Below are 57,286 nucleotides of genomic sequence, written 5' to 3' on the forward strand. Positions count from 1 at the left end.
ACCTTCAGTCCTGCCCACTAGACAGACTGAATCACCGATATCTCTGCGTCGCAACTGCTGACTTTTTCAACGAAATCAGCAAGGAAGAGACAAGCACGATATCATGATGTAGGTCTTCCTGATGTTCAGCTTTCGTGTGAACGAGACCTTCGCCCTTGAAAGTCGCCGGTTGTTTGTTCTGGCTGGCGAGATGGCAGGTGGGCAGATTCAGGCCGGCATGATCGTCAGCGTGCCGCTAAACTCTTCGCTATCTATCTCTGCCCCCATTCACAGCATCGAATTTGCCCGTAGAACCGGTGGGCGAGACGATGTCTGCCTCTGCATTGCCTATGAAGACTCTGATGAACTCGAAATATGGAAGGGACTTGATCTCAAAAACGAGATGGTAAAAGTCGTACCTGCGGCACACTCCGTCTAACCCTCTTGCTGGAGGTCGTTCGCATGACAACGGCGACCTTCCAATAGAGTGCGCCAAGTGCTTTCGTCCGGTTCAGATCGGGGAGCCGGTCTTGTCGGCATTGGCGCGCGGTCGTCTCTTTGCCCCTCATCCGCATCCAGATCGCCTACGCCAGAAAAACTCGTTTTGACTGCGGCCTCAAACACATGTCTCTGTCCAGTCTCCCGAGCATGAAGATTCTTGTTTCTTTTTTCCAGAATTCATGCTTCTATCTCCCCGTCCCGTCTCACAAGAGGGGCGCTTCGCGGTCGTCACGAACGTCGAGGCGGGATGCGGTGGGCGCGTCGATGTTGCAGCGTGGCTGAGCCGCGCCGACGAACGACGTCGATGCGCACGGTCAAGTCGCGTGGTCCTGGCATCCCGATGCTGATGCCCAGCGCAATGTGCGCAAGCACGTTGTGCGATACGGTGGCCAGAAAGCCCGGCGCACCGGGGAGATCGCGAAGCAGCCGTCAAAACCATCGCGCGGGGAATGCCGGGTGTTCTCGGCTGAACCTGTGGTGACTGCCGCCTGCTTTTTTTCTGCAGGCGGGCCATGGGTGCGGCCAGCGCCCGGCATTCCCCGTGCCCTCTTCGACGAAGAGGGTGGTCGATCAGAACAGCTCGGACGCAAAGCGCGCCGCGAGACAGCGAAGCCATGTCTGAAAATCCAGACCGCAGCATCCACCGACACAGCCGTCCGACGATCAGCAGGCCGCCGATGAAGCGCAAGAGCGGCACCGCGAAGCGCCCGGGCATCCCACCCTTGTCTGTGCAAACCCCGCGATGTGGATGGCCGGGCCTTTGCCGCGCCGAAGCGGCCGCGGCCGCGCAAGCGGGACGAGCCCGGCCAGGACGACGCGGCGAGAGAAGGACAGACGCATGAATTCACGACTATGGTCGCCCTGCCCTGGGGCTGGCGGACCCGCGACGCGAGCCACGGCTGATCCTTGGCTTCGACGTGAGAGGATCTTCAATGATCGTGGGATCGAACGAGGCTGGGTCACCGGCCGGATCGGCCGATGGTGGGCACGACAGGGATCGAACCTGTGACCCCTACCATGTCAAGGTAGTGCTCTCCCGCTGAGCTACGTGCCCTAATCCAATATCCGTTCGGGTGGGCGTCCCTATATCGGCTCCCACGCAGGCAGGCAAGGACGCAAAATGCCGAAATTGGGAATAATCCGCCAGTTCCGGAGGTGTGTCCCTGGCGGCTCAGGCCGCCAGCATCTTGTTGACCTCGCTGACGAGTTCGCGCAGGTGCACCGGCTTGGACAGCACCTTGGCATTCTTGGGCGCCTCCGAATCGGAGTTCAAGGCGACCGCGGCGAAGCCGGTGATGAACATGATCTTGATGTCCGGGTCGAGCTCGGAGGCGCGGCGCGCCAGCTCGATGCCGTCCATCTCCGGCATCACGATGTCGGTCAAGAGCATCTCGAACGGCTCCTCGCGCAGCCGCTGGTAAGCCGACATGCCGTTGTCGTGGGGCGAGACCTGGAACCCGGCATTTTCCAATGCCTTGACCAGGAAGCGGCGCATGTCGTTGTCGTCTTCGGCGAGCAGGATTTTGTGCATGGCGAGGGTTGTCTGGTCCGGGTGAGAGGCGGAGCGTTGCCGCCACTAAGCCTGACGGGCGGTAAATTTCGGGTGAAAGATTGCGCCTTTTGATCCGACATCGGCAAGGCATTTTGAGGGCTGAAGGTGCGGTCTTCGACCGAAGCAGCACGCCAGCTCAGAGTTGTTCCAAACGCGAGATGAACTTTTTCATTGCTTTTCGCTTGGCAGACCGGCTCGGATTATCGAAGATGCGCGTTGGCAAGAGCAGTGCCTGCGTTGTCCAGAACGAATCGGCCGGAGGATACCGGCGCATCAACGGACGTGACATCGACGCACGTGACCAAGGGGACGGCGCCCAGAGATGACGGACTTTGATGGCGAATTGCCGCCGTTCGAGATCATGGAGCCGACCGAATGGCGCGCGCCCATCATCTTCAATTCCCCTCACTCCGGATCGGCCTACCCCGACGATTTCCTAAGGGCGTCGCGAATCGATCTGCCGGCGCTGCGGCGCTCCGAAGATTCGTTCATGGACGAATTGATCGCCGATCTCCTGTTGCGCGGCTTTCCGGTCGTTCGCGTGCATTTCCCGCGCTGCTATGTCGACGTCAATCGCGAGCCCTATGAGCTCGATCCGCGGATGTTCACCGGGCGGCTGCCGAGCTTTGCCAACACCCGCTCGATGCGGGTGGCCGGCGGCCTCGGCACGATCCCGCGCGTGGTCGGCGACGGCCAGGAGATCTATCGCGACCGGCTGAGCGTCGACGAGGCGCTGCACCGGATCGAGACGCTGTACAAGCCGTATCACCGCGCGCTGCGCCGGCTGATCAACCGCGTGCACCAGCAGTTCGGCACCGTGGTGCTGGTCGACTGCCATTCGATGCCGTCGGTCGGCGTCTCGCGCGACGAGCCGCGCCGGCCCGACATGGTGATCGGCGACCGCTACGGCACGAGCTGCGCGTCGCTGCTGCCGGACCTGGTCGAGGACGTGCTCGGCCGGCTCGGCTATTCGGTCGGCCGCAACAAGCCCTATGCCGGCGGCTTCATCACCGAGCATTACGGCAATCCGGCCACGGGCTTGCATGCGATCCAGATCGAGCTCAACCGCGCGATCTACATGGACGAGCGCCGCAGGGAGCGCGGACCGCGCTTCGCCCAGGTCGCCTCCGATCTCGCCGTGCTCGCCGAGGTGCTGGCGACGGTGCCGCTCGGCGACCTCGGGCCGTTCCAGGCGGCGGCGGAATAGAGGACTGCGCGTTCGGTCCGAGCGATTTCGGCCGGTGGCGTCGGCGCAAAAAAAAGGGCCGCTTGAATGACAAGCGGCCCAAGTCTAGGGAGGAAACGCCCAAGGAGGGCAGCGATAACGCGAAGCGCTACCGCACCGCAACAATATGCAATCGCGCTGCACAAAGCGCAAGAGTTTTTCCGCCTTTCTCCATGCAAAAAAACATAGGCCGGGTTGCGTTCAGCGCGAAACAGCTCTTCTTTTCATCATAGAAGTCAATGGCTTGATTGGAGATTCCAAACGATCGGAGGGGGACGCCGGTTTCGCTTTCAGTTTCACATCAGAGGCCCGCGACGGCTCAACCGCGCCCGGCCAGCGCGGCCGGACACCAAACGGTATCCATGATGCCACGCTGGTGTTCCATATCCGGATGCGCCCCCGACCGCTTTGAGCTAGGCATAACCGGGCTTAGAGCCACCCGATTCCCTCACCCAAGGACGCGTTGTGACGGTCATTGATTTCTCCGCCTTCATCGGTCGTCTGGCGACCGCGTCGGGCGAAACCATCCTGCCGTTCTTCCGGACCTCGCTGCTGGTCGACAACAAGAGCAACCGGCACGATTTCGATCCGGTGACCGAGGCCGACCGCGCCGCCGAGGCGGTGATGCGTCGCCTGATCAAGGCGAACTTTCCTCAGCACGGCATCGTCGGCGAGGAGTTCGGCAATGAGCGCGAGGACGCCGACTACGTCTGGGTGCTCGATCCGATCGACGGCACCAAATCCTTCATTGCCGGTTTCCCGACCTGGGGCACGCTGATCGCGTTGCTGCACAAGGGCACGCCGGTGTTCGGCATGATGCACCAGCCCTTCATCGGCGAGCGCTTCGCCGGCGACAACGGCTCCGCCAATTACAAGAACGGCGGCGGCGAGCGCCGGCTCTCGGTCCGGCGCTGCGAGCGTCTCGGGGATGCGGTGTGCTATACGACGAGCCCGCTGCTGATGAACGAGGCCGATCGCGCCACCTTTGGCCGGGTCGAGGCCGAGACGCGGCTGTCGCGCTATGGCGGTGACTGCTACTCCTATTGCATGCTGGCCGCCGGCCATCTCGATCTCGTCATCGAGACCGAGCTCAAGCCCTATGACATCGCCGCCCTGATCCCGATCATCAACGGCGCCGGTGGCATCGTCACCGACTGGGAAGGCGGCCCGGCGCAGAACGGCGGCCGGATCGTCGCCGCCGGCGACAAGCGCGTCCACGAAGCGGCGCTGAAGCGGCTGGCAGCGGGCTGAGCCCGCCTCCACCGGCTTGGCTCCCCGCCTCTCGCGCGGAACGGAGACATCCGGCCGGTCGTCGGGCGCCTCACGCGGCGGCCCGGCGCAAATGCTCGACGAGCAGTTTCGCCGGACGCGGCAGCGCCTTGAAGCTGCGGGCGCAGATCACGAGCCGCCGATCGGCCCAGGCGTCGCGCAGCGCGACGAGGCTGATCGGCATCGACCGCGCGCAACGCCGCGCCGCCGCTTCCGGCACCACGGCAATGCCGATCCCGGCCGCCACCATCTGGCAGATCGCGTCGAAATCGCGCAGCCTGGCCCGCACGTGCTGGCGGATGCCGAGCCGCGCGGCGTGCCGGCCGATATGGACGTTGAGCGCCGTCCCCTGCGTGAGGCCGATGAAATCCTCCCCCGCGGTCTCGCTGAAGTCGATCTGTCGGCGCGCTGCGAGCGGGCTGCGCCGTCCGGCCACCAGGATCAGCCGGTCCTCGCCGAAGGCGAAGCGCTCGATCGTCTCGGGCAGCGCGTGCTCCGCCGCAAAGCCGAGATCCGCTCTGCCGGACACGATCGCCTCGGCGATCTCGGTGCTCTCGCGCTCCTCGACATCGACGTTGATGTCGGGATGCTCGCGCAGGAAGGCCGCCAGCGCCTTCGGCAGATGCTCGGCGAGGCCGACGGTATTGGCGAGCAGCTGCACGTTGGCGCGACGGCCGGATGCGAAGCCCGAGAGCTCGCCCTGCATGGCCTCGACATTGGCCATGATGATGCGGGCGTGATCGAGCAGGCTCTCGCCCGCCGCGGTCAGCTCCACGCCGCGCCGGCCGCGCTTGAACAGCTCGACGCCAAACGCGTCCTCCAGGCCCTTGATCCGCGCGCTCGCCGAGGCCAGCGCCAGATGCGCCCGGTCGGCGCCGCCAGTGATGCTGCGGGCCTCGGCCACGGCAATGAACAGCCTGAGATCGACCAGATCGAAACGCATGGTCATCCTGCCTCAGCCTTGGACGAAGGCTTGCTCCGTAACCTCCACATTGTGTCGTCGGCGCAGTCTGGTCAATGTGCCGACCATGATCGACCCCATCCTCATCTTCATCGCCTTCGCGCTCACTTTGGCCGGCTTCGTCAAGGGCGCGCTCGGCCTCGGCCTGCCGACCATCTCGGTCGGACTGCTCGCGGTCGCCATGCCGCCGGGCCGGGCGCTCGCCATAGTCATCGTACCGGCCGTGATCACCAACATCTGGCAGACCTTCGCCGGCCCCTATCTGCGCGATATCGCCAGGCGCCTATGGCCGCTGATGCTGGGGACCGCGATCGGCATCTGCCTCAACGCCGGCGCGCTCAGCCATGCCTCGACCCGCTGGGGCAACGTCGCGCTCGGCGTCTTGCTGATGCTCTATGCCCTGCTCGGTCTCACCAAGCTCGCCTTCAAGGTCGCGCCCCCGCACGAGAAATGGGTCGGCGGCATCGTCGGCCTCGTCACCGGGCTGATCTCGGCCGCCACCGGCGTGCAGGTCGTACCTTCTGTGCCGTACATGCAGGCGATCGGGCTCGAGAAGGACGAGTTGGTCCAGGCCCTCGGCGTGTTCTTCACGGTCGCCACCGTCACGCTGGCCTTCAACTTGACGAGCTCCGGCCTGCTCAGCACGGCCACCGCCCTGCCCGGCGCGGTCGCGATGGCCTGCGCCTTTGTCGGCATGTTCGCGGGCCAAGCGGCGCGATCCCGACTGCCGGCCGAGGCGTTCCGCCGTGTGTTCCTGATCGCCATGATCCTGCTCGGCCTGTATCTCGCCGGCACGGCGGTCGTCGAGCTGCTCCGGTAAGTCAGCGCGCCTCGAGCATCGCGATCCGGACGCCGAGATAGATCAGCAGCCCGCCGATCGTGCGGTTGAGCCAGAGCAGCGCGGCGGACGAGTCGCGCACGCGGCGCGCTGCACGGGCCGCGACGACGGCAACGCCGAGACACCAGATCGTGCTGTTGACGATGAAGATCGTGCCGAGCAGCAGGAAGGCGATCGCCTTGTGCGGCGCCTCGGCTGCGACGAATTGCGGCAGGAAGGCGAGGAAGAACATCGCGACCTTCGGATTGAGGATGTTGGTGAGCGCGCCCTGCCAGAACGCTTGGCGCAGCGTCACCACCGGCATCGACGTCGCATCACTCGCCCTGGCGGCGTCCGGCCGCCGCGCCAGAAGCTGCGTGATGCCGAGATAGACCAGATAGGCCGCACCGGCCCATTTCACCGTCGCGAAGGCCGTCGCGGAGGCCGTGAGCAGCGCCGACAGCCCGATCGCACTTCCGAACACGTGAACCAGGCAGCCCGTGCTGATGCCGAAGGCGGCAGCGGCCCCGCCGCGCCAGCCCATCTGCGCGCTGCGGCCAACGATGTAGGCGGTGTCGGGACCCGGCGTGATGTTGAGCAGCAGCCCGGAGACGAGAAACAAAGGCAGATCGTGAATGCCGAGCATGATTGAACATTTCCTAACAATAACGGTCTAACCATACCTGGCCTCGGCATTGCCGTCTCGCGCCGCAGAGGCCGGCGCGGGGCCGCAGGGCGAGGTGCCGCGATGGGTTCTGGAAAAGCGTTGGATTTGGCCGCCTCGGCCGTGGTATGCGCGAGGCGGGAGCACGATGTGATGGAAAGACGCCTCGCTGCCATCCTTTGCGCCGACGTCGCCGGCTATTCACGCATGATGGGGATTGACGAGGACGGCACGCACGCCGCCTTCAAGGCTCATCGCGGCGCCATCCATCCGATCATCCTCAACCACGCCGGCCGCATCGTCAAACACACCGGCGACGGCTTTCTGCTGGAATTCGCCAACGCCGCCAGCGCCATCCAGTTCGGGATCGAGATGCAGTCCCTGATGGCGGAGCGCAACGCCGATCTGCCGTCCGACCGCAACATGCGCTTCCGGCTGGGAATCCATCAGGGGGAGTTTACGGTCGATGACGGCGAGGCCTTCGGCGACGGCATCAATGTCGCCGTCAATCTGGAATCGATCGCCGTCCCGGGCGGTGTTGCCGTCTCGGCCAAGGCTTATGAGGAGGCCGGCCTGCAACTCCCCGTCAAGCTGACCAGCGCCGGAAGCTTTCAGTTCAAGAACCTGCGGGAGCCGGTGCAGGCGTGGACATGGGAGCCGGGTAGCGAGGCGGCGATCCGGGCCGGGACGAGCGTCACCGGCCTGCCGCCGCAATATCGCACCGCGATCGTCGGCGTGCTGCCATTCGTCAACCTCTCCGACGACGCCGACGCCTATCTCGCCGACGGGCTCGCGGACGACCTGATCCATGCGCTGTCGCTGCAATCGTTCTTTCGTGTCCTGAGCCGCACCTCGACGTTTCGCTTCAGGGACCGCGGCCTCAATCCCCGCCTGGTCGCACGCGAGATCGACGCGACCTACCTGATTCAGGGAACGGTGCGGCGCTCTCGTCACAAGCTCCGCGTGACGGCGGAGCTGATCGCGCCCGAGACCGGCGCTCAATTGTGGACCGGTCGCTATGACGGCGACGTCGGTGATCTCTTCGCGATGCAGGACGAGATTACCACCAGCCTATGCGCGGCGCTGATGCCGGAGATCTATCGTGTCGAAGCCTCGATTCCGGTCCGTGCGCCGGCGACCGACCCGACCGGATGGGACCGCTTCCTGCGCGGTCTGTCGCACTACTACCGACCGACCAAGGCCGACTACGAGATCTCCATCTCGCTGTTTCGGCAAGCCATTGCGCTCGATCCCACGCTCGGCCTCGCGCACGCTTATCTCGCGACCATTCTGATGCAGGGCATCAATTTCGGCTGGATCAAGGGCTCGCGCGAGCTCTGGGAGGAGGCGAAGAATCTGGCCTTGGACAGCGTGCGGCTCGACGCGCGCTCCTCGTTCGCCTATGCGATCCTGGCCTTCGTGCAGGCCATGCAGGGCGACCATGACGACGGCATGAAGGCGGCGCGCAAGGCGACCGAGCTCAATGCCTACGACATGGGCGCACGCGGCGTGCTCGGGCTCTGCCATATGGTCAACGGCGAGCACCAGCAGGCGATCGATCTGTTCTCGATCGCGGCCCAGCGCGGCAACAGCGATCCGCGCTACCAATGGCCGGCGCTGAATGCCTACAGCCACTACCTGCTCGGCCGCTATGAGGCGGCGTTGTCCTGGGCCCGCGAGGAGCTGTTTCTCTACCCGAACCATCTGCAGGCGCTGACGATCCGCGCGGCGACCCTGGCGCAGCTTGGTGCGACCGACCAGGCGGGCGACGCCGTCGACGTGCTGCACGCGCAATACCCCTGGCTCACGCTCGACCGCCACATCAAGAACATCCGATGGAAACGCCGGGACGACATCGACCACTACCGCGACGGACTGATCAAGGCCGGGCTGACCTGAGCCAATCGGGTCCAATGTCGCCGGCCCGCCACATGGCCTACACATTGCTTCCGCAAATTGATTGGATTCGACCGCTGTTGCCGTGGTATCGCCCTGAGTAGGAGCAAAGACGGAATGGAGAGACGGCTGGCCGCGATTGTCTGTGCCGATGTGGTCGGTTACTCGCGGATGATGGGCGCCGACGAGGCGGGAACCCATGCCGCGTTCAAGGCCCATCGCGGCGCCATCCACCCGATCATCCTCAATCACGGCGGCCGCATCGTGAAATACACAGGGGACGGGTTTCTCCTGGAATTTCCGAGCGTCGTCGGCGCCATCGCGGCCTCCGTCGAGGTGCAGAAGCTGATGGCCGAGCGCAATGCTCATTTGCCGGCCGACCGGGTGATGCAGTTTCGCCTCGGCCTCAACATGGGCGACGTCATCTTCGATGAGGACGAGGTGTTCGGCGACGGCGTCAACACCGCGGTGCGGCTTGAAGCCGCAGCACCGCCCGGCGGAATTGCCGTCTCCCACAAGGCCTACCAGGAAGCCAGCAAGCACCTCACGGTCACCTTCGTCGACCGCGGGCCGTTCCGCTTCAAGAACATCGAAGACACCATCAACGTCTGGACCTGGGATCCGTCCTCGCCGGAGAAGAGCCGCGAGCAGCGGTCCGCCACGACCCTGCCGGCGCAATACCGCACCGCCATCGTCGGCGTGCTGCCATTCGCCAATCTCAGCGGCGAGACCGACGAATACTTCTCGGACGGCCTGGCGGAAGACCTCATCCATGCGCTGTCGCTGCAGTCGTTCTTCCGGGTGCTCAGCCGCAACTCCACCTTCGCCTTCAAGCATGCCGGCATGAGTGCCCGCCTGATCGCGCGCGAGATCGATGCGACCTATCTCATCCAGGGCTCGGTGCGGCGCTCCGGCGACAAGATCAGGGTTACCGCCGAGTTGGTCGCGCCGGAGAACGGCGAGCAGCTCTGGGCCGGCCGCTACGACCGCGACATCGGCGACCTGTTTGCAGTGCAGGATGACATCACCGCCAACCTCTGCACCGCGCTGATCCCCGAGATCTATCGCGCGGAGGCGGCGGTGCCGGTGCGGTCCAAGACCACGGACCTCACGGCGTGGGATCGCTTCCTGCGCGGGCTGTCGCACTACTACCAGCCGACCAAGGCCGACTACGAGAGCTCGATCGCGCTGTTCCGCGAGGCGATCAGGATCGACCCAGGTCTTGCGATCGCCCACACCTATCTCGGCACCATCCTGCTGCAGGGCATCCATTTCGGCTGGATCAGGAACTCACGGGAGCTGTGGGACGAGGCAATGGCGCTGGCCGAGGCCGGCGTCCGGCTCGATTCCCGCTCGTCCTTCTCCTATTCGCTGCTGGCCTATGTCCATGCCATGCAGGGCCGGGTCGAGGCCGGGATGGAGGCGGCGCGCAAGTCGCTGCAGCTCAATCCCTATGACATGGGCGCGCGCGGCGTGCTCGGCGTCTGCCATCTCGTCGCCGGCGAGCACCGCCAGGCGATCGAGCTGTTCTCGGTGGCGGCCCAGCGCGGCAACAGCGATCCGCGCTATCAATGGTCGGTGCTGAGCGCGTTCAGCCATTACATGCTCGGCCAGTACGACGCCTCGCTGTCCTGGGCGCGAGAGTCGCACTATCAGAACCCGAACCATCTGCAGTGCCTCGCCATCCGCGCCGCCGCGCTGGCGCAGCTCGGACGCTCGGTCGAAGCGGGCGAGGCCGTCGCGGCACTTTTGAGCCAGCATCCGTGGATGACGATCGAGCGCCTCCTGAGCAACATCCGCTGGCGCAATCCCGCCGACATCGCGCATTATCGCGACGGCCTCACCAAGGCCGGCATCCCGTTGACCAAGCTCACCCTGGTGGACACCAAGGCCAAGTTCGCGGGCGAATAGCGCGATCGCGACTTGAGGTTGACACTTGGGCGGGTTGCGCCAATCATTCACGATTGCATTGTAGCGTTCAGACGGCGGCCGATCCGCCCGTTCCTCGGCGCAATTCGGCGTCGCCCTCGTTTGTTTGCGTGATTTCGTTTTCATCACTCAGGTGCTTTCCAAGGATGTTCTTCGATGCAAGAAGACAGCGCCCGCGCCCGTGACGCCCTGCCCGGACAGCTTCCGGTCTCGTCCGACAACCCGTGTCCCTTCCTGCGCGCGCTCGTCGCCGGCGGCTTCGTCGACGGCCACAGCGTCCCCTTGAAGACCATCGGCGACCGGGTCGAGGCGGCGAGCGGCGAGACCGGCTTCAAGAAGCGGCTCGTCGGCATCGAGACCTTTGGCGTTGCGCTGATCGCGAACGGCCTGTCGCCGCTGCGGCTGCTGAAGAGCCTGTGGTCCGGCGCCGATCTCGACCAGTTGCGCAACGGCCCGCTCGACAAACATGGCGGCGGATCGCGCATTCTCGACGCCGAGGCCAAGGTTCATCCCGAGGAGATCGACCGGTTCGCGAGCTTCGGCAGCGACTATCCCGATCCCAACGGGGGCACCGAGCGCGGCCTCAACGAGGCGCAGATCCAGACTTTCATGAAGGCCAATCTGACGCGCGACGGCGACCGAGCGCGCTGGTACTTCCCCATTCTGATGCAGGGCGAATGGCCGGTGCTGCTCAACATCCTCGGCAAGGGCGAGGGCGACGGCCGCTATCTCTCCGTTGCCGAGGTCCGCACGCTGTTCGTCGACCGCCGCCTGCCGCAGCGTATCGCCGCGCGGCTGATGGCCAAGCCCAAGCCCGCGAACATCGTCTGGCGTATCGGCAAGGCGCTCGTGGGCACGGCAGTGCTGGCCGGCGCCGCCGTGTTACTCGCCTGGGTGGCCGCGCCCGACGCCGTCAGCGACAAGCTCGGCAAGGTTCTGCCGAAGAAGGTCGCGGCGTTGATCCCGCCCGCTTTGCCCGAGACCGAGCCGACCAGGGCGGCCTATTGGCTCGATCAGGGCTGGACCACGCAGGACCGGCACTGGTTTCACCACGTGACGCAGGGCACCGCGACCTTCCCGATTCCCTACGCCTGGTTCATGGCGATGGAGCAGCCTTATCTGGCGCCGTTCGGCACGCCCGGCCTGATCTCCGACAGCGCCTATCTCGAACGTTTCGGCTTCATCCCGAGCCCGAAGAGCGTCGACGGCGACCCAAGCGTCCTCCGGCCGTTCGGCTACGCCGCGACGGCTGCCAAGACCGAGCCCGCAGCGCCACTGCCCGCCGGCCTCAAGCCGACCCCGGCCGGCAACGAAGGCGGCCTGCCGGTCGGCTTTGCCCGGCTAACCGGCGCGACCGATCCCGCCACCGGCGCCGCGCAGTCCGACAAGATCGGCCTGACCTGCGCGGCCTGTCACTCCGGCAGCATCCACTACAAGGGTGTGAGCGTACGCTTCGACGGCGGCCCCGGCATGGTCGACCTGCGCAAGCTTGAAGAGGCCATGGGCTTTGCGATGATCTTCACGCAATACGTGCCCGGCCGCTTCACGCGCTTTGCCGATCGCGTGCTCGGACCGAATGCGTCCGACGCCGATCGCGCGAGCCTGAAGAAGGGCCTGAAGGCCGCGATCGATTTCGCGCTCAACATGCAGGCCAACAACTACAAGACCACGATCGAAGCCAAGGGCCAGACCGAGACGGAGGAAGGCTTCGGCCGGCTCGACGCGCTGAACCGCATCGGCAACCAGGTATTCTACCTCGACATGGCCTCGAGCGGTCTGCCCAACATGCTCGACAACCAGGAGGCCATCGACGCGCCGGTGTCCTACCCTCCGATCTGGACCGTGCCGTGGTTCTCCTGGGCGCAATATGACGGATCGATCGCGCAGCCCCTGATCCGCAATGCCGGCGAGGCGCTCGGCGTCTCCGCACAGATCAACTTCTCACCGAAGACCGCGAGCGACAGACTGTGGCGCTCGTCGATGGCGATCGATAACCTGCTCTACATCGAGAACATGCTGCGCGGTCCCGATCCGTTCGCGACCACGACGCCCGCGTTCGGCGGGCTGACCTCGCCGAAATGGCCGGAGAAGCTGTTCGCCGGCGACGACGCCTGGAAGATCGATCCGGCCCGCGTCGAACGCGGCCGTAAGCTCTATGCGGCTGTCTGTGTCGAGTGCCATCTCGGCCCGGTCGCCGACACCGTGTTCGACAAGACCTATCCGGACAAGAGCTTCTGGAAGATCAAGCCGGCCGATGACTGGGAGAGCAAGGGCTGGAACGCCAAGGGCCCGATCCTCGACCTCGTGCAGAAGCCCGTCGAGGCGATGCAGACCGACCCCGGACAGGCGAGCATTCTCGCCAACCGCAAGGTCAACGTGGCAGGCTTCCTCGAGGTCGATCCGGCCAAGGACCTGAAGGGCTGCAACCTGCCGCAGGGCTCGACCACGGAGATGCCCTATGCGCTGGCGCTGATGGCCGTCGTGCAGAAGGCCAGCGACAAATGGATGGAGGACCGCAAGATCTCCGAGGCGGAGCGGGCCGCATTGTGGGGCGATCGCAGGAACTGCCCCAACCCGGCCGGCAAGAGCTATCGCGCCCGCCCGCTCAACGGCGTGTGGGCGACCGCACCCTATCTGCACAACGGCTCGGTGCCGTCGCTGTACTGGCTGCTGACGCCGGCTGCCGAGCGGCCGACATCGTTCTGCCAGGGCGCGCGCGACTATGACCCGAAGCCGGTCGGCTTCGCCGTGCCGAAGGGCGGCGAGAGCACGTGCAAGGTCGGACAGACGCTGTTCGTGACCAGCGATTCCAGCGGCAAGCCGATCAAGGGCAACAGCACGCTCGGCCATTCCTTCGAAGGGCCGACGAAGCCCAACAAGGATTATCCGAACGGCATCATCGGCGGTGCCTTCTCGGAGGACGAGCGCTGGGACCTGATCGAGTACCTGAAGACGCTGTGAGGTCACGCGACGGTGCGGCCTGCTGATCATGGGGCGCACCGCCGGCTTCACGCCGCGGTCCAGACGCCCGGACGCACGCAACGCCGGATCGCTCCCTGCTCTCCGAGGGAATGCAGGATCACCCAGCCGTTGACGACGAGATCGCGCACGCCCTGGTGACGCTGCAGGACCTCGTCCATGGCGCTCTCCGGCGCGGCGATGAAGACGTTGAGCCTGATGGGTTCGTGGATGAAGCGCGTGCCGTCATGCACCGACTGCCAGGGCAGCCCGACACGCAAGTCGCCGGCGTTGCCCTCGAGCACGCCGAGCTGGCCGACGATGTTGTGCAACACCTTGTTGCCGCTGCCGAAGGCAGCGTTGTTCACGGTCGAGCCGTAATATTGCAGGTTGATCCAGCTCGCGACCACCATCGGCGCCGTCATGATCAGCTCGAGGGTGCGATAGCCGTCGTCACGGGCGGCCTCGTAGGAGTGCAGGAAGGCGCGGCCGCCGAGGTCGAGGCCGCGGGTGAAGGCGCGCGGCGCGGCGATGAAGGCGGCGTTGCCGGCGAGCCCCCATTCGGGCCGCACCTGCGACCAGTCGCGGCTCCGGGCGATCACCGCGTCATCGATGTCGGATACGTCCTTGATGCCGAGCAGCGCGCTGCGCTCCTGCCGCGCCAGCCGTGCAGCGTCCGCGAGCCGTGCCTTCAGCTGGGACAGATCCTGCGCGAGCACGGCCGGAACGTCGTCCTCGTCGAACAAGGTCACGGCATCGGTCGTGGTGTCGTGCAGCGCTCCGATGAACCAGCAATCGGCGGGGATGTCGATGCCCTTGGCGCGCAGACCTTCTCGCACACGCCAGTCGTTGAGAACGGCGGCGGCGACCCGCGCATTGGCCTCGCCGGTATGGCCCCCGCAGGCGCCGCAATCCAACCCCGACGCGTGCGGATTGTTGACGGTGGTGCTGCCGTGACCGGCCAGCAGCACGAGCCGCGCGAACGGCCCGGTCAGCGACATCGCCTTGAGCACCGCCTCGGCCATCGCGACGCGCTGCGGATCGGTGAAGCCGGTGGCCCGCCCGCCGAGCTCGCCCGGTGTCAGCCGCGGCTGGACGCGGGCCGCGATCTCGGGATCGAGACCATCAACGACGGGTGACGGCACGGGACGCGTGACACCTGCGCTGTCGGTTGCGATCTTGGCGGCGAAGCCGAGGCCGGCGGTCTCGACGAAGGAGAACGACGAGACGGCCGAGACCTTGAACGACTTCCAGGCCTTGGCCGCCCGCCGCCGCAGCAGCCGCAGACCCAGCACCTCGGCCGCCTCGACGTCATCGGCATGCTTGACGGCCTCGCAAACGACAAAGGCGGGCTTGAGCAGCACCGGGCATTGCGCGCCGCCCCTGGTATGGCCGATCGGGACGTATTCGATCGGGAAGCCGAAGAATCCGGCGAAGCCGATCGTCTCGGCTTCCGGATAAGCGGTCTCCAGCGCGCGCCGGAAGATCTCCGAGCGCACGTCGATGCAGAACGCGGCCTGCAACGCCGGCCGCGCCGGCAGCCGCGGGATCGCCGCCTCTGCGCCATGCGCGGCAAGCTGCCCGACCAGCCGCGCCCGGAAGGCGATCTCATAGGCCTCGTGCAGCACGAGATCGATCGCAAGCTCCGGCGTCTCGTCGAGCCGCTGATCGGCCGGCAGCTTCGCCGCTTCCGCCATGGCCTCCGCCCAGGCCGCCTTGAAGGCGTCGTCGGTGCGCGCCTGATAGAGCGCGTAGCCCCAGGCGAGCCGGATCGCCAGCAGCTCCAGCAGCGTCTCGTCGCGCCGACCGTCGAGCTGCGCGTTCCAACCGATGTAGCGGGCATAGGCCGACCAGCCGCCGAGATCGAACAGTGCCCGCACCAGATAGTCCTCGACTGCCCGCGCGGGGATGCCGAGCCGGTCGACGATCAGACCGATCGCCTGCACCGGATCGGCCGGCAGCTCCGCGATCGCCTTGCGGAAGCCGGTGAGCCCCATCACCTCGGGATTGCGGTCATAGGCCGCGATCGTCCGCCACGCGGCATAGGGCTTCAGCTTGCGCACCGGGCTTGGCCAGCTCGCCTGGCCTTCGTCGAAATAGGTGGCGCAGAACGCCGAGATCTCGTCGATCATGAAGGCGACCAGCGAGACGTAGCGATCGCCCTCGGCGAGCCGGTCGAGCACCTCGGCGACCGTCGCCACGACAGCGGGCGGCGACGACAGCCCGGCCTCGGCGCGCGCCTTCTGCTTGAGCGCGTCGACATCGAGCCCGGTCGAGGGATGCAGCGCGAGCGCCTGCGCCAGCGCTTCATCGTCGATCCGGCCGTCGTCGAGCGCCTGCCGATAGTAGTCGCGCGGCATCAGCATCCGCGTCCGCACCACGCGCTCGAACGTCGCGGCGGTCGCGGCGAAGCTCTGCGAGGTGAAGCCGAGGAACGGATTGACGGCAACGAAGTGTTTCAGCGGCCACAGCGGCGCGACCCGCTGGCAGGCGCTGTCGATGCGGGCCATCAGCCCGGCATCGGCGGTGGTGTCGATCGGGTCGGTCATGGACATGGCAAGGGCAGCCTGGGTCATCTTCATCTCCGGCTTACGGCTTGGACGGAAGGTGCGAGGTCGCGCTTCGCGGCCAAACCGTCAGCACGAGGCGGTTGGCGAGCGTGTTGAGATAGAGGCCGTTGCGCAGGTGGACGTAGGCCGCGATCCAGAACGGCGCGTCGGCGCGGCGCATCATCTGGTTCTGGAACACGGTCACCGCCGCGAACGAGACCACCACGGCCGCCGCGATCAGCATCGGCACGACACCATCGACCGGCCGCGATGCGGGAATGCTGCCGCCGACCAGCCAGGCCGTGCCGGCCTGCAGCGCGAAGTAGACGATCGCGACGCCCGCTGCGGTCACCGCGGCGCGGGCGATGACGAAGGCGTTCGGCCGCTCGTCGATCGCGTTGGCCATCAGGTGCACCAGCCCCATCAGCAGCACCGAGCCGAGCGCGATCTGCGCCGGGTTGCTGCGGAGCGTCATGCCGAAGGCGAGCCCCGTCAGTAGCGCGAGGCCGATCACCGCGACCAAGGCCAGGATCAGCCTTGCGGCGTGCGGCTGGCCGCCGGGGCTCGGCGTCCATGACGCGCGGGCGAGATCGATGATGCTGCCCGACGACAGGAAGGCGTGCGCCTTGTAGAGCGAATGCGCCACGATGTGCAGCAGCGCCGCGGAGAAGGCGCCGAGCCCGCATTGCAGCAGCATGAAGCCCATCTGCGCCACCGTCGAATAAGCGAGCTGAACCTTGACCGAGGTCTGCGTCAGCATCACCAGCGAGCCGAACAGAGCGGTGGCGCCACCGACGACCGCGAGGACGTCGAGCGCGGGCGTGGCCAGCAGCAGCACGTCGCTGAGCCTGAGCACCAGGAAGCCACCGGCATTGATGATGCCGGCATGCAGCAGGGCCGACACCGGGGTCGGCGTCTCCATCACCTCGATCAGCCAGCCATGCAGCGGCAGCTGCGCGGATTTCAGCATCGCGGTCGCGACGATCAGCAGCGCGGCGATCGTGACAATCGCCGATCCCGCCCCTTCTCCGCCGCGGGCCTGCGCAGCGAGGCTGGCGAGCTCCAGCGTGCCGAAGCGGAGGTAGAGAAGCAGCGCCGCGACCGCGAGGAAGGCATCGCCGAGCCGGCTCGCCACGAACTTCTTGCGCGAGGCGCGGACCGCGGCCGGACGGGTGTCGTAGAACAGCAGCAGCTTGCCGAGCGCCAGGCTGGTGCCGATCCAGGCCGCCAGCAGCAGCACCAGGTTTCCGGAGATCAGCAAGGTCAGCACCGCGGCCAGGGTGAGCAGCAGCCAGCGCGTGAACCTGACCTGGCCGGGATCGCCGTCGAGATAGTTGCAGCTGTAGCGCACGACGACGAAGCCGATGAAGCTGACCAGCATGATGAGGATGGCGCCGAGCGTATCGAGCTGCAGCGACAGCCCTAGGCCGTAGCCGCCGAGCAGTGGCGTCCGCCCTGCCCCCATGACCGCTGCGCCGAGGCTCGCGAGAGTGGCAAGGGCGAATGCGAGCGCGGCGGTCGCGATCGCGTTACGTGCGACGGTTCTGGCGCTGCCGCCGGTGCCGGCGAGTGCGACGACCACGAGCGTGAGCGGCGCAAGCGCCGCAAGACAGGGAAGGAGCTGGTTCATGGCGGCCCGGTCGTTTGATCACAAGGGGACGATCTCTCCCTCTTGCTTTACGGGCTGCAGTTCATTCCTAAAATTTCAATCATTGAACCTGATCGTTATAAAATATAGAATGATTGCGTGCCGCATCTGAATTACCACCACCTGCGCTACTTCTGGATCATCGCCAGCGAAGGCAGCATGAGCCGCGCCGCGCAGCGCCTCAACGTCTCGCCCTCCTCGCTGTCGGTGCAGGTGAAGGCGCTGGAGGAGCAGCTCGGGCAGAAGCTGTTCGAGCGCATTGGACGCACCCTGCAGCTCACCGAGGCCGGGCGCATCGCGCTCGACTATGCCGGCAGCGTGTTCAAGTCCGGCCATGAGCTGATCGAGACCTTGTCGGGCCTGCGGCCGGGACGGCAGCTGCTGCGGGTCGGCGCCGCGGCGAACCTGTCGCGCAACTTCCAGATCGCGTTCCTGAAGCCCTTGATCGGGCGCGGCGACGTCGAGCTGATCATCCACACCGGTCAGTTCAGCGACCTGTTGGAGCAGCTCGACGCCCACAAGCTCGATCTCGTGCTCGCCAACCATCCGGCGGCGCCAGACATGCGCAGCAATTTCGACAACACGCTGATCGATGAGCAGCGCGTCAGCCTCGTTAGCCGCAAGCCGGCCAAGCCCGCGCGATTCCGATTCCCGCAGGATCTGGCAACGACGCCGGTGATCCTGCCCGGCCGAGGCAGTGCGCTGCGCTCCGCTTTCGATGCGCTGGTCGGATCCAGCGGGATCCGTCCGGTCATCGCCGCCGAGGTCGACGACATGGCGATGCTGCGCCTGATGGCCCGCGAGAGCGGCACCGTCACGTTGGTGCCGTCGATCGTCGTGATCGACGAGCTGCGTACCGGCGTGCTGGTTGAACGCGCCCGCCTGAGCGCGCTGAAGGAGCAGTTCTTCGCCGTGAGCCAGCAGCGCCGCTATCCCAATCCGCTCGTCGCCGAGCTGATCGGATCACGCGACAGGAAGAGCGGTTCACGGCCTGAATGACCTGTCCGTGGCACTTTGTCTTGAAATAGGTTGCAGGCAGCCCGCAAGACATCGGGACGGACCGGTCTTGCGGACCAACTCCCAGTTCGTTCCGAACTGGGGCAAGGTCAGCAGTCGTGAGCCGTCCGATCAGAACATCGCGGGCGGACTGACATTCACCCCGTGCTGGACCAGCACGAGAGAAGCGACCACGCCCGTCAATGAGAACATGGTCACCAGACCAAATCCGGAATTGAGCGCATGGGGACCAACCAGCTTCCGCACAATCATCATCATCAATGTCTCCTCCTGAATGTCGTTAGTGGACTTAACTAGAGGGACGGTGCGTTACCGGGGCGTTTCCAAATTTGGAGAGATCGGCGCGTGGTGAATGCATCCTTGAATGCACAGCATGCCCGGCATGAAGGCCGCTTAACACTGACGGCGGATTTGCAGTTGCATCGAGACGGGGGAAGCGCCGACGCTCGAAGAAGTTGAATCTTCGTATTAGCTCGCCCTGAACGGAGCACGATGTCGACGACAAGGATGGACGACGGCCGCACGCGAGGCACGGTGGTTCGTGTCGCGCTGAGCGATCGCATCTATACGCGGCGCGAGCAATTCGACGTTTCCCGTTTCCCAGCCGAAGTACATCGTCACCCCGAATGAAGTGGCCGCAGCCGTCAGGCGACCCTCGGTCATTCGGCTGGTGACATCCGGCTCGGGACGGATCGCGAAGACGTTCGCGGTCTGCGTCCTGATATGATCCTACTTCGCCTCATTCATCGCCGTCGCTGCGAGCAGCGCCGCCTCGATCGTGTCCCGGGTCTTGTCGAGATGCGCCATCATGAGCGTCACCGCGCGCTCGGTGTCGCGCGCCAGCGCCGCCTCCATCAGTTCGCGATGCTCACGCGCGGCATCGCGGTCGCCGCGATCGGTCTTGCGGGCGAGATCGAGATAGCGCTCGTTGTGTGCAAACAGGAGATCACGCACCCGCATCATCCAGGCGCTGCCACAGGCCTGGGCCAACGCGGCATGGAAATCGGCATGCGCCAGCATCCAGGCCGGCGAGAAGCTGCCGTCATGGGCCGCGATCGGCGTCGCGGCCAGACGGTGATGCGCGGCAACGACCGTGGTCTCCCAGGCGAGATCACCGTTGGCGATGGCGCGGCGCAGGCACTTGGTCTCGATCTCGACGCGCATGTCGGTCAGATCGCGCAGATCGGCCACCGAGACCGGCGCCACGCGGAAGCCGCGCTGCGGCGTCGCCGTCACCAGCCCTTCCGCCGTGAGCCGCGCCAGCGCCTCGCGGATCGCCCCGGTGCTGACCGAGAAGGCTGATCCGAGCTCGCTGATCTTCAGCTTCTCCTCTGGACGATAGAGGCCGGCGAGCAGGCTGGCACGCAACTGCTCGTAGACGGTCTGGGTGGCGCTGCCGGACATCGACTCACTCTCGCGGGACAATCAATTCACACTAGCAAAGCCTAAAAGTATATTTTCATCAAAAAATATATTTTAATTGCACGGCCTCCGCCATGCCCCTATGCTCAGCGCCAAAACGCCGCCGGCAGCGCGGCCATCAGGGAGGTATCCATGCGAAGCGCCATCGCAGCGGCAGGATTGTTGGTCGCCGCGTCCGTCCTCGCCGTACCCGCTCGGGCGGAGGATCAGCCGGGCATCACCGCCAGCGAGATCCGCATTGGACAGACCATGCCCTATAGCGGGCCGGTGTCCGCCTTCGGCATCCTCGGCAAGGGCGAGGTGGCCTATTTCAAGATGATCAACGACCGCGGCGGCATCAACGGCCGCAAGGTCAACCTGATCTCGCTGGACGACAGCTACGTGCCGCCCAAGACCGTGGAGCAGACGCGACGTCTGGTCGAGAGCGACGAGGTGTTGTTCATCTTCTCGACCATGGGCACCGCGCACAACACCGCGATCGCCAAGTATCTCCAGGGCAAGAAGGTGCCGCAGCTGTTCGTGGCCTCGGGCGCCTCGAAGTTCGGCGACCCTGCGCAATTTCCGCTGGCCTTGATGGGCGTGATGGCGCCGTTCCGCAACGAAGCGCGGATGTATGCGCGCTACGCGCTGCAGAAGAAGCCGGATTCGACCTTTGCCATTCTCGCGCAGAACGACGATTTCGGCCGCGACTATCTCGCCGGGCTGAAGGACGTGCTCGGCGAGCGCTTCGACAGCACGGTGACCGTCGCAAGCTACGAGTCGACGGAGCCGACCATCGACTCGCAGATCGTGAAGCTGAAATCGACCGGCGCCGATGCGCTGATCATCGCCGCGACGCCGAAATTCGCCGCGCAGGCGATCCGCAAGACCTTCGAGATCAACTGGCGGCCGTTGACGTTCCTGACCAACGTCTCGGTGTGGATGTCATCGGTCATGGAGCCGGCGGGACTGGAGGCCGGCACCGGCATCATCTCGACAGCCTACGTCAAGGATCCGTTGGATCCCGCCTGGGCCAACGATGCCGGCGTCAAGGGCTGGCGCGACTATATGGCGAAATACGTGCCCGACGGCGACATCCGCGATTCCAACTACGTCAACGGCTACAACAACGGCATGGTACTGGAGCAAGTGCTGAAGGCGGCCGGCAACGATCTGTCGCGCGAGAACATTTTGCGGCAGGCGCTGTCGATCAAGGATCTCGAACTGCCGATGCTGCTGCCGGGCATCAAGGTCAACACGTCAGAGACCGACCACCTCCCGGTCGAGCAGGTGCAGTTCATGCGTTTCACCGGCAAGCAGTGGGAGCGGTTCGGCGAGGTGCTGTCGACCAAGTAGCGGCGGCTGCTCCGTGGATCGTCGGCGCGGCTCCGCGCTGACGACAGGCGCACGCATGGGCTGGCACGGTATTGGAGGACGGCGCCTCTCTCTCGCCACGTAAACAAAATCGCAACAGTCGCCTGCGATGTTTCGTCGCAGGTCAACCGAAGTCGCAATCGGCGTCCGCATACATCCACATGTGGTCCCGCGCGCGACGGCGTGACCCTCTGCTCACGGCCGGGGGAGCGGGCGGAGGCGGGCTCCTGCCCGGTTCTCACCGCAGGTCTCCTTGAAGCAGTCGCGGAGATGATCGCCGCGGGGGAACCGCCAACAAGGAAAAGAATACAGGTCCTCACCGCCCCAACGGGATCTTTTGAGGAAGAGCATGACGGATATCAGCCGACCAGCGAGCCGGGCGATCGCCGCCATCGCGCGCTTCTCCCGCGACAGCAAGGCCAATATCGCGGTCACATTCGCGCTGGCGCTGTTGCCGATTCTCACGGCGATCGGATGCGCGACCGACTACTCCATGGCCATGCGCATGAAGATCAGGCTCCAGTCTGCGGCGGATGCCGCGAGCATCGCCTCGATCTCGGTCAACTCGGCAGGCTATACAGCGGCGATGGCGATGACGTCGGACGGAACCGTTACCGCCGGAGTCGCGGAGGCGGACAACATCTTCAAGGGCAACGCCTCTACCTTTCAAGGCTACACATTGACGTCCGAGACCAGCACCGTCACCAAGAGCGGGTCCACACTGACGTCGCAGGTGCAATTCACCGCCAACGTGCCGGCCACGTTCCTGACGGTGATCGGCTATCAGAATCTGACGGTCAGCGGCCAATCGTCCTCTTCCGTCACGTTGCCACTCTATCTCGACTTCTATTTGACGCTGGACGTCTCGGGCTCGATGGGCCTCCCGTCGACATCGTCCGAAGCACAGCGCATGCAGGCCATCAGCCCGGACAACTACAGGCAATACCCCACGGGATGCACGCTGGCGTGCCATTTTTCGCCGCAGAATAGCGCTTGCACCGATTCAGGGACCCAGGGATATCCCACGAACAATTATTGCCTGGGCTATGCGATCTCGCGCGTCAGCCAGAGCGGTTACAAGAACCTGCTGACCACCAACAAGAACTACCCCATGGGCGTTCAACTGCCGTCGTCGATCGTGTCCGGCCTGCCGAACTCACTGTACAAGAACCTGGCGACCGTTGCGAACTGCCCGACCGATGGGACGGATGCGTGCATCCAGCTGAGGCTGGATGCCGTGGGCTATGCCGTGAACCAGCTGTTTGTCACGGCGAACAACACCAAGAAGGTCAACAACCAGTTCCGGATCGGGCTCTACCCCTTCATCCGATATCTCTATTCCTACTTTCCGCTCACCAGCAGCATCAACGGCTCGACGACGGATTCGACCACCATCAACTATGCGGCGGCCAACCTTGCGACGCTGCTCGACACCAACACCAACGCATCTCTCGGCTCGGGCGGAACGCATATCGACACGGCCCTGTCCAGCGTCAACAACCTGATCGTCAATGTCGGGAACGGCAGCGCCTCGACCAATACCCTGCCCTACGTGTTCCTGGTCACCGACGGCGCGCAAGACCCGCAAGTGAAGGGCGTGCCCAATGGCTCATGGTCCGGCAGCAATCATGCCACCGTGATCGATCCGAACACCTCCTGCACACCGCTGAAGAACCGCGGCATCATCATCTCAGTTCTCTACATTCCCTATCAGGTGATCAATCCGGTGAACGCATCCTTCGCCGGTGACGAAGACGACTATGCCAACAGCAACATTCCTTCGATTCCGCCGAGCCTGAAGGCCTGCGCCTCGCCGGGATTCTTCTATACGGCGAACACGCCCGCCGACATCACGTCGGCGCTGAACGCGATGTTCAATCATGCGGTGTCCGAGGCGCATCTGACGAGATAGAGCAGAGACAAGCCCAGGCTCGGCCGTTGGACTTTCGGCGCCGAAGGCGTAGACCTCTACCGTCGACCACGAAAGAGCCGCGGCGCCCATGTCCGAGACTGATCCGCTCACGCTGAAATTTCGCTGTCCGAAGGAGCTGGAAGACCTCATTCCGCAGCCGGTGCCGGCGCCGATGGGCGTTCCCGACTGGGTCAAGACGATGCCGGCCACCGCGTTCAGCGCGCTCAACCAGGCCGAGGAGCAGACCGTCAAGCGTTGCCCGCCCTTCATCGACGCGATGACGACGGGCTTCCTCATTCCGCTGGTCTGTGACCTCACGGTCGAGGATGGCGGGATCGGTTGGGACAACGAGCTGCCGCCGGGCGGTGCGATCGATTTTCCGCGCTCGCCGATCAGCTTCCACGACGTCGCGCAGGTCACGGGCTCGCCGCTGTTCGAGGCCGACCGCTTCCTGCTCAAGTTTCACAATCTCTGGACGATCGAGGCGCCGGAGGGCTGGGCATTGCTGTTCACGCATCCCGTCAACCGCTTCGACCTGCCCTTCACCACCGTGACCGGCCTCGTCGACAGCGACCGCTTTCACGATAGCTTCGTGCATTTTCCGGCGCATTGGCACGACACGTCGTTCCGCGGCGTGCTGCCAAAGGGCACGCCGGTCGCGCAATGCATTCCGGTGAAGCGGCAGGCCTGGACGATGCAGATCTCGGCCTTCACCGAAGAGGAAATCGCGGAGATTCACGAGGTGCGCGAGGCGCTGAAGCGCGAGACCGGCGTCTATCGCAAGCGGTTCAGGGCTTGAGGGCGGCCGCGCCGTCGACCTGAAGGAACTTCGCCGCATCGCTCGGCCGGAAAAAGAAGCGGCCATGCGAGCTGACGACCATCGTATAGGCCGCGCGGCTCAACAGATGCGGCCGGCCGCGCACCACCGTGCGCAGCGCCGCCTCGGCCCCGGCGCGGTCGCCCATCTCCATCAGGCACATCGCGAGGTTGGCGCGGGTCTGGGTGTCCTCGGGCCGCAGGCCGAGCGCATGGCGGTAGGTGCCTGCGGCCTCGGCATAGTCGCCGTCGAGGAACTGCACCCAGGCGAGCTCGATCAGGATGTCGGGCCGTCCCGGCGCGGCCTCGCGCGCCGCCAACAGGTGCGTGCGGGCACGGACGCGGTCATTGGCCTGGAGAGAGAGGCGTCCGAGATCGAGCTGGAGGTCGACGCTGTCGGGTGACAGCGTCAGCGCCTCCTCGATCACGGCGATGGCGTCACCGAGCTGTCCCGATTTGGCAAGCCGCCCCGCCAGCTCCTGGAACGCCGGCAGAAAAGGCGGCCGCCGCGCCGCGGTCTTGCGCAGCTGCGCGATGCCGTCGGCGGCGCGTCTGGATTCGCACAAGGCGGCGCCGAGCAGTGTCTCGAGCTCCGGATCGCTGCCGCGGAGCGCCGCCTTCTCGAGCGCCGCGATCGCTTCGTTCGCGCGCTGCTGGCCGAGCAGCGCATGGGCCTGGACGAGCAGCGCGGCGCGGTCGGTCCTGGCCGTGCGCAGAATCGAGGCGGCGATCTGCTCGGCGCGCGCGAACTGCCGCGCGCGTAGCGCGTGGATGGCTTCCTGCAGCGCCTGCGCCTGCTGATTTTTCCGCCGTTCACTCACGTCTGCAGCCAAGCTCCGAGGAAGAGGTCGAGTCTAGCTAGCTCGCCGTCCCCAGGAGTGTCCAGCAGCACGCTCACCCGAACAGCGGCGTGCCCGGCACGAAGGCGTCGAACGCGGCCCAGAACTGCGAGCGGTAGCGGTCCTGCTCCTGCAGGATCTCGTGCTTGGCACCGGCGATGACGAGATGCGAGCCGGCGCGCAGATGATAGGCGAACTCCTCGATCGCAGCCGTCGACACCACGGTGTCGCTGGAGGCCGCCAGCATCAGGATCGGCTGGCGGATCTGGGAGGGATAGGTCATGCCGCGGAAGGTCATCATCGCCGAGAACGCCGCGTCGGCCCAGGCGACCGTGGGCGAGGCGATGCCGAGCGTCGGATCCTCTTCGAGGATCGCGGCGTTGCGGGCATAGCGGACCGGATCGGAGGTCAGAGGATTGTTGACGAACGGCGCCAGCCCGCTGATCTCGTCGTTGCCGCCCGGCACGTAGCGGCCGCCCTGTCCGGCGATGCGCATCGCCCGCAGCAACAGCCGCGCCGGCAGCGCGGTGCGGCTGTCCGGAAGGTCGATCATCGGCGCCGACAGCACGACGCGATCGAACCAGCGCTTGCCGGCATGCGCGAGCCGCAGCAGCACCGTGCCGCCCATCGAATGCGCCAGCGCGAAATAAGGCGGCGGACAATCCGGCAGCACGACTTGCGTGACGAAGGTCTCCACGTCGGTCTCGTAGTCGGAGAACGAGCGCACATAGCCCTTGCGGGAATCGCGCAGGCGCCGCGACGAATGGCCCTGGCCGCGCCAGTCGATGATGGCGACCGCAAAGCCGCGATCGCGCAGATCGCGCACCGTCTCGAAATACTTCTCGATCATCTCGCTGCGGCCGGTGAACACGCACACCGTGCCCTTGCGCCCGGCCGGCGGCGCCCAGCGCGCAAAGCGCAGCTCGGCGCCATCAGGGGTCTTGATGGTGCCGGCAGTGACGTTTTCGGGAACGGGATTGGCGGGAATCGAGACGAGCGTCATGAGGCGCCCATCGAATAGGTGAAAGGCAGCGGGAATCAAGGGGTGGAACGGCAAAAAGAGCAGGTCTCGGGCGCCCTTGAAGGTCGAAACGTCCGGCCCATATCGAGATCGTGCAGGCCGCGTCAGGCTGCACGACAGCCCGGCCCGATGGCGGGCGGGTTAGCCAACAGTCGCTCAATGGAGGACTTTGACCATGCGTACCTACGACCTCACCCCCTTCTATCGTTCCACCGTCGGTTTCGACCGTCTGTTCTCGCTGCTCGACCAGGCCACCGCCGAGCCCACCCCCGGCTATCCGCCCTACAACATCGAGCGCACCGGTGAGAACGCTTACCGCATCACCGTCGCCGTCTCCGGCTTTGGCAAGGATGAGCTCTCCCTCGTCGCGAAGGAAAACACGCTGACGATCAAGGGCGAGAAGGCCGCCAACGAGAACGGCAAAAAGGCCGAGGTGCTGTATCGCGGCATCGCCGCCCGGGCCTTCGAGCGCTCGTTCCAGCTCGCCGACCACGTGGTGGTGAAGAACGCCAGCCTCGAAAACGGCCTGCTCCACGTCGACCTCGTACGCGAGATTCCGGAAGCGAAGAAGCCCCGCTCGATTCCGATCTCGACCGGCGCGCAGGCCGCCGAGCAGCCGGTGATCGAAGGCTCGGCCGAGAAGGCCGCCGCCTAACAGCACATCCTCATTCTGGAATAGGAGCGCCCCGGGCAACCGGGGCGTTTTTTCATGTCTCGCTGCAGTGCAGTCAAACGATCGTGACCACTGGCAACGGCCAGCTCTCAGCTCGCGAAGACGCCAATGATCGCCTCGTCAACCGGGCTTGGAGCCGTGACATGGACCTTCTTCGCACCCTCACCTGCGCCGCCGCGCTGCTGATCTCCGCAGGCCCCGCCCTCGCCGAGCCCGCGCAGCCGCCCAAGGTCCACAACGTCGTGCTGGTGCACGGCGCCTGGGCCGATGGCTCGAGCTGGGCCAAGGTCATCCCCTATCTGCAGGCGGCCGGCCTCAAGGTCACGGCCGTGCAGAATCCGCTGACCTCGCTCGCGGATTCCGCGGCCGCCACCCGCCGCGCCCTGGCCGAGCAGGATGGGCCGGCCGTGCTGGTCGGCCATTCCTGGGGTGGCACGGTCGTGAGCGAGGTCGGCACCGATCCGAAGGTCAGCGCGCTGGTCTATGTCGCGGCCCGGGCCCCCGATGCGGGCGAGGATTTCGTCAAGCTCGCCGGGCAATATCCAACACCGCCGGCACGCGCCGGCATCGTCGACCACGACGGCGAGACCAAGCTCAACGAGGACGCCTTCCTGAAGGACTTCGCCAATGGTGTCGATGCGACGACGGCGAAGGAACTCTATGCGGTGCAATGGCCGACCGCGGCGACGATCTTCGGCAACCGCACCACCCAGGCGGCGTGGCACGACAAGCCGTCATTCTATGCGGTGTCGAAGCAGGACAAGACGATCGATCCGGATTTCGAGCGCTTCCTGGCCCACCGCATGAAGGCGACCACGATCGAGCTGGACGCCGGGCACCTGTCGCTGGTGTCGCATCCGAAGGAGATCGCTGATCTGATCCTGAAGGCCGCCGGTCAGCACGAGTAGTGCGACCGATCGCGCTGGGATCTCATCGGCTGCTCCAAACGACCTGTCGTGCCCGCGAAAGCGGGCATCCAGGTCGCCGTGGCAGTCGTGAATGACCGAGATGCCGGGGTTACGTTATCGCCCGGTCGAGCCGGGCGATGACAGCTTTGGTGGTGGCAAGCGGCCGGGCAGACCGTCTGACTGCCTCTATTCCAAACCCTGTACAGCCGGCATCTTTGCCGTCGGCAGGATCTGGGGCACGGGCTTCGCCGTGGGCGCTGCGACGGAGCCGGTCGTCTGCGGCGCGGCCGCGGCCGATTGCACCGGCTTCGGCTCAGAGGGTTTTGCGTCTGAAGCCTTTGCGTCTGAAGCCTTGGCTTCTGAAGCCTTTGCTTCTGAAGGCTTGGCTTCTGAAGGCTTGGCTTCTGAAGGCTTGGCTTCTGAAGCCTTGGCCTCGGCCGGCTTGATGTCCGCGGGGCCGGGCGCGACCGGCTTGACCGCCTCGGCCGGCTTCGGATTGAGCGCGGCGGTCTGCGGCGCCGGAGCACTCGGCCGTGCGGCAGGCGTCGGCACCTTCGGCTGGACCGGCACCGCGGTGGCAACGCGCGGCGCAGCCGGCATCGGCGGCACCAGGCGCGGATCGGCCCGGATCACGCTCGGCGGCGGCAGGCGGTCGAGGCCGCCGCGCGGGCTCGGCTCATAGCGCATCCGCTCGTACTCCTCGCCCCATTGGAACGCCGGCACGAAGCGGAGGATGCGGCCGGAGCGCGCATCGACCACGAGCTTGCCGTCCTCGCCCTGGCGATCGAGCACCGCCACGACCCAGACATTGCCGCGCTGGCGCGGTGCGCCGAGCGGCGAGAAACCGTTGTCGCGCAGAATCGCATAGACCTCATGCACCGGCAGGAACGCCGGTGCATAGCCATACTCCTGCTGGTAACCGTCCTGACGGTAGACCGGCGCCGGCGGCACATAGCGCTCGTCGCGGTAGCCGTAGTCAGGGCCCGGCCGATAGCCGTAACGCGGCGTCGGTGCGGGCACGACGGCCGGCGGCGGCAGGTCCGAATAAGGCGTATCGAAATCGGAGACCACCGTGTAGGGCGCACGGACGCCCTGCGGCGGCAACGGCTCGGCCTGCGCGGCAAACGGCGCGATCAACGCGGCCGAGACGACTCCAACTAGCAACTTCATGGCTCAAAGCTCCTGCATGCCCCCGCACGTGAAGCTGTTCGCTTCTTCTCAAGTGCCGCGGAAGTTCTGCCGTGATTCCGGCGGTCCTGGGTCGGCGAGAGGGCGGGATCGGGGCGTTAGGTTTCAAAATCGAGCGCGGCGCGTGATCGCCGGCCCGGCCGGATCGATCGGTCAGTGGCAGAAGCGGAAGATTTGCCGGGGAATGAGCGTGTGCGGCGCCCGGACCTCAGGACTCCGCAGTGCTTGTGTGATAGGTTAAAGTTTGGCATCTTGCGGTTTAGGACAGAAATGCTGTCTAAAATTTCGTTGCAAAGGTGACCGAGACTTTGCAATGATGTTACGGCGCCTGAGGGCGCTGCGACATGAACAGGCCGCGGTCGTCCAGCGGGGACATGGTCCCCCGGACACTGGCCTGAATTCTGCAAATGCGGCTCGCTGAGAAGGACGAGCGTTGGCTCCGGAGAGGGGCCCGCGCAGCGCCCGGGGTGCGCCGGACGGACTGTACCGGACTGTGGTGAAGGCCCTGACCAATAATTTATGGGGACGGATATGAGCGGATCGAAGGTCGAGCACGGAATTTTGGGCGGCGCGGTGCTGGCTGTGGATTCGCATGAGAAACCGGCCGAAATCACCCGCGAGCTGCATACGTGGCGTCCTGAAGCCGAAGGTCTGTACGACCCGAGCCAGGAGAAGGATTCCTGCGGCGTCGGCTTCATCGCCAACATCAAGGGCCAGAAGTCGCATCAGATCGTCGCGGACGCGCTCAGCATCCTCTGCAATCTGGAGCACCGCGGCGCCGTCGGCGCCGACCCGCGCTTCGGCGACGGCGCCGGCATCCTGGTGCAGATCCCGCACGCCTTCTTCTCGCGCAAGGCGAAGGAGCTCGGCTTCACGCTGCCGGCTCCGGGCGAATACGCCATCGGCGCGCTGTTCATGCCGCGCGACGAAGCGTGGCGGAACGTCATCAAGAGCATCATCGCCGACCAGATCGAGGACGAAGGCCTGGTGCTGCTCGGCTGGCGCGACGTGCCGACCGACAACTCCTCGCTGGGCGTGACCGTCAAGCCGACCGAGCCGCGCAGCATGCAGGTGTTCATCGGCCGCAACGGCGCCGCCAAGACCGAGGACGAGTTCGAGCGCAAGCTCTACATCCTGCGCAAGTCGATCTCGCAGGCGATCTACCAGCGCCGCGACCGCGGCATGTCGGGCTATTACCCGTGCTCGATGTCGTGCCGGACCGTGATCTACAAGGGCATGTTCCTGGCCGACCAGCTCGGCAAGTACTACGCCGACCTGCACGAGCCGGACTTCGAGAGCGCGCTGGCGCTGGTGCATCAGCGCTTCTCGACCAACACCTTCCCGACCTGGTCGCTGGCTCACCCGTACCGGATGATCGCGCACAACGGCGAGATCAACACGCTGCGCGGCAACGTCAACTGGATGGCGGCGCGGCAGGCGTCGGTGTCTTCGGAGCTGTTCGGCAAGGACATCAGCCGGCTCTGGCCGATCTCCTATGAAGGCCAGTCCGACACCGCCTGCTTCGACAACGCGCTGGAGTTCCTGGTGCAGGGCGGCTACTCGCTGCCGCACGCAGTCATGATGATGATCCCGGAAGCCTGGGCCGGCAATCCGCTGATGAGCGAGGAGCGCCGCTCGTTCTACGAATATCACGCCGCGCTGATGGAGCCGTGGGACGGCCCGGCCGCGATCGCCTTCACCGACGGCCGCCAGATCGGCGCCACGCTCGACCGCAACGGCCTGCGGCCGGCGCGCTATCTCGTCACCAAGGACGACCGCATCGTGATGGCGTCCGAAATGGGCGTCTTGAAGATTCCGGAGGAGCAGATCGTCACCAAATGGCGGCTGCAGCCGGGCAAGATGCTGCTCGTCGATCTCGAGGAGGGTCGCCTGATCCCGGACGACGAGATCAAGGCGCAGCTCGCCGCCAGCCATCCCTACACCGAGTGGCTCGCGCGCACACAGATCCAGGTCGAGAAGCTGCCGGATGCGCCGACCACGGGCGCGCGCACCAACCTGCCGCTGTTGGACCGGCAGCAGGCGTTCGGCTACAGCCAGGAAGACATCGCGATCCTGATGACGCCGATGGCGGCGACCGGCGAGGAGGCCACGGGCTCGATGGGCAACGACACGCCGATCTCGGCGCTGTCGGACAAGCCGAAGCTGCTCTTCACCTACTTCAAGCAGAACTTCGCCCAGGTCACCAACCCGCCGATCGACCCGATCCGCGAGGAGCTGGTGATGAGCCTGGTCTCGATCATCGGTCCGCGGCCGAACCTGTTCGACCTCGAAGGCGTCGCTTCGACCAAGCGGCTCGAGGTGCATCAGCCGATCCTGACCGATGCGGACCTCGAGAAGATCCGCTCGATCTCGCAAGTGTCCGACAGCCACTTCGTCTCGCGCACGCTCGACACCACCTTCGATGCGAGCCTGGGCGCGGCCGGCTTCGAGCAGGTGCTCGACGATCTCTGCGGCCGCGCCGAAGCCGCGGTGCGCGAGGGCGTCAACATCATCATCCTGTCCGACCGCATGGTCTCGGCCGACCGGATTCCGATCCCGTCGCTGCTCGCCTGCGCCGCCGTGCATCATCACCTGATCCGCACCGGCCTGCGCACGTCGGTGGGTCTCGTGGTGGAGTCGGGCGAGCCGCGCGAGGTGCATCATTTCGCCTGCCTGGCCGGCTACGGCGCAGAGGCGATCAATCCTTATCTCGCCTTCGAGACCATCATCGCGCTCAAGGACAAGCTGCCGGGCGCGCTGAGCGACTACGAGGTCGTCAAGCGCTACATCAAGTCGATCGGCAAGGGCCTGCTCAAGGTCATGTCGAAGATGGGCATCTCGACCTACCAGTCCTATTGCGGCGCGCAGATCTTCGACGCGGTCGGCCTGAAGGCCGAGTTCGTGCAGAAGTTCTTCTACGGCACCCACACCCGCATCGAAGGCGTCGGCCTCGCCGAGATCGCCGAGGAGACGACGCGCCGCCACCGCGACGCGTTCGGCGACGCGCTGGTCTACAAGACCGCGCTCGACGTCGGCGGCGAATACGCCTTCCGCACCCGTGGCGAGGACCATGCCTGGACCGCGGAATCGGTCGCGACGCTCCAGCATGCCGTGCGCGGCAATTCCAGGGAGCGCTACCAGGCGTTCGCCAGGCTGCTCAACGAGCAGTCCGAGCGGCTTCTGACCCTGCGCGGTCTGTTCCGGATCAAGTCGGCCGAGGACGACAAGCGCAAGCCGGTCCCGCTCGACGAGGTCGAGCCGGCCAAGGAGATCGTCAAGCGCTTCGCCACGGGTGCTATGTCGTTCGGCTCGATCTCGCGCGAGGCGCACACCACGCTCGCGATCGCCATGAACCGGATCGGCGGCAAGTCGAACACCGGCGAGGGCGGCGAGGAAGCCGACCGCTTCAAGCCGCTGCCCAACGGCGATTCCATGCGCTCGGCGATCAAGCAGGTCGCCTCGGGCCGGTTCGGCGTGACGACGGAATATCTCGTCAACTCCGACATGATGCAGATCAAGATGGCGCAGGGTGCCAAGCCCGGCGAAGGCGGCCAGTTGCCCGGCCACAAGGTCGACGCCACCATCGCCAAGGTGCGTCACTCGACGCCGGGTGTCGGCCTGATCTCGCCGCCGCCGCACCACGACATCTACTCGATCGAGGATCTCGCGCAGCTGATCTACGACCTGAAGAACGTCAATCCCGACGGCCAGGTCTCGGTCAAGCTCGTCTCCGAAGTCGGCGTCGGCACGGTTGCCGCCGGCGTTGCCAAGGCGCGCGCCGACCATGTCACGATCGCGGGCTTCGAGGGCGGCACCGGTGCCTCTCCCCTCACCTCGATCAAGCATGCGGGCTCGCCGTGGGAGATCGGCCTTGCCGAAACGCACCAGACGCTGGTGCGCGAGCGGCTGCGCAGCCGCATCGTGGTCCAGGTCGACGGCGGCTTCCGCACCGGTCGTGACGTCGTCATCGGCGCCCTGCTCGGCGCCGACGAATTCGGCTTCGCCACCGCCCCCTTGATCGCCGCCGGCTGCATCATGATGCGCAAGTGCCATCTCAACACCTGCCCGGTCGGCGTCGCCACCCAGGACCCGGTGCTGCGCAAGCGCTTCACCGGCCAGCCCGAGCACGTGATCAACTTCTTCTTCTTCGTCGCCGAGGAAGTCCGCGAGATCATGGCGAGCCTCGGCTACCGCTCGTTCAACGAGATGGTCGGCCAGACCCAGATGCTCGACCAGTCCCGCCTGGTGGCGCATTGGAAAGCCAAGGGCCTCGACTTCTCCAAGCTGTTCGTCAAGCAGAAGGAGGCGCCGGGCCAGAAGATCCATCACGCCGAGGCGCAGGACCATCACCTCGAGGCCGTGCTCGACCGCAAGCTGATCGAGCAGGCCAAGCCCGCGCTCGACCGTGGCGCGCCGGTCAAGATCGAGGCCGAGATCAACAACACCGACCGTTCGGCGGGCGCGATGCTCTCGGGCGCGGTGGCCAAGATCTACGGCCATGCCGGCCTGCCGCAGGACACCATCCATGTCAGCCTGAAGGGCACCGCCGGTCAGGCCTTCGGTGCTTGGCTCGCCAACGGCGTCACCTTCGAGCTCGAAGGCGAAGGCAACGACTACGTCGGCAAGGGCCTGTCGGGCGGCCGCATCATCGTCAAGCCGCCGCGCAACTCCGGCATCGTGCCCGAGGAATCGATCATCGTCGGCAACACCGTGATGTACGGCGCGATCTCCGGCGAGTGCTTCTTCCGCGGCATCGCCGGCGAGCGCTTCGCGGTGCGTAACTCGGGCGCGGTCGCCGTGGTCGAGGGCGCGGGCGATCATTGCTGCGAATACATGACCGGCGGCATCGTCGTCGTGCTCGGCAAGACCGGGCGCAACTTCGCGGCCGGCATGTCGGGCGGCGTCGCCTATGTGCTCGACGAGGCCGGCGACTTCGACAAGCACTGCAACATGGCGATGGTCGAGCTCGAACCGGTACTGTCCGAGGAGATGATCGCAGAGGACACCTATCACCAGATGGGCGATCTCGAGGCGCATGGCCGGGTCGACGTGTTCAAGAACCTGCTGGCGTCCGACGTCGAGCGGCTGCACGTGCTGATCTCGCGCCACGCCAAGGCGACCGGCTCCAAGCGCGCCGCCGACATCCTGGCGAACTGGAAGGACTTCGCGCCGAAGTTCCGCAAGGTGATGCCGGTCGAATACCGCCGTGCCCTGAAGGAGCTCGCCGCCAACGCCGACGCCGAGCCCAAGATCGCGATCGGGGCCTGAGGCGCAGGCCACAACCAAGGCGTCATTGCGAGCGCAGCGACTTGTCCGCCGAAGCCCCTTGGGGCGTAGGCGGAAGCAATCCAGGGCCCAGGAGAAAGTCTGGATTGCTTCGTCGCTGACACTCCTCGCAATGACGGAGCGAATGAGAGACGGCGTCATTCCGGGGCGCGCGAAGCGCGAACCCGGAATCTCGCCCCACAACTTCGAGATTCCGGGTCCGGCGCTAACGCGCCGTCCCGGAATGACGGAAACGATGACAAGGGACGTCGTAGGTCATGGGCAAGGTCACAGGTTTTCTCGAAATCGAGCGGCACGATCGCAAGTACGCGCCGGTTGCCGAGCGTCTGAAGAACTTCAACGAGTTCGTGGTGCCGCTCTCCGAGAAGGAGCTGCGCGACCAGGCGGCGCGCTGCATGAATTGCGGCATTCCCTATTGCCACGGCACCGGCTCGGCCGCGCCGGGCACCACCGGCTGTCCAGTCAACAACCAGATCCCGGACTGGAACGACCTCGTCTACAACGGCAATTGGGAAGAGGCGTCGCGAAATCTGCACTCGACCAACAACTTCCCCGAGTTCACGGGCCGCATCTGCCCGGCCCCGTGCGAGGCGTCGTGCACGCTGAACATCGACGACAATCCGGTGACCATCAAGACGATCGAATGCGCCATCGTCGACAAGGCCTGGGAGAACGGCTGGCTGAAGCCGGAGCCGGCCGCTGTGAAAACCGGCAAGAAGATTGCGGTCGTCGGCGCCGGCCCCGCCGGCATGGCCTGCGCCCAGCAACTGGCGCGCGCCGGTCACGACGTCCATGTCTTTGAGAAGCACGCCAAGGCCGGCGGCCTGCTGCGCTATGGCATTCCCGACTTCAAAATGGAGAAGGGCATCATCGACCGCCGCATCACCCAGATGGAAGGCGAGGGCGTTACCTTCCACTATGGCGTCAATGTCGGCGGCAAGGACGGCCTCGATGCGACGTCGCTGCTGAAGGATTACGACGCGGTGGCGCTGACCGGCGGCGCGGAAGCCCCGCGCGACCTGCCGATTCCCGGCCGCGATCTCACCGGTATCCATTACGCGATGGACTTCCTACCGCAGCAGAACCGCCGAGTCGGCAACGAGCCCGTGAACGCGACCGACATCCTGGCCGGCGGCAAGCATGTCGTCGTGATCGGCGGCGGCGACACCGGCAGCGACTGCATCGGCACCTCGCTGCGCCAGGGCGCGCTGTCGGTGACCCAGCTCGAGATCATGCCGGCGCCGCCGGAGCGTGAGAACAAGGCGCTGACCTGGCCGAACTGGCCGCTGAAGATGCGGACGTCGTCGAGCCAGGCCGAAGGCGCGGCGCGCGAGTTCGCGGTGCTGACCCAGAAGTTCGAAGGCGAGAACGGCGCGGTCAAGAAGCTGCATTGCGTCCGCGTCGACGCGCAGTTCAAGCCGATTCCCGGCACCGAGTTCGTGCTCGCGGCCGATCTGGTGCTGCTGGCGATGGGCTTCGTCCATCCGGTGCATGAGGGCCTGCTCAAGAACCTCGGCGTCGATCTCGACCCGCGCGGCAACGTCAAGGCCAACCTGACGGACTACCAGACCTCGCTGCCGAAGGTCTTCTCCGCCGGCGACATGCGCCGCGGCCAGTCCCTGGTGGTGTGGGCGATCCGCGAGGGCCGCCTGTGCGCCCAGGCCGTCGACAAGTTCCTGATGGGCAAGACCGAGCTGCCGCGCTGAGCCGTGGCGTGAACACCCTGTTTCGCTAACTGGACGGGCCTTGCACCGACTGTTGGATCAAGATCGCGTCCAGTCAGCAGAACGTGAAACAAAAAGGGGTGGGGGCTTCCTCGACATGAATCTCCGCACGGCCTGAAGTGGCAGGTCAGGTCGACGGTCCATGATCGATCGGATGAGCGTCGAAGCGTCAGGGTCGACGTGTCACCGTGAAGCCCCCACCCGTCCTGGCCATCGGGCCAGCTCGGATGAGCCGCGCGTCGCGCGGCTCCGATGTCAAGCGGGATGAGGCCGCGTGCAGCGACAGCGGCCCGGCTCGGCAGCGGACGTGCCTTCGAGGATTGCGCGCACCGCGAGCATCACGATGTCAGCCATGTGGACGGTCCCCACTGTTCGACGGCAGGACGCCGCGAGCCCCCTTGGTTCCCGCAACCTAAAGCTGCGACTCTTAAGATAAGCACAATGGCCGCGCCGGCATTCCATTCAAATGCAGTTCGCGCGTGATCATGTCCGCGCTGATCACGCGAATACGCGTTTTGACTCGCGTCATCGGAGAGTGATCAGGCCTTGGTCCTTGCCCAGATGTCTTCGACCGGCACCGGCGGCGTCACCCGGAATATCTCGTCGATGACGCGGCCGAGTTCGGCGGCGCTCTCGATCACACGCTCCTCGACGACTTCGCCATCGCGCGCCTGCCGCTGATAGCGGCGGGTGACCAGCTTGTGACGTATGCCGGGCTCGACACGCTCCATCATCAGCGTATGCGTGGCCGGCACGTTCGGGCTGGTCGAGGTGTACCAGCTGCCGAGCACATAATCGGCATGGATCTGCGGCGCGAGGTCGAACGCATACATCATGCGCCAGCCCGTCGGCTGCTTCGCGCTGACCGTATAGAGCCCGTCCCACGTGCCGACGCGGAACGTTCCCATCGGCGTCTGCTGCTCGGGTCCGAGCTCGAGGCGAATGGGCGCATCCATCATGCAGATGCCGAAGCCGACATCGACGAGATGCGGGCGGCCATCGACCTCGACCAGCAGCATCATGTGCTGGCGCGGCCCGAGCGGATCTGATGGCGCCGAGCGCCAGCGCACCCGGCCGGTCAGGCCGGTGGTCTTGAAGCCGATCGCCTCAAGCGCCGCCCGGAACAGCACGTTCTGCTCGAAGCAGTAGCCGCCGCGGCGACCGAGCACGAGCTTCTGTTGCACGGACGGCAGGTCGACATGGACGGGACGGCCCATCAGCGGATCGAGCGCCTCGAACGGCAGCGCGTCGACATGCGCGGCCTGCAGCGCTGCGAGCGTCGACAGGTCGGGCGCGAGCGGCCCGCGATAGTCGATGCGGGCGAGATAGGAATCCAGCTGAAGCTCACCGGCCATCGCAACGCTTTCCCGTCAGCTCTCGATGCGCTTCCAGATCACATCGACGGGCACCGGCAGCGTGAGCCCGAACACCTCCTCGATGACGCCGCGCAGCGTCTCGGGCGTCTCGATGATCTGTTCGCTCCTCACCTCGCCATAGCGCGCTTCGATGACCAGGCGGCGATTGACCAGCTTGTAGCGCGCCTCACGCGTCAACCGCTCCAGGATCAGCATCGAGGTGAACGGCGTCAACGGGCTGGTCGAGGTGAACCAGTTGCCGAGGACATAGTCGGCATGAATCTGCGGCACCAGATCAAACACATACATCGTGCGCCAGCCGGCCGGCTGCTTCGCCGCGAGCCAATACAGCCCATCAGACAGCGTCAGACGGAACGTACCCATCGCGGTCGGCTGCTCGATGTCGGCAACCATCTGCAGCGGCGTATCGAGCAGGCAGGAGCCGAAACCGACATCGGCGAGATGAGGCCCCTCCGGCAGGTCCACCTTCAGCATCATGTGCGTGCGCGGCGTCAGCGGCGCATCGGCATCGAGCCGCCACCGCACCCGCGCCGAGAGCGGCGTCACCGCAAAGCCGATCGCCTCCAGCGCCGCTTTCAGCAGCGCATTCTGCTCGAAGCAATAGCCGCCGCGGCGGCCGTCGACGATCTTGGCCTGGACCGAGGCGAGATCGATGTTCACGGGCCGGCCGAGCAGCGGATCGATGCCTTCGAAGGCGATCGCATCGACATGGGCGGCCTGCAATCCGGCCAGCGTCTCGAGCGTCGGCGCCAGCGGCCCGCGATAGCCGATGCGCACGAGATATTTATCCAGATCGAATGCGCCCGGCATCGGCTCTGCTCCCTGTCTCGGACGAGCCCATAGCACGACGCCGCCGTGCCCGGCCAGAACGGGACCGCGCACGTGCCCAAGCTCGGCTCATCCCGTCTGCCGGCTCCAGCGCTCGGCAAAGCGATGCAGCGGCAGGAAGGTCTCCAACAGCTCGCGCCCCAATGGCGTCAGCTCGTAGCCGCTGTCGCCCAGCACGATGAAGCCCGCCTCGCGCAGCTCGTCCAGCCGCGCCTGCAACACGGTCGGCGAGGCCTCGTCGCAGGCCGCGCGCAGCGCCCGGGAGGTCAGGGCGTCGTCGCGCAGCTCCCAGACGATGCGCAGGCACCAGCGCCGGCCCAACAGATCGAGCAGCGCCATGACCGGCCGGCCCGAGCGCGAGCCGCGCACCCGGCGCGGTTGAACGTCTTTCGGCACGAAAACTCTCCAACAGCTTGCCAAGCGCTACGGAAAGCGTAGCATGCTGCTACAGTAAATGTAGCACCGCACAGGAGGAACCGCCATGCCCCGGATCGCCCCGCTGCAGCCGCCCTACCCGGCCGACATCCAGGCGCAATTCGACCAGATCATGCGCGGGGCGCCGCCCTTGATGCTGTTCCGGGTGATGGCCGGCCATGCGCGCGCCTGGACCAAATTTCGCGGCGGCAGCCTGCTCGACCGCGGCCCGCTGTCCCTGCGTCAGCGCGAGATCGTCATCGATCGGACCTGCGCGCTGAATGCGTGCGAGTACGAATGGGGCGTGCACGTCCGCATCTTCGGCTCAGACGCCGGCCTGACGGCGCAACAGATCGACGCCACCGTGAATGCACCAGCCGACGCGGCGTGCTGGTCGGCCCCCGAACAGGCCCTGATCGCTGCGGTCGATGCCTTGCACCAACGGTCGACCTTGAGCGACGACGAATTCGCCCGCCTCCGCCTGCATCATGATGAGGATCAGGTGCTGGAAATCATCCTGCTGTGCGGCTTCTATCGCACCGTGTCGTATGTCGCGAACGCACTGCAGCTGCCGCTGGAGGCCGATGCGGCACGATTCAACGCAGGCTGACCGGTTTTCCCAAGCGCGCGGCAGCCGGGCGCCCGCAAACGACGCTTCGAGCTAGGCCACCCCGGCCCGCAACAGATCGTGCATGTGCAGGATGCCGACTGGCTTCAAGCCATCCGTCACGATGAGCGTCGTGATCTTGGCGGAGTTCAGGATCTCCAGCGCCTCGGAGGCCAGCGCCTCGCGGCGCACGGTGCGCGGGTTCGCGGTCATGATCTCGTCGACCGAGGCGGACAAGAGATCGGCGCGCATCTTCCGGCGGAGGTCGCCGTCGGTGATGATGCCGGCGACGTGACCACGAGCATCGACGATGACCACGCAGCCGAGCCCCTTGGCCGACATCTCGGCCAGCGCATCCGGCATTCCGGTGCCGAGCGGCTTCAGCGGCACCGCGTCGCCCGAGCGCATCAGGTCCGAGATGTGCTTGAGCATGGCGCCGAGCTTGCCGCCCGGATGGAAATTGGCGAACTCCAGCGCGGTGAAGCCGCGGCCTTCGAGCAGAGCGATCGCGAGCGCATCGCCGATCGCGGCCTGCATCAGGGTCGAGGTGGTCGGCGCCAGATTGTGCGGGCAGGCCTCGCGCGCCTTCGGCAGCTCCAGCACGATGCGCGCCGCCTGCCCCAGCGACGATTGCGCATTCGAGGTGACCGCGATCAGCGGGATGGCGAAGCGCTTGGTATAGTTGACCAGCGTCTTCATCTCCGGCTGCTCGCCGGACCAGGACAGCGCGATGACGACGTCGTCGGAGGTGATCATGCCGAGATCGCCATGGCCGGCCTCGGCGGAATGCACGAAGAACGCGGGCGTGCCGGTCGAGGCGAGCGTGGCGGCCATCTTGCGGGCGACGTGGCCGGACTTGCCGAGACCGGTGAGGATCGCCCGGCCCTTCGCCTCGCGGATCAGTTCGACGGCGGCGGCGAAGGCCGCTCCCAGAGGTCCCGACAGCGCCGCGGAGATCGCGGCAATGCCGTTGCTGCCGGCATCGAGCGTGCGCAGTGCCGACTGGATATCTGCGTTGGCGGGAGCGGTGTCGGGCAACGGCTTCGATCTCGGCATGCGGACTTCCAAGGCTGAACAGTCAGGCGCCGCTCTTTAGCATGGGTAAGGCAGCAAGGCGCCATCAACAGCCCATTAACCATATTTGTTTTTACTCCCTTAACGACGCGGTTTGCCGGGCGGCGCGGGTGTCCCGACGACGCAATTGATTTTGTTGGAGTATTTTCATCGTGGGGTGGAGGCCTGACAGCGGCCGCGCGAGGCGCGCGCGAAGGCGCGCGGTGTGGCGCGGCGCCTCCGCCGCATGCCTGCTGCTCGGCGCGCTCGGCCCCGATGCGGCCCACCCCCAGACCATCGACGTGTTCCGGCCGGTGCGCGACGGCTTCCTGGCTCCGCAGGACTCCCCGTTGCGGCGGACCGTGGTCAGCGGCCTGACCGATGCCGTCCCGACGCCAGGGCTGCCCGCGACGCCTGCGCCGACCAGCTCGGCCGCACGACGAAATCTGGTCCCCCTGCCCGGTGTACCCGCGGCCAGCGGCGCATCCGATGTCGGCTATGATTCGCTGAATCGCACGCGTAAGAAGCCGAGATACTATCCCGCCCAGGCGCGGCCCAAGCCGGCGCCGGGCCCCGGCACGCGGCCGTCCGGCGAGCTCACCGGCCAGTTGCGCCCGACCCTGCCGCCCTCGGCCTCCGCCAACCGGCAGCCGCTCCCGCCTGCCATGGCCGGCACCGTGCCCGGCCAGCCGCCGCGCAAGCGCCTCAGAATCGACGACGACCCGTTCGGCGCGGTCGGCGACTACGCCGGGCCGTTCCTGATCAAGGGCGCGGTGGAGCTCTCGGCCGGCTATGACAGCAACCCGGCCCGCCTCGCCAAGCCGCGCGGCATGCCGGCCTGGGTGATCGCGCCGGAATTCCTGGCGGTGTCGAACTGGGAGCGTCACGCCCTCGTCGCCGACCTCCGGGGCTCCTTCACCGGCTATGGCAGCACCCTGCCCGCGATCATGGATGGCGGCATCAACTCGGCACCGACCACGCTCGACCGCCCCGACTTCACCGGCCATGTCGACGGCCGCCTCGACGTCAGCCGCGACACCTCGGTCGGCGCCCAGCTCCGGCTGCGTGCCGCGACCGACAATCCCGGCAGTCCCAGCGTGCAGGCCGGATTGGCGCGCTATCCGGTCTACACCACGCTCGGCACCACCGTCGGCATCGACCAGCGCTTCAACCGGCTGCAGATTTCGGCGGGCGCCACCGCCGATCGCACCAGCTATCAGCAGAGCAAGCTGACCGACGGCACGATGACGTCGAACGACGACCGCAACTACAACCAGTTCGGCGGCATCGGCCGGGTGTCCTACGAGGTCATGCCCGGCCTGAAGCCGTTCGCCGAGATCCAGGGCGACAGCCGCGTGCACGACCAGCGGGTCGATCGTTCGGGCTATCAGCGCGACTCGTCGGGCGGCTACGCCAAGGCCGGCACCTCGTTCGAGTTCACCCGGCTCCTGACCGGCGAGGTCTCGATGGGCTATGCCACGCGCAGCTATGTCGACCCGCGGCTCAACCGGCTGCAGGGCTTCCTCACCACGGCCTCGCTGGTGTGGTCGGCGACGCCGCTGACCACCGCGCGGTTTCTCTCCGACACGCAGCTCGCAGAAACCACGGTGGCCGGCGCCTCCGGCGTGCTGGTACGCACCTACACGGTGCAGGTCGACCACGATTTCCGCCGCTGGCTGACCGGCATCGGCAAGTTCAGCTTCGGCACGCTCGACTATCAGGGCTACGGCCGCAGCGACCGCACCTATTCGGCCGAAGGCAACCTCGTCTACAAGATGTCGCGGAACGTCTGGGTCAAGGGCACGCTGCGCTACGACAAGCTGGATTCGAACATCACCGGCGCCGGTTCTTCCGGCACGGTGGTGATGCTCGGCGTGAGGCTGCAGAATTGAACCCAGCTCTCGCCCCGTCATTGCGAGGAGCGCAGCGACGAAGCAATCCAGGGTTTTGGAAACGACTCTGGATTGCTTCGCTGCGCTCGCAATGACGCGGTGGGGCTGTCGCTCAAAGCGGTCAACTCGCCCGCAGGACTACGCGGCGGCCACCGTGAGCTGCGCGCCGTTCGCCTGCACGATGCGGACGCGGCTGCCGGCCGGCGTGTCCGGGCCCGCCACGCGCCACACCGTGTCGTCGATACGCACGGTGCCGTTGCCACCGACGATCGGCTTCTCCAGGGTGAACTCGCGACCGACCAGGGCCGCCGAGCGGCGGTTGAGGAACGGATTGTCCTGCGACGGCGCCGCGCTCGCCCGCGCGAGGCGCCGCCACAGCGGCACGGCGGCGAGCGCGAACAGCGCGAACAGCAGGATCTGCAGTTGCCACCCCGGCGCAAACGCAAACGACAGCAGCCCGACCAGCAGCGCCGCGAGGCCCAGCCAGAACAGGAAGATGCCCGGCGCGAGCAGCTCCAACGCCATCAGGATGATGCCGAAGATCAGCCAGTTCCAGGTGCCGAGCGTCACGAACATGTCGCTCATCAGTGTCCTCCCCTGCGTCAAGCCTGCGGCGGCGTCGGCGGTTTCGGCGCCGTCCCCGCTGACGGCACCGAGCCGCCGCGGCGCGCGGCTGCCACGGCCGAAGCCGCGCTCTCGCCGAACGTCGCCTTGGCGATCTCGCCGATGCCGGCGAGCGAGGCCAGCATGCCCGTTGCCTCCAGCGGCAGCATGATCACCTTCTGGTTCGGCGAGTCGGCGAGCTGGCCGAACGCCTTGATGTACTTGTCGGCGATGAAGTAGTTGAGCGCGGCGACGTCGCCCTTGGAGATCGCGTCCGACACCATCTGCGTCGCCTTGGCCTCGGCCTCCGCGGCGCGCTCGCGCGCCTGGGCATCGAGAAAGGCCGATTCGCGGCGGCCCTCGGCCTGCAGGATCTGGCTCTGCTTGGCGCCTTCCGCGCGCAGGATCTCCGACTGCCGCTGGCCCTCGGCCTGCAGGATGTCGGCGCGCTTGACGCGCTCGGCCTTCATCTGCCGGCCCATCGCCTCGACCAGATCGGCTGGCGGCACGATGTCCTTGATCTCGATGCGGTTGACCTTGAGGCCCCATGGCGACACCGCGGCGTCGACGACGCGCAGCAGCCGCTCGTTGATCTCGTCGCGATGCGACAGCACCTGGTCGAGATCCATCGCGCCCATCACCGAGCGGATGTTGGTCATGGTCAGCGTGACGATCGCCTGGTTGAGGTTCGACACCTCGTAGCTCGCCTTGGCGGCGTCGAATACCTGGTAGAAGGCGACGCCGTCGACCGTCACGGTGGCGTTGTCCTTGGTGATGACCTCCTGCTCGGGGATGTCGATCACCTGCTCCATCATGTTGATCTTGCGCCCGATGCGATCGAAGAAGGGCACGATGATGTTGAGGCCCGGCGACAAGGTGCGGGTGTATTTGCCGAACCGTTCGACGGTCCAGTCGAACCCCTGTGGCACGGTCTTCACGCCGGAATACAGCGTGAAGATGACCAGCAGCACCAGCGCTATGGCGAAAATGTCGAAACCGCTCATGGATCCTCCTAGGGAGGAGACGATCGTCCCCTCACCAGCCTCTGCAGCCATCACAATCTAGGGATTACTGCATGATTTGGTCGGGGGTCCGCTAGGCGCGGTTCAGGAAAGTATTTTCGACGGGCGGACGGCCGTCCGCCTTGCGCCGGCGGGCGGGTCACCTAGCGGGCCGGCAATACCGCCGACGGCTCAGAGCCAGCCGTTTACAACCAGCCCTGCAGCTCGCGCAGCACGAGCTGCCGCAGCACCTCCATGCCGGGCGCGCTGTCGTTCAGGCACGGCACGGCGGAGAACTCCTCGCCGCCATTGTGTTTGAAGATCTCGCAATTCTCGCCGGAGATCTCCTCCAGCGTCTCCAGGCAGTCGGCGGCAAAGCCCGGCATCACCACGGCGATGCGCTTGACGCCGTCCTTGGCGAGCTTCTCGATGGTCTTGTCGGTATAGGGCTGCAGCCACTCCGAGAAGCCGAAGCGCGACTGGAAAGTCAGCAGCAGCTTGGTGTCGTCCATGCCGAGCCGCTTGCGCAGGAGCTCGGTGGTGGCGACGCACTGCTCGCGATAGGGATCGCCCTTGTCGACATATTCCTTGGGCATGCCGTGGAACGAGGCCACGATCAGCTCGGGCTTATACGCCAGCGTCTTCAGATGATCCTCGATCGAGACCGCCAGCGCCTCGATGTAGAAGTCGTCGGTGTAATAAGGCGGCGTCACCCGCAGCGTCGGCTGCGCGCGCAGCTCGGTCAGCACGCGGAACGCCTCGTCGCACACGGTCGCCGAGGTCGCGGCTGAATATTGCGGATAGAGCGGCACCACGAGGATGCGGTCGCAGCCCTGGGCCATGAGACCATCGACGCCAGCCTTGATCGACGGATTGCCGTAGCGCATCGCCCAGTCGACGATGACGTGGCTGCGATCGGCCAGGCTCGCGGCCAGCTTCTCGCTCTGCGCGCGGGTGATCGTCTTCAGTGGCGATTCGTTCTTCTCGGTGTTCCAGATCGACTGGTAGTCTTTCGCCTTCTTGCGCGGCCGGACATTGAGGATGATCCCGTTGAGGATGATCTTCCACAACAGGCCCTGGTCCTCGATGACACGGCGGTCGGACAGGAACTCCTTCAGATACACCCGCACGCCGGCGGCGTCGGCCGTATCCGGCGTCCCGAGATTGACCAGCAGCACGCCGACGCGGGACGTGCTCGCGGCCGGCAACGGCCTGACGTCGACAGGCCTGGCATTGTCCAGAGAGATGGCGGCGGTCATGATGCCCGTGACTGCTGAAGGGCGTGGCTTGGCGGCTTGTTTCGACATTGTCAAGATAAGGGCCATTTCACTGTTGTCATCGGGCTGGAGGAGCCATGACGATTGCCGAATTGTGCATTTTCGCCAGCGTAATGCTCTATCTCTTAACGATCGTGCCGGCGAAATGGATCAGCGTCGACGGTGGCGGGCGCTATGACAACGCCCGGCCGCGAGATCCCGCCTTCTACGCCGGCGGCATCCGCGAGCGGGCGCTGGGCGCCCATCAGAACGGCATCGAGGCGTTCCCGTTCTTTGCCGCGGCGGTGCTGCTGGCCGAGTTCCGCGGCGCGCCGCAGAACCTGATCAACGAGCTGTCGGTGCTGTTCGTGATCGTGCGCACCGCCTATGTGCTGACCTACGTGGGCAACCGGCCGTCGCTGCGCTCGATCCTGTGGGCGATCGGGTTCCTGATCACCGTCGCGATCTTCTTCCTGCCGCTGCTGCGCCAATACCTGCCGGTTTGAGTGGGCCCAGTTTCCGGGCGTGAGAAGCGTCACATCTCCATGCCCATCCGGATGCTAACCAAAACGGCCATGCGGCCTCCGTCTGTACGCCATTCGTTTCTCCTTTGATCCGGTCTGCTGCGGCCAGTTGATTGGATTTGACGGCGAAATTCCCTATAGGGCGGAGTGAATTGGACTGCCGCAGCGGCACTGTGAGGCCGCCAGAGGGATCGTGATGACTTTGACCAGCTCGGCCCCCGCGCGCGCGCCGCGCGACCCGGGAAATTACCAGACCGCCCTGCAATCGACGGTGCGGGCGGCCGCGGACTGGCTGATCGCCAACCAGAAGCCCGACGGTCATTGGGTCGGCCGCGCCGAATCCAACGCCTGCATGGAGGCGCAATGGTGCCTGGCGCTGTGGTTCATGGGGCTCGAGGAGCATCCGCTGCGCAAGCGCCTGGGCCAGTCGCTGCTCGACAGCCAGCGCCCGGACGGCGCCTGGCAGGTCTATTTCGGCGCCCCCAATGGCGACATCAACGCGACCGTCGAGGCCTATGCCGCGCTGCGCTCGCTCGGCTTCCGCGACGACGAGCCGCCGGTGCGCCGCGCCCGCGAATGGATCGAAGCCAAGGGGGGCCTGCGCAACATTCGCGTGTTCACGCGCTATTGGCTGGCGCTGATCGGCGAATGGCCGTGGGAGAAGACCCCCAACATCCCGCCCGAGGTGATCTGGTTTCCGCTCTGGTTTCCGTTCTCGATCTACAATTTTGCGCAATGGGCACGCGCAACCCTGATGCCGATCGCGGTGCTGTCGGCGCGGCGGCCGAGCCGGCCGCTGCCGCCCGAGAACCGGCTGGACGCGCTGTTTCCACATGGGCGCAACGCGTTCGATTATGACCTGCCGGTCAAGGCCAATGCCGGCGGCTGGGACAGGTTCTTCCGCGGCGCCGACAAGGTGCTGCATGCCCTGCAGAACCTCGGCAACAAGCTCAATCTCGGCCTGTTCCGCCCGGCGGCGACCAGCCGCGTGCTGGAATGGATGATCCGCCACCAGGATTTCGACGGCGCCTGGGGCGGCATCCAGCCGCCCTGGATCTACGGCCTGATGGCGCTCTACGCCGAGGGCTATCCGCTCAATCATCCCGTTCTCGCCAAGGGCCTCGATGCCCTGAACGATCCCGGCTGGCGAGTCGATGTCGGCGACGCCACCTACATCCAGGCGACCAACAGTCCAGTGTGGGACACGATCCTGACGCTGCTCGCCTTCGACGATGCCGGCGTGCTCGGCGATTACCCCGAGGCCGTCGACAAGGCGGTCGACTGGGTGCTCGACCGCCAGGTCCGCGTGCCCGGCGACTGGTCGATGAAGCTGCCGCACGTCAAGCCCGGCGGCTGGGCGTTCGAATACGCCAACAACTATTATCCCGACACGGACGACACCGCCGTGGCGCTGATCGCGCTGGCCCCGCTGCGCCGTGATCCGAAGTGGCAGGCCAAGGGCATCGACGAGGCGATTCAGCTCGGCGTCGACTGGCTGATCGGCATGCAGAGCGAGGGCGGCGGCTGGGGCGCGTTCGACAAGGACAACAACCAGAAGATCCTGACCAGGATCCCGTTCTGCGACTACGGCGAGGCGCTCGATCCGCCGTCGGTCGACGTCACCGCCCACATCGTCGAGGCGTTCGGCAAGCTCGGCATCTCGCGCAATCATCCCGCCATGGTGCGCGCGCTCGACTACATCCGACGGGAGCAGGAGCCGAGCGGCCCGTGGTTCGGCCGCTGGGGCGTCAACTACGTCTACGGCACCGGCGCGGTGCTGCCGGCGCTGGCCGCGATCGGCGAGGACATGACGCAACCCTATATCGGCCGCGCCTGCGACTGGCTCGTCGCGCATCAGCAGCCGGACGGCGGCTGGGGCGAGAGCTGCGCCTCCTACATGGATGTCAGCGCGGTCGGCCGCGGCACCACCACGGCGTCACAGACGGCGTGGGCGCTGATGGCCCTGCTCGCCGCCAACCGGCCGCAGGACAAGGAGGCGATCGAGCGCGGCTGCATGTGGCTGGTCGAGCGCCAGTCGGCCGGCACCTGGGACGAGCCCGAATTCACCGGCACCGGCTTCCCCGGCTATGGCGTCGGCCAGACCATCAAGCTGACCGATCCCTCTTTGCAGGAGCGGCTGATGCAGGGCCCGGAGCTGTCCCGCGCCTTCATGCTCCGCTACGGCATGTACCGCCACTACTTCCCGCTGATGGCCTTGGGCCGCGCGCTGCGGCCGCAGGGGCACTAACAACTCATCGCCTCCGCGCGTGCCCGTGAATGCGCCCTCCCGCCTTGTGGGAGAGGGCATGTAGGACAGCGCGCTGCAGGGACTGGCCGCGGCATCGGGGTAAACATAGGGGACGGAAGCGAACAGCTCAGCCGCGCCCGCTCAGAAGCACGTCGTGCGTTCCGCCGCGATGTAGCCCAGCAACAAGCCCGCGCCGAACAGCAGCACCAGACCGGCGGCGCCGAATTCCAGGCCGCGCATGATCAGGGCGCCGCCGCCCTCGCGCCCGGCGCTGAGCCGGCGCGCGACGTCCTTGGCGGCGACGGCGAGCACCGCGATGGTCGCGACCGTCACGGCGGTGCCGAGCCCCATCACGAAGGTCGCGGCGACGCCGGCCCAGAACATGCCCTGGGCCAAGGCGAACACCAGCACCAGGATCGCGCCCGAGCACGGGCGGATGCCGGCGGCGAAGATCGCCTGAAAGCCGCGCTGCCAGCCGCCGGGACCGGCGAGTTCGCTCGGCGCGGGCCCGTGGGAATGGCCGCAACCGCAATCATCGCCGTGAACGTGATCGTGGTGGACGTGATCGTGAGCGGCGAAACCATGCGCCGCCGCAGCATGGGCGTGCGCATGATCGTGGTGATGATGATCGTGGCCGTGGTGGTCGTGACCATGATGGTCATGACCGTGATGATCATGATGAGGCGCGCGATGCTGGTGATCATGCGCATGGCTATGATCATGGGTCGACGGCTCCACCGCGGCCGCGGGCGCACCGGCCAGCGCCAATGCCGGCGCCGCCGGCTGCCAAGTGCGCAGGAACGCCGCGCCCTTGACCCAGACCAGGCGCGCGCCGAGCAGCGCGATCAGCCCGTAGCTCGCGATCTCCACCACCTTCTCGGCGCTGCACATCGTGGCCGCGGTGGCATTGAGCAGCACGGCGCCGATGCCGACGATGACGACCGCGACCAGCGCCTGCATCAGGCCCGAGGCGAACGACAGCACGATACCGCGCTTCGCCGTCTCCTGGTTGGCGACGAGATAGGACGCGATCACCGCCTTGCCGTGGCCGGGGCCCGCAGCATGAAAGATGCCGTAGGAGAACGAGATCGCCAGCAGCCACCACACCGCCGAGCCATCTTGCTTGGCCGAGCGGATCGCCCCCGACATCTGCCGGTAGAACTCCGACTGCTTGGTGAGCAGCCAGCCGACGATGCCGCCGACCTGCGGCTCGGCCGGCGCGCCGAACGGCGATTTGGCGAGCAGCACATGCGAGGCGGCGTCGGCGGCAACGAGCACAGCGACGATCGCGGCGCAGGTAAGGAGCGGTCGGGCAGAGCTGGGGCGAGGTGTCATGGACATTCCACTGAGATCTTGTTGGCGAAATTCATTCCGAAATTGGCGTTCGCCCCGCCGCTCAGGAATGTCTGTTCGTTCATGGTCTGCGCGACGGAGCCGCCGTCGCTCGGTCTCACCAGGCCGAACTTGCAGCCCGAGGGAGCGCTGACCAGCGTGACGGGATCCTTCTCCGCCATCTGGAAATCGATGAAATAGCTGGGATCGTAGACCTCGACCTGGAGCTGCTTCGGCTTCACCGGCGCCTTCAGCGGCAGGGTGAAGTGCAGGGTCAGCTTGGTGTCCTTGTATTCGAGGTAATAGTCGACGGGGTCCTCGAGCTTCTGCTTGCGCCCGTCGGCCTTGAGGAAGGTGAAGTAGGCATATTCCTTCAGCGACTCGGCGTTGGTCTGCGCCAGCGGCGCCAGCTCCTCGCGGGTGTAGACGCCCTTCTGCTTGGTCTCGAGGCCCTGCAGCGCATAGGTCGCGAACATGTCGTCGAAGGTCCAGGCGTGCCGCACGCCGGTCACCGAGCCATCGGCCGCATAGAGCAGCTGGCTGGTCGCGGTGACCCAGACATGCGGATGGGCGCTCGCCGCGCTCGCGCCGAGCACGAGCGTCAGCGCAGCGAGGACGAACCGGACCAGCGCCATCCCCTTCATCTCAAGCCGCCTTGGCAACGTCGAGCAGGCCGCGCCGGCGCAGCAGCGCGTCGGGCTCGGGCTCGCGGCCGCGGAAGGCGATGTAGGCCGCTTCCGGATCGAGCGAGCCGCCGGAGGCGTAGACATTGTCGTGGAGCCGCTTGGCGACCGCCGGATCGAAGATGTTGCCGGCTTCCTCGAAGGCACCGAAGGCATCCGCATCCATCACCTCCGACCACATGTAGCTGTAATAGCCCGCCGCATAATGGTCTCCCGAGAAGATATGGCCGAATTGAGTCGGCCGGTGGCGCAGCGCGATCTCGGGCGGCATGCCGATCTTCTCCATCTCGGCCTTTTCGAAAGCGCGAACATCCTTGGAGGCCGCCGCCGGCTGGGTGTGGAACTCGAGGTCGATCAGCGCCGAGGAGACGAACTCGACGGTGGCAAAGCCCTGGTTGAAGCGGCGCGCGGCCAGGAAGCGGTCGAGCAGGTCCTGCGGCAGCGGCTCGCCCGTCTGGTAGTGGCGCGCGAAGGTTTGCAGCACCTCGGGACGCTCCTGCCAGTGCTCGTAGAGCTGCGACGGCAGCTCGACGAAGTCGGTGAACACCGCAGTGCCCGACAGCGACGGATAGGTCACGTTGGACAGGATGCCGTGCAGGCCGTGGCCGAACTCGTGGAACAGCGTGCGGGCATCGTCCGGCGACAGCAGCGACGGCTGGCCGTCGGCCCCCTTGGCGAAGTTGCAGACGTTGATGATCAAGGGCGCGGTGTCGCCGTCGAGCTTCTGTTGGTCGCGCAGCGAGGTCATCCAGGCGCCGGAGCGCTTCGACGAGCGGGCAAAGTAGTCGCCATAGAACAGCGCCTTGTGGCGGCCTCCCGCGTCCTTGATCTCCCAGACCCGGACGTCCGGATGCCAGACCGGGATGTCCTTGCGCTCGGCGAAGGTGATGCCGAACAGCCGCGTGGCGCAGTCGAAGGCGGCTGCGATCATGTTGTCGAGCGAAAGATACGGCTTGATCGCGGCGTCGTCGAAATTCGCCTTCGCCTGGCGCAGCTTCTCGGCGAAATAGCGCCAGTCCCAGGCCGCGAGCTTGAAGTTGCCGCCCTCCGCCGTGATCATCTCCTGCAGTTGATCGCGGTCGGCCAGCGCCTTGGCGCGGGCGGGCTTCCAGACGCGCTCCAGCAGCCCGCGCACGGCTTCTGGCGTCTTCGCCATGGAGTCCTCGAGGCGATAGGCGGCGAAGTTGGGAAAGCCCATGATCTTGGCGGCCTGCTCGCGCAAGGACAGGATCTCGCCAATGACGGCGTTGTTGTCGTTGGCGTTGCCATTGTCGCCGCGCGCGGTGAAGGCCTTGAACACCTTCTCGCGCAGGTCGCGGCGGGCTGAGCTCTGCAGGAACGGCTCGACCGAGGAGCGCGACAGGGTCACGATCGCCTTTCCGGGCATGCCACGCTCTTCCGCCGCAGCCTTGGCGGCAGCCACGAAGCTCTCGGACAGGCCGGCACGGTCGTCCTCGCCGAGCTCGAGATACCAGTCCTGCTCGTCGCCGAGCACGTGGTGGCTGAAGGTGGTGCCGAGCTGGGCGAGCTTCTCGTTGATCTCGGCCATCCGTACCTTGTCGTCATCGGACAGGCCGGCGCCGGCACGGCGGAAGCGGGTGTAGGTACGCTCCAGGAGCCGCTGCTCCTCACCGGTGAGCTTGAGGTCCTTGCGGTTGTCGTAGAGCAGTGCGATGCGGCCAAACAGCACGGCATTCATCATGATAGGGTTCCAATGACGCGCCATCCGCAGCGACACGTCCTTGTCGATCTCCAGAATCGCCGGGTTCGAATGCGCCGACACCAAGTCGTAGAACACCGCCGCGACCTTCGACAGCAGCTTGCCCGAGCGCTCCAGCGCCGTGATCGTGTTGGCGAAGTCCGGCTCGGCCGGATCATGGGAAATCGCGGTGATTTCGGCGGCGTGATCGGCGAAGGCGCGCTCGAAGGCCGGCAGGAAGTGCTCGGGCCTGATCGCGTCGAACGGCGGTGTCTGGTGCGGGGTCTCCCAGGCCACGAGCAGCGGATTGGTCTGGGCGTCGATCACAGCTGTGGTGTCTGACATCGGCTGGGGTCCGTCCTCTCCCGGAATATCGATGCCCCCTCATATCATGGAGCTGGTCCTTTTTGGGTCATTTCCCCTTGAAGGGCCGGGCCTTTTCGGAGAGATTGCGGCCCGCAACAGGACCCTGGACCATGAACGCAGAGACCACTTCCAAAGCCGGCCGACAGATCGCCTGGCCGACCGTGATCACCGTCATCTCGGCGGCGATCCTGATCGGCGCCGAAGTGTTCGGCGCTGCCTTCGCCGGCGGCTGGGCGCTCGCGATTCTGTTCGGGCTCGGCGATGGCGGCGCACACATCGTTCAGGCCGTGCTGTTCGCGATCGGCGTGTTCGTGATGATCGGCTTCATCCGCGGCGCGCAGCGCATCGAGCCGTTCACCAGGCGCGCGTGAGACGCGCGAAAACACTGTCCTGCAAGCGCGAACGCGTTACGAAAGTTTAAGCTCGCTTAACGTTCGTTCACACACCGGCGCCGCTCACTGTGTCGCGCAAGCACAGATGAGGGAAATCTTTCCCGGCGCCGAAAAATGCCTTGCGAACGAAATTCAAAACGCATATTTCCGGTTCTGCCCAATTTCGCACGTGCCTGTGGTCGTGTGTCAGTCGGTAGGTATCCGGACAAGAGGCCGGACAGCCGCCAAGGGATGAAGAACCGAGGGGCCCTCGGATCGTTGCGATCAAGATCACCATGATCGAGATCGTGATACTCCAGAGCCCAGCATCTCTCTCAAGAGATGCCGCTGAAGGTCAGCTCATCTTTTGCAACCGTGACTGGCAGCCGGAGGCGAACCGGCGCACCCCGCTCTCAACGGGGGACGCGACTTAAAGCAACGACGGATCGGGCTTTTTTGGTCTCTACCGGCAGTCCAAAGCCGGCGCGGGCTACTGAAAAGGCTTGTCCTTCATTGCCAGGTGTGCGGGCGGGAAATTCCCAACCAATCCACGGCAGCACAATTCGGCTACGGGTTCGAGGTTTTGTCGCCTTTCCATCGGGCGGCAACGCCAAGGCACCCGTGTCGGGATCATTTTGAACGGGTCTCGTCGCTGGGACCGTTTGGAGGGTGCTATGACCGAACGTATCCGGGAATTCCTGCGCAACCGCCGCGAGGAAGGTCTGGACCACGAGCCCTGTCTCGTCGTCGACCTCGAGATCGTGCGCGACAACTACATGAGCTTCGCTCGGGCGCTGCCGGACAGCCGCGTGTTCTACGCGGTCAAGGCCAACCCGGCGCCGGAAGTGCTGTCGCTGCTCGCCTCGCTCGGCTCGTCGTTCGACACGGCGACCGTCGCCGAGATCGAGATGGCGCTGGCCGCCGGTGCGACGCCGGACCGCATCTCCTATGGCAACACGATCAAGAAGGAGCGGGACATCGCGCGCGCTTATGCGCTCGGCATCCGCCTGTTCGCGGTCGACTGCGCCGCCGAGGTCGAGAAGATCGCGCGCGCAGCGCCGGGCGCGAAGGTGTTCTGCCGCATCCTGTACGATTGCGCCGGCGCCGAGTGGCCGCTGTCGCGCAAGTTCGGCTGTGATCCGGAGATGGCGGTCGACGTGCTGGACCTGGCCAAGCGGCTGGGCCTGGAGCCCTGCGGCATCTCGTTCCATGTCGGCTCGCAGCAGCGCAAGGTGAAGGCGTGGGACCGCGCGCTGGCGATGGCCTCGACGGTGTTCCGCGACTGCGCCGAGCGCGGCATCAACCTGACCATGGTGAACATGGGCGGGGGCTTCCCGACCAAGTACCTGAAGGACGTGCCGCCGGTCGTGCAGTACGGCCGCTCGATCTTCCGTGCGCTGCGCAAGCATTTCGGCAACCAGATCCCGGAGACGATCATCGAGCCGGGCCGCGGCATGGTCGGCAACGCCGGGATCATCGAGTCGGAAGTGGTGCTGATCTCGAAGAAGAGCGACGAGGACGAACTGCGCTGGGTCTATCTCGACATCGGCAAGTTCGGCGGCCTCGCCGAGACGATGGACGAATCGATCCGCTACGCCATCCGCACCCCGCATGAGGGCGCGGAGATGACCCCGTGCGTGCTCGCCGGCCCGACCTGCGATTCGGCCGACGTGATGTACGAGAAGTTGCCGTATCCGCTGCCGGTGACGCTCTCGATCGGCGACAAGGTGCTGATCGAGGGGACCGGGGCCTATACGTCGACCTACGCGTCGGTGGCCTTCAACGGCATCCCCCCGCTGAAGACCTATCACATCTGACCTGGCTGCCCTCGCCACCCGAGCGCGGGTGAGACGGGCAAGAGCCTCGGGTGGGGCTTTCCCCACCCCAACCCTCCCCCGCAAGCGGGGGAGGGAGCGATAGACCGTCACCTTCAACCTGACATCACGTGTTTGCGCGCGGGCGAAGGCTTGCCGCGCAGGCCGGGGACTGACGTGCCATGACCGCTTTTCGCATCCCTTCGACTGCGCCCTCTCGGACTGCCGCTCCGTTCGTGATCCGCAGCGAACGGGCCTCCGACGTCGCGGCGCGCGAGACGCTGCTCGACCTGTGCTTTGGCGAGAATCGCCATGAGCGCACCTGCCAGCGCCTACGCGACGGACGCGCGCCCGCCGCGGGCCTCGCTTTGTCGGCGGTGCGCGGCGGCGCGCTGGTGGGAACGCTGCGGTTGTGGCACGTCAGCGCCGGCGGACGCGACGCGCTGATGCTGGGGCCGCTGGCGGTCGCGGCCGAGGCGCGCAGCCTCGGCGTTGGCGCTGCGCTGATGAATGCCGCGCTGATGATCGCGGCGTCGCGCGGCCATGGCGCGGTGATCCTGCTCGGCGATGCGCCCTATTACGCCCGCTTCGGCTTCTCGGTCGCGCAGACCGCCGAGCTGGAGCTGCCCGGCGCGTTCGCGCGCGAGCGCCTGCTCGGGCTCGAGCTGGTCGAAGGCGCGCTGGACGGCGCGTCGGGCATGATCGTCGCGACCGGCGCTGCCGAACGCAAGGCCCGCCGCTCGCGTCGCGAGCGGCCGCTGCGATGCGCAGCGTGAAGGCCAGGGCGACGGCGCCGCAGCGGCGGACACTGCTGCCGACGCTCCTGCTGATCCTGCTCGGGATCATGATCGTCCGCGACATCGTGGTCAGGCGCTGGTCCAGCACGCCGCCCGCCGGACCTGACGTCACCCGCCCGCGTTAGGCATGCCGGCAGGCCGCGTCCTGCCCGCCCCGCCAGGGGTTGCGCAGGTGCAGCAAAAGCTCTTTAACCCCCGAAAATCCCCCCACGAGGTCCGCCATGTCCCGCCGCCTGATCTCTACCGGATCACCGTTCGAGAAGACCGCCGGCTACAGCCGCGCCGTCATCGATGGCGACTTCGCCTTCGTCGCCGGCACCACCGGCTATGACTACACCACCATGACGATGCCGGCCGATGTCACGAGCCAGTCACGCAACTGCTTCAAGACCATCGCCGCTGCCCTGCAGGAGGGCGGCTTCGAGATGGCCGATATCGTCCGCGCGACCTACTACCTCACCGACGTCAACGACGCCGATGCCCATTTTGCGGTCTGCGGCGAAGTCCTCGGCGACATCCGCCCCGCCGCAACGCTGCTGGTCGTCGCGGCGCTGCTCAAGCCGGAGATGAAGGTGGAAATCGAAGTCACCGCCAAGCGCCGCAGCCGCTAACGCGGCGCGGCATCCGAGGGCGGCGCGCCGCCTGAATCCATCCATCCCACGCACCTTTCGCGGAGAACCATTCATGAGCTCGCAGATCCACGCGAAGATCACCGGCCCCATCGTGATGATCGGCTTCGGCTCGATCGGCAAGGGCACCCTGCCCCTGATCGAACGCCATTTCGACTACGACAAGAGCCGCTTCGTCATCATCGATCCGCATGACGACGGCGCGCTGGCGAAGAAGCATGGCGTCCGCTTCATCCAGCAGGGCGTGACCCGCGACAATTACCGCGAGCTGCTGGTGCCGTTGCTGACCGCGAGCGGCGGCCAGGGCTTCTGCGTGAACCTGTCGGTCGACACCTCCTCGGTCGACCTCATGACGATGTGCCGCGAGATCGGCGCGCTCTACATCGACACCGTCGTCGAGCCGTGGGCCGGCTTCTATTTCGACAAGCAGATGGGGGTCGAGCAGCGCTCCAACTACGCGCTGCGCGAGACGCTGCTCGCCGCCCGCCGCAAGAGCCCCGGCGGCACCACCGCCGTCTCGACCTGCGGCGCCAATCCCGGCATGGTGTCCTGGTTCGTCAAGCAGGCGCTGCTCGACATCGCCAAGGACACCAAGACCGAGATCGTCGAGCCGAAGAGCCGCGAGGGCTGGGCGCAGCTGATGCAGAAGCTCGGCGTCAAGGGCGTCCACATCGCGGAGCGTGACACGCAGCGCTCCAGGAATCCGAAGCCGATGGACGTGTTCGTCAACACCTGGTCGGTCGAGGGCTTCGTCTCCGAGGGCATGCAGCCGGCCGAGCTCGGCTGGGGCACGCACGAGACATGGATGCCGGAGAACGGCCGCCGCCACAGCGAAGGCTGCGGTGCCGCGATCTATCTGCTGCAGCCGGGCGCCAATACCCGCGTGCGCTCGTGGTGTCCGACGCCGGGCGCGCAATACGGCTTCCTGGTGACCCACAATGAGTCGATCTCGATCGCCGACTACTACACCGTGCGCGACGGCGACAAGGTGGTGTACCGCCCGACCTGCCACTACGCCTATCACCCGGCCAATGACGCGGTGCTGTCGCTACACGAGATCTTCGGCGCCACCGGCAAGATGCAGGGGAAGTGGCACATCCTCGACGAGAACGAGATCGTCGACGGCATCGACGAACTCGGCGTGCTGCTCTACGGCCACGGCAAGAACGCCTATTGGTACGGCTCGCAGCTCTCGATCGAGGAGACCCGCCGCATCGCGCCGTACCAGAACGCGACCGGCATGCAGGTGTCGTCCGCCGTGCTCGCCGGCATGGTGTGGGCGCTGGAAAACCCGACCGCCGGCATCGTCGAGGCCGACGAGATGGACTTCCGCCGCTGCCTCGAGATCCAGTCGCCCTATCTCGGCCCGGTGAAGGGCTACTACACGGATTGGACCCCGCTGAACGACCGCCCGGGGCTTTTCCCGGAGGATATCGACACGTCCGATCCGTGGCAGTTCCGCAACATCCTGGTGCGGTGACTGGCTGGGCCGCACTCTCTCCTCCGTCATGGCCGGGCTTGACCTGGCCATCCACGAAGCCGCGCAGTTGAACGACGTGGATGCCCGGGGCAAGCCCGGGCATGACGACGTGGAAGCAGCACGCGAACTCTCTCGCGCTCTGCCGTTGCTACAGCGAGCTACTTCCGCTCCATCGTCGGCGCGATCTTCTCGGCCGGGGCCGGCGG

46 protein-coding genes and 1 tRNA gene (1 of these 47 cut by a window edge) are annotated in these 57,286 nt (G+C 66.1%); 25 read left to right on the forward strand and 22 right to left on the reverse strand.

Features of this window, described 5'->3' with window-relative positions; translation table 11 throughout:
- Positions 1 to 121 precede the first annotated feature (121 nt).
- Positions 122 to 418 carry a hypothetical protein gene (locus ACQR0U_RS19920; protein ID WP_316173110.1) on the forward strand — a complete coding sequence of 99 codons (297 nt, stop codon included), beginning with the start codon at positions 122 to 124 and terminating at the stop codon, positions 416 to 418.
- A gap of 1,041 nt (positions 419 to 1,459) precedes the next feature.
- Here ACQR0U_RS19920 and ACQR0U_RS19925 read toward each other — a convergent pair.
- Both ACQR0U_RS19925 and cpdR read right to left on the reverse strand, forming a co-directional pair.
- A tRNA-Val gene (locus tag ACQR0U_RS19925) sits at positions 1,460 to 1,534 on the reverse strand.
- A gap of 117 nt (positions 1,535 to 1,651) precedes the next feature.
- The gene (gene cpdR / locus ACQR0U_RS19930) at positions 1,652 to 2,011 is read right to left on the reverse strand and encodes a cell cycle two-component system response regulator CpdR (protein WP_006610087.1); all 360 of its coding nucleotides are present in this window, start codon (positions 2,009 to 2,011) and stop codon (positions 1,652 to 1,654) included.
- 343 nt (positions 2,012 to 2,354) lie between these two features.
- On the opposite strand from cpdR, the gene ACQR0U_RS19935 reads away from it, so the two are divergent.
- Entirely contained in the window at positions 2,355 to 3,239 is an 885-nt protein-coding gene (locus tag ACQR0U_RS19935) for an N-formylglutamate amidohydrolase (protein ID WP_315716574.1), read from the forward strand.
- Positions 3,240 to 3,722: 483 nt separating this feature from the next.
- Positions 3,723 to 4,508 carry a histidinol-phosphatase gene (gene hisN, locus ACQR0U_RS19940; RefSeq protein WP_434843597.1) on the forward strand — a complete coding sequence of 262 codons (786 nt, stop codon included), beginning with the start codon at positions 3,723 to 3,725 and terminating at the stop codon, positions 4,506 to 4,508.
- A 70-nt stretch (positions 4,509 to 4,578) separates the two neighbouring features.
- On the opposite strand, the gene ACQR0U_RS19945 is transcribed toward hisN, so the two are convergent.
- Positions 4,579 to 5,469 (reverse strand): LysR substrate-binding domain-containing protein, encoded by an 891-nt coding sequence (locus ACQR0U_RS19945; RefSeq protein WP_316171344.1) that lies wholly within the window; start codon positions 5,467 to 5,469, stop codon positions 4,579 to 4,581.
- Positions 5,470 to 5,554: 85 nt separating this feature from the next.
- On the opposite strand from ACQR0U_RS19945, the gene ACQR0U_RS19950 reads away from it, so the two are divergent.
- A complete protein-coding gene (locus tag ACQR0U_RS19950; RefSeq protein WP_315825434.1) occupies positions 5,555 to 6,307 on the forward strand; it encodes a sulfite exporter TauE/SafE family protein in 753 nt (250 codons plus the stop codon).
- 1 nt (position 6,308) lies between these two features.
- Here ACQR0U_RS19950 and ACQR0U_RS19955 read toward each other — a convergent pair whose 3' ends face one another.
- Positions 6,309 to 6,950: a LysE family translocator gene (locus ACQR0U_RS19955; protein ID WP_316167848.1), complete on the reverse strand. Its 642-nt coding sequence runs from the start codon at positions 6,948 to 6,950 to the stop codon at positions 6,309 to 6,311.
- Between the two features lie 171 nt (positions 6,951 to 7,121).
- Here ACQR0U_RS19955 and ACQR0U_RS19960 point away from each other — a divergent pair, with 171 nt between their 5' ends.
- From ACQR0U_RS19960 to ACQR0U_RS19970, 3 genes are all read left to right on the forward strand, one after another.
- Complete coding sequence (locus ACQR0U_RS19960) at positions 7,122 to 8,867, forward strand: adenylate/guanylate cyclase domain-containing protein (RefSeq protein ID WP_434843598.1); 1,746 nt, start codon at positions 7,122 to 7,124, stop codon at positions 8,865 to 8,867.
- 114 nt (positions 8,868 to 8,981) lie between these two features.
- Positions 8,982 to 10,775 carry an adenylate/guanylate cyclase domain-containing protein gene (locus ACQR0U_RS19965; protein ID WP_315716569.1) on the forward strand — a complete coding sequence of 598 codons (1,794 nt, stop codon included), beginning with the start codon at positions 8,982 to 8,984 and terminating at the stop codon, positions 10,773 to 10,775.
- Between the two features lie 174 nt (positions 10,776 to 10,949).
- Complete coding sequence (locus tag ACQR0U_RS19970) at positions 10,950 to 13,754, forward strand: di-heme-cytochrome C peroxidase (protein WP_434841657.1); 2,805 nt, start codon at positions 10,950 to 10,952, stop codon at positions 13,752 to 13,754.
- A gap of 47 nt (positions 13,755 to 13,801) precedes the next feature.
- On the opposite strand, the gene ACQR0U_RS19975 is transcribed toward ACQR0U_RS19970, so the two are convergent.
- Together ACQR0U_RS19975 and ACQR0U_RS19980 are read right to left on the reverse strand one after the other, a co-directional pair.
- Positions 13,802 to 16,327, reverse strand: a complete 2,526-nt coding sequence (locus tag ACQR0U_RS19975) for a YbcC family protein (protein ID WP_434843599.1) — start codon at positions 16,325 to 16,327, stop codon at positions 13,802 to 13,804.
- A gap of 13 nt (positions 16,328 to 16,340) precedes the next feature.
- Complete coding sequence (locus ACQR0U_RS19980) at positions 16,341 to 17,930, reverse strand: NADH-quinone oxidoreductase subunit L (RefSeq protein WP_434843600.1); 1,590 nt, start codon at positions 17,928 to 17,930, stop codon at positions 16,341 to 16,343.
- Between the two features lie 117 nt (positions 17,931 to 18,047).
- Here ACQR0U_RS19980 and ACQR0U_RS19985 point away from each other — a divergent pair, with 117 nt between their 5' ends.
- Positions 18,048 to 18,947 carry a LysR family transcriptional regulator gene (locus ACQR0U_RS19985; RefSeq protein WP_315716565.1) on the forward strand — a complete coding sequence of 300 codons (900 nt, stop codon included), beginning with the start codon at positions 18,048 to 18,050 and terminating at the stop codon, positions 18,945 to 18,947.
- A 129-nt stretch (positions 18,948 to 19,076) separates the two neighbouring features.
- Here the strand turns inward: ACQR0U_RS19985 and ACQR0U_RS19990 are convergent, their stop codons facing one another.
- Positions 19,077 to 19,223: a hypothetical protein gene (locus tag ACQR0U_RS19990; RefSeq protein ID WP_315716719.1), complete on the reverse strand. Its 147-nt coding sequence runs from the start codon at positions 19,221 to 19,223 to the stop codon at positions 19,077 to 19,079.
- 471 nt (positions 19,224 to 19,694) lie between these two features.
- Complete coding sequence (locus ACQR0U_RS19995; protein ID WP_434843601.1) at positions 19,695 to 20,369, reverse strand: GntR family transcriptional regulator; 675 nt, start codon at positions 20,367 to 20,369, stop codon at positions 19,695 to 19,697.
- A gap of 150 nt (positions 20,370 to 20,519) precedes the next feature.
- Between ACQR0U_RS19995 and ACQR0U_RS20000 the strand changes: the two genes are divergently transcribed.
- From ACQR0U_RS20000 to ACQR0U_RS20010, 3 genes are all read left to right on the forward strand, one after another.
- Positions 20,520 to 21,722, forward strand: coding sequence for an ABC transporter substrate-binding protein (locus tag ACQR0U_RS20000; protein ID WP_434843602.1), 1,203 nt, complete (start codon positions 20,520 to 20,522; stop codon positions 21,720 to 21,722).
- A gap of 367 nt (positions 21,723 to 22,089) precedes the next feature.
- Positions 22,090 to 23,652 carry a TadE/TadG family type IV pilus assembly protein gene (locus tag ACQR0U_RS20005; RefSeq protein ID WP_434843603.1) on the forward strand — a complete coding sequence of 521 codons (1,563 nt, stop codon included), beginning with the start codon at positions 22,090 to 22,092 and terminating at the stop codon, positions 23,650 to 23,652.
- 88 nt (positions 23,653 to 23,740) lie between these two features.
- On the forward strand, positions 23,741 to 24,451 hold the full coding sequence (locus tag ACQR0U_RS20010) for a hypothetical protein (RefSeq protein WP_434843604.1): 711 nt from the start codon (positions 23,741 to 23,743) through the stop codon (positions 24,449 to 24,451).
- Here ACQR0U_RS20010 and ACQR0U_RS20015 read toward each other — a convergent pair.
- Positions 24,441 to 25,289, reverse strand: coding sequence for a tetratricopeptide repeat protein (locus tag ACQR0U_RS20015; protein WP_315716560.1), 849 nt, complete (start codon positions 25,287 to 25,289; stop codon positions 24,441 to 24,443). The genes ACQR0U_RS20010 and ACQR0U_RS20015 overlap by 11 nt on opposite strands.
- A 73-nt stretch (positions 25,290 to 25,362) precedes the next feature.
- Complete coding sequence (locus ACQR0U_RS20020) at positions 25,363 to 26,310, reverse strand: alpha/beta hydrolase (RefSeq protein WP_315769296.1); 948 nt, start codon at positions 26,308 to 26,310, stop codon at positions 25,363 to 25,365.
- Between the two features lie 193 nt (positions 26,311 to 26,503).
- Here ACQR0U_RS20020 and ACQR0U_RS20025 point away from each other — a divergent pair, with 193 nt between their 5' ends.
- Together ACQR0U_RS20025 and ACQR0U_RS20030 are read left to right on the forward strand one after the other, a co-directional pair.
- Positions 26,504 to 26,983, forward strand: a complete 480-nt coding sequence (locus ACQR0U_RS20025) for an Hsp20 family protein (RefSeq protein WP_315716558.1) — start codon at positions 26,504 to 26,506, stop codon at positions 26,981 to 26,983.
- Between the two features lie 161 nt (positions 26,984 to 27,144).
- Complete coding sequence (locus ACQR0U_RS20030) at positions 27,145 to 27,909, forward strand: alpha/beta fold hydrolase (RefSeq protein WP_316226917.1); 765 nt, start codon at positions 27,145 to 27,147, stop codon at positions 27,907 to 27,909.
- 186 nt (positions 27,910 to 28,095) lie between these two features.
- Here the strand turns inward: ACQR0U_RS20030 and ACQR0U_RS20035 are convergent, their stop codons facing one another.
- A complete protein-coding gene (locus ACQR0U_RS20035; protein ID WP_434843605.1) occupies positions 28,096 to 29,079 on the reverse strand; it encodes a hypothetical protein in 984 nt (327 codons plus the stop codon).
- A 549-nt stretch (positions 29,080 to 29,628) separates the two neighbouring features.
- Between ACQR0U_RS20035 and gltB the strand changes: the two genes are divergently transcribed.
- Together gltB and ACQR0U_RS20045 are read left to right on the forward strand one after the other, a co-directional pair.
- On the forward strand, positions 29,629 to 34,365 hold the full coding sequence (gene gltB, locus ACQR0U_RS20040; RefSeq protein ID WP_316186091.1) for a glutamate synthase large subunit: 4,737 nt from the start codon (positions 29,629 to 29,631) through the stop codon (positions 34,363 to 34,365).
- A 275-nt stretch (positions 34,366 to 34,640) separates the two neighbouring features.
- Positions 34,641 to 36,089 carry a glutamate synthase subunit beta gene (locus ACQR0U_RS20045; RefSeq protein WP_434872221.1) on the forward strand — a complete coding sequence of 483 codons (1,449 nt, stop codon included), beginning with the start codon at positions 34,641 to 34,643 and terminating at the stop codon, positions 36,087 to 36,089.
- A gap of 557 nt (positions 36,090 to 36,646) precedes the next feature.
- Here ACQR0U_RS20045 and ACQR0U_RS20050 read toward each other — a convergent pair.
- From ACQR0U_RS20050 to ACQR0U_RS20060, 3 genes are all read right to left on the reverse strand, one after another.
- A complete protein-coding gene (locus ACQR0U_RS20050) occupies positions 36,647 to 37,462 on the reverse strand; it encodes an arylamine N-acetyltransferase family protein (protein WP_434872222.1) in 816 nt (271 codons plus the stop codon).
- A 15-nt stretch (positions 37,463 to 37,477) separates the two neighbouring features.
- Positions 37,478 to 38,293, reverse strand: coding sequence for an arylamine N-acetyltransferase family protein (locus ACQR0U_RS20055; RefSeq protein ID WP_434872223.1), 816 nt, complete (start codon positions 38,291 to 38,293; stop codon positions 37,478 to 37,480).
- 87 nt (positions 38,294 to 38,380) lie between these two features.
- Positions 38,381 to 38,650 carry a winged helix-turn-helix transcriptional regulator gene (locus tag ACQR0U_RS20060; protein ID WP_315716709.1) on the reverse strand — a complete coding sequence of 90 codons (270 nt, stop codon included), beginning with the start codon at positions 38,648 to 38,650 and terminating at the stop codon, positions 38,381 to 38,383.
- A gap of 142 nt (positions 38,651 to 38,792) precedes the next feature.
- Here ACQR0U_RS20060 and ACQR0U_RS20065 point away from each other — a divergent pair, with 142 nt between their 5' ends.
- A complete protein-coding gene (locus tag ACQR0U_RS20065) occupies positions 38,793 to 39,335 on the forward strand; it encodes a carboxymuconolactone decarboxylase family protein (RefSeq protein WP_315769287.1) in 543 nt (180 codons plus the stop codon).
- Between the two features lie 51 nt (positions 39,336 to 39,386).
- Here the strand turns inward: ACQR0U_RS20065 and ACQR0U_RS20070 are convergent, their stop codons facing one another.
- Positions 39,387 to 40,388 (reverse strand): KpsF/GutQ family sugar-phosphate isomerase, encoded by a 1,002-nt coding sequence (locus tag ACQR0U_RS20070; protein ID WP_315753666.1) that lies wholly within the window; start codon positions 40,386 to 40,388, stop codon positions 39,387 to 39,389.
- Between the two features lie 170 nt (positions 40,389 to 40,558).
- Here ACQR0U_RS20070 and ACQR0U_RS20075 point away from each other — a divergent pair, with 170 nt between their 5' ends.
- Positions 40,559 to 42,277, forward strand: coding sequence for an outer membrane beta-barrel protein (locus ACQR0U_RS20075; protein WP_316193590.1), 1,719 nt, complete (start codon positions 40,559 to 40,561; stop codon positions 42,275 to 42,277).
- A gap of 138 nt (positions 42,278 to 42,415) precedes the next feature.
- Here ACQR0U_RS20075 and ACQR0U_RS20080 read toward each other — a convergent pair whose 3' ends face one another.
- The 3 genes from ACQR0U_RS20080 to hemH form a co-directional block, all read right to left on the reverse strand.
- The gene (locus ACQR0U_RS20080; protein ID WP_434872224.1) at positions 42,416 to 42,862 is read right to left on the reverse strand and encodes an NfeD family protein; all 447 of its coding nucleotides are present in this window, start codon (positions 42,860 to 42,862) and stop codon (positions 42,416 to 42,418) included.
- Between the two features lie 17 nt (positions 42,863 to 42,879).
- On the reverse strand, positions 42,880 to 43,884 hold the full coding sequence (locus ACQR0U_RS20085) for an SPFH domain-containing protein (RefSeq protein ID WP_315716547.1): 1,005 nt from the start codon (positions 43,882 to 43,884) through the stop codon (positions 42,880 to 42,882).
- Positions 43,885 to 44,087: 203 nt separating this feature from the next.
- The gene (gene hemH / locus ACQR0U_RS20090) at positions 44,088 to 45,140 is read right to left on the reverse strand and encodes a ferrochelatase (RefSeq protein WP_434841649.1); all 1,053 of its coding nucleotides are present in this window, start codon (positions 45,138 to 45,140) and stop codon (positions 44,088 to 44,090) included.
- Between the two features lie 95 nt (positions 45,141 to 45,235).
- Between hemH and ACQR0U_RS20095 the strand changes: the two genes are divergently transcribed.
- Together ACQR0U_RS20095 and shc are read left to right on the forward strand one after the other, a co-directional pair.
- A complete protein-coding gene (locus ACQR0U_RS20095; RefSeq protein ID WP_315716545.1) occupies positions 45,236 to 45,643 on the forward strand; it encodes an MAPEG family protein in 408 nt (135 codons plus the stop codon).
- Between the two features lie 214 nt (positions 45,644 to 45,857).
- Positions 45,858 to 47,909: a squalene--hopene cyclase gene (shc, locus tag ACQR0U_RS20100; protein ID WP_434843609.1), complete on the forward strand. Its 2,052-nt coding sequence runs from the start codon at positions 45,858 to 45,860 to the stop codon at positions 47,907 to 47,909.
- Positions 47,910 to 48,050: 141 nt separating this feature from the next.
- Here the strand turns inward: shc and ACQR0U_RS20105 are convergent, their stop codons facing one another.
- From ACQR0U_RS20105 to ACQR0U_RS20115, 3 genes are read right to left on the reverse strand one after another with little or no spacing between them, the layout of a single operon-like run.
- On the reverse strand, positions 48,051 to 49,244 hold the full coding sequence (locus ACQR0U_RS20105; RefSeq protein ID WP_434843610.1) for a nickel/cobalt transporter: 1,194 nt from the start codon (positions 49,242 to 49,244) through the stop codon (positions 48,051 to 48,053).
- A complete protein-coding gene (locus ACQR0U_RS20110; protein ID WP_315825478.1) occupies positions 49,241 to 49,876 on the reverse strand; it encodes a DUF1007 family protein in 636 nt (211 codons plus the stop codon). Before ACQR0U_RS20110 ends, ACQR0U_RS20105 begins: the two co-directional genes overlap by 4 nt.
- A 10-nt stretch (positions 49,877 to 49,886) precedes the next feature.
- A complete protein-coding gene (locus ACQR0U_RS20115; RefSeq protein WP_434843611.1) occupies positions 49,887 to 51,968 on the reverse strand; it encodes a M3 family metallopeptidase in 2,082 nt (693 codons plus the stop codon).
- Between the two features lie 131 nt (positions 51,969 to 52,099).
- On the opposite strand from ACQR0U_RS20115, the gene ACQR0U_RS20120 reads away from it, so the two are divergent.
- The 6 genes from ACQR0U_RS20120 (at position 52,100) to ACQR0U_RS20145 (ending at position 57,080) form a co-directional block, all read left to right on the forward strand.
- A complete protein-coding gene (locus tag ACQR0U_RS20120; protein WP_315716541.1) occupies positions 52,100 to 52,360 on the forward strand; it encodes a hypothetical protein in 261 nt (86 codons plus the stop codon).
- Between the two features lie 674 nt (positions 52,361 to 53,034).
- A complete protein-coding gene (locus ACQR0U_RS20125; RefSeq protein WP_315779184.1) occupies positions 53,035 to 54,177 on the forward strand; it encodes a type III PLP-dependent enzyme in 1,143 nt (380 codons plus the stop codon).
- A gap of 179 nt (positions 54,178 to 54,356) precedes the next feature.
- Positions 54,357 to 54,950, forward strand: a complete 594-nt coding sequence (locus tag ACQR0U_RS20130) for a GNAT family N-acetyltransferase (protein ID WP_316174994.1) — start codon at positions 54,357 to 54,359, stop codon at positions 54,948 to 54,950.
- Positions 54,938 to 55,096: a hypothetical protein gene (locus ACQR0U_RS20135; RefSeq protein WP_434841645.1), complete on the forward strand. Its 159-nt coding sequence runs from the start codon at positions 54,938 to 54,940 to the stop codon at positions 55,094 to 55,096. The genes ACQR0U_RS20130 and ACQR0U_RS20135 overlap by 13 nt, the downstream gene beginning before the upstream one ends.
- A gap of 96 nt (positions 55,097 to 55,192) precedes the next feature.
- Positions 55,193 to 55,582, forward strand: a complete 390-nt coding sequence (locus ACQR0U_RS20140; protein ID WP_315716538.1) for a RidA family protein — start codon at positions 55,193 to 55,195, stop codon at positions 55,580 to 55,582.
- Positions 55,583 to 55,655: 73 nt separating this feature from the next.
- Positions 55,656 to 57,080 (forward strand): homospermidine synthase, encoded by a 1,425-nt coding sequence (locus ACQR0U_RS20145; protein ID WP_315753686.1) that lies wholly within the window; start codon positions 55,656 to 55,658, stop codon positions 57,078 to 57,080.
- 158 nt (positions 57,081 to 57,238) lie between these two features.
- On the opposite strand, the gene ACQR0U_RS20150 is transcribed toward ACQR0U_RS20145, so the two are convergent.
- On the reverse strand, positions 57,239 to 57,286 hold the final stretch of the coding sequence (locus tag ACQR0U_RS20150) for a hypothetical protein (protein ID WP_315716536.1). The gene runs 273 nt beyond the window's last position; the window shows 48 of its 321 coding nt (coding positions 274-321); its start codon lies beyond the right edge, outside the window; its stop codon occupies positions 57,239 to 57,241.

The organism is Bradyrhizobium sp. HKCCYLRH3097 (genome assembly GCF_051167875.1).
GTDB lineage: Bacteria > Pseudomonadota > Alphaproteobacteria > Rhizobiales > Xanthobacteraceae > Bradyrhizobium.

Excerpts from the sequence above, each read along its gene's own strand:
- ACQR0U_RS20020 (WP_315769296.1), bottom strand. The coding sequence starts at position 26,310 with ATGACGCTCGTCTCGATTCCCGCCAATCCCGTTCCCGAAAACGTCACT.
- ACQR0U_RS20025 (WP_315716558.1), top strand. The coding sequence starts at position 26,504 with ATGCGTACCTACGACCTCACCCCCTTCTATCGTTCCACCGTCGGTTTC.
- ACQR0U_RS19975 (WP_434843599.1), bottom strand. The coding sequence starts at position 16,327 with ATGACCCAGGCTGCCCTTGCCATGTCCATGACCGACCCGATCGACACC.
- ACQR0U_RS20070 (WP_315753666.1), bottom strand. The coding sequence starts at position 40,388 with ATGCCGAGATCGAAGCCGTTGCCCGACACCGCTCCCGCCAACGCAGAT.
- ACQR0U_RS19920 (WP_316173110.1), top strand. The coding sequence starts at position 122 with ATGTTCAGCTTTCGTGTGAACGAGACCTTCGCCCTTGAAAGTCGCCGG.
- hemH (WP_434841649.1), bottom strand. The coding sequence starts at position 45,140 with ATGACCGCCGCCATCTCTCTGGACAATGCCAGGCCTGTCGACGTCAGG.
- ACQR0U_RS20115 (WP_434843611.1), bottom strand. The coding sequence starts at position 51,968 with ATGTCAGACACCACAGCTGTGATCGACGCCCAGACCAATCCGCTGCTC.
- ACQR0U_RS20105 (WP_434843610.1), bottom strand. The coding sequence starts at position 49,244 with ATGACACCTCGCCCCAGCTCTGCCCGACCGCTCCTTACCTGCGCCGCG.
- ACQR0U_RS20045 (WP_434872221.1), top strand. The coding sequence starts at position 34,641 with ATGGGCAAGGTCACAGGTTTTCTCGAAATCGAGCGGCACGATCGCAAG.
- ACQR0U_RS19965 (WP_315716569.1), top strand. The coding sequence starts at position 8,982 with ATGGAGAGACGGCTGGCCGCGATTGTCTGTGCCGATGTGGTCGGTTAC.
- ACQR0U_RS20050 (WP_434872222.1), bottom strand. The coding sequence starts at position 37,462 with ATGGCCGGTGAGCTTCAGCTGGATTCCTATCTCGCCCGCATCGACTAT.
- ACQR0U_RS20110 (WP_315825478.1), bottom strand. The coding sequence starts at position 49,876 with ATGGCGCTGGTCCGGTTCGTCCTCGCTGCGCTGACGCTCGTGCTCGGC.
- ACQR0U_RS20055 (WP_434872223.1), bottom strand. The coding sequence starts at position 38,293 with ATGCCGGGCGCATTCGATCTGGATAAATATCTCGTGCGCATCGGCTAT.
- ACQR0U_RS19960 (WP_434843598.1), top strand. The coding sequence starts at position 7,122 with ATGGAAAGACGCCTCGCTGCCATCCTTTGCGCCGACGTCGCCGGCTAT.
- ACQR0U_RS20080 (WP_434872224.1), bottom strand. The coding sequence starts at position 42,862 with ATGAGCGACATGTTCGTGACGCTCGGCACCTGGAACTGGCTGATCTTC.
- ACQR0U_RS20010 (WP_434843604.1), top strand. The coding sequence starts at position 23,741 with ATGTCCGAGACTGATCCGCTCACGCTGAAATTTCGCTGTCCGAAGGAG.
- ACQR0U_RS20140 (WP_315716538.1), top strand. The coding sequence starts at position 55,193 with ATGTCCCGCCGCCTGATCTCTACCGGATCACCGTTCGAGAAGACCGCC.
- ACQR0U_RS20125 (WP_315779184.1), top strand. The coding sequence starts at position 53,035 with ATGACCGAACGTATCCGGGAATTCCTGCGCAACCGCCGCGAGGAAGGT.
- ACQR0U_RS20145 (WP_315753686.1), top strand. The coding sequence starts at position 55,656 with ATGAGCTCGCAGATCCACGCGAAGATCACCGGCCCCATCGTGATGATC.
- ACQR0U_RS19945 (WP_316171344.1), bottom strand. The coding sequence starts at position 5,469 with ATGCGTTTCGATCTGGTCGATCTCAGGCTGTTCATTGCCGTGGCCGAG.
- ACQR0U_RS19955 (WP_316167848.1), bottom strand. The coding sequence starts at position 6,950 with ATGCTCGGCATTCACGATCTGCCTTTGTTTCTCGTCTCCGGGCTGCTG.
- ACQR0U_RS20130 (WP_316174994.1), top strand. The coding sequence starts at position 54,357 with ATGACCGCTTTTCGCATCCCTTCGACTGCGCCCTCTCGGACTGCCGCT.
- ACQR0U_RS19990 (WP_315716719.1), bottom strand. The coding sequence starts at position 19,223 with ATGATGATGATTGTGCGGAAGCTGGTTGGTCCCCATGCGCTCAATTCC.
- ACQR0U_RS20060 (WP_315716709.1), bottom strand. The coding sequence starts at position 38,650 with ATGGCGCTGCTCGATCTGTTGGGCCGGCGCTGGTGCCTGCGCATCGTC.
- ACQR0U_RS20030 (WP_316226917.1), top strand. The coding sequence starts at position 27,145 with ATGGACCTTCTTCGCACCCTCACCTGCGCCGCCGCGCTGCTGATCTCC.
- ACQR0U_RS19980 (WP_434843600.1), bottom strand. The coding sequence starts at position 17,930 with ATGAACCAGCTCCTTCCCTGTCTTGCGGCGCTTGCGCCGCTCACGCTC.
- ACQR0U_RS19935 (WP_315716574.1), top strand. The coding sequence starts at position 2,355 with ATGACGGACTTTGATGGCGAATTGCCGCCGTTCGAGATCATGGAGCCG.
- cpdR (WP_006610087.1), bottom strand. The coding sequence starts at position 2,011 with ATGCACAAAATCCTGCTCGCCGAAGACGACAACGACATGCGCCGCTTC.
- shc (WP_434843609.1), top strand. The coding sequence starts at position 45,858 with ATGACTTTGACCAGCTCGGCCCCCGCGCGCGCGCCGCGCGACCCGGGA.
- ACQR0U_RS19995 (WP_434843601.1), bottom strand. The coding sequence starts at position 20,369 with ATGTCCGGCAGCGCCACCCAGACCGTCTACGAGCAGTTGCGTGCCAGC.
- ACQR0U_RS20120 (WP_315716541.1), top strand. The coding sequence starts at position 52,100 with ATGAACGCAGAGACCACTTCCAAAGCCGGCCGACAGATCGCCTGGCCG.
- ACQR0U_RS20135 (WP_434841645.1), top strand. The coding sequence starts at position 54,938 with ATGCGCAGCGTGAAGGCCAGGGCGACGGCGCCGCAGCGGCGGACACTG.
- ACQR0U_RS19950 (WP_315825434.1), top strand. The coding sequence starts at position 5,555 with ATGATCGACCCCATCCTCATCTTCATCGCCTTCGCGCTCACTTTGGCC.
- ACQR0U_RS20035 (WP_434843605.1), bottom strand. The coding sequence starts at position 29,079 with ATGAAGTTGCTAGTTGGAGTCGTCTCGGCCGCGTTGATCGCGCCGTTT.
- ACQR0U_RS20000 (WP_434843602.1), top strand. The coding sequence starts at position 20,520 with ATGCGAAGCGCCATCGCAGCGGCAGGATTGTTGGTCGCCGCGTCCGTC.
- ACQR0U_RS20065 (WP_315769287.1), top strand. The coding sequence starts at position 38,793 with ATGCCCCGGATCGCCCCGCTGCAGCCGCCCTACCCGGCCGACATCCAG.
- ACQR0U_RS20085 (WP_315716547.1), bottom strand. The coding sequence starts at position 43,884 with ATGAGCGGTTTCGACATTTTCGCCATAGCGCTGGTGCTGCTGGTCATC.
- gltB (WP_316186091.1), top strand. The coding sequence starts at position 29,629 with ATGAGCGGATCGAAGGTCGAGCACGGAATTTTGGGCGGCGCGGTGCTG.
- ACQR0U_RS19970 (WP_434841657.1), top strand. The coding sequence starts at position 10,950 with ATGCAAGAAGACAGCGCCCGCGCCCGTGACGCCCTGCCCGGACAGCTT.
- ACQR0U_RS20005 (WP_434843603.1), top strand. The coding sequence starts at position 22,090 with ATGACGGATATCAGCCGACCAGCGAGCCGGGCGATCGCCGCCATCGCG.
- ACQR0U_RS20095 (WP_315716545.1), top strand. The coding sequence starts at position 45,236 with ATGACGATTGCCGAATTGTGCATTTTCGCCAGCGTAATGCTCTATCTC.